Below are 56,134 nucleotides of genomic sequence, written 5' to 3'. Positions count from 1 at the left end.
GCTCCGACGCGATGAACCCCGACCCCGACTACTCGGCGGCCTACGTCGTACTGCGCACCGACGCGGCCGACGGGCACGAGGGGCACGGGTTCACGTTCACCATCGGGCGGGGCAACGACGTCCAGGTCGCCGCGATCGACGCGCTGCGGAACCATGTGCTCGGCCGCCAGGTCGACGAGATCTGCGACGACCCCGCAACCCTCTTCCGGGACCTGATCGGCGACAGCCAACTGCGCTGGCTCGGCCCCGAGAAGGGGGTGATGCACATGGCGATCGGCGCGGTCACCAACGCGGTGTGGGACCTGGCCGCCCGCCGGGCCGGGAAGCCGCTGTGGCAGCTGCTCGCCGACGCCGAACCCGAGTGGATCGTCCGCCAGATCGACTTCCGGTACCTCACCGACGCCCTCACCCCCGAGGAGGCCCTCGGCATCCTCCGGCGCGCCCGCGAAGGCGCCGGCGAGCGCCGGGCCCGGCTCCTGGAACGCGGCTTCCCCGCCTACACCACCTCGGCCGGCTGGCTCGGCTACGACGACGAGAAGCTCACCCGGCTCGCGGCCCAGGCGGTCGCCGACGGCTTCCGGCAGATCAAGCTGAAGGTCGGCGCCGACCTCGAGGACGACATCCGGCGCTGCCGGGTGGCCCGTTCGGTCGTCGGCCCGGACATCCGGCTGGCCGTCGACGCCAACCAGCGCTGGAACGTCGACGAGGCGATCCGCTGGACCAAGGCGCTCGCCGAGTTCGACCCGTACTGGATCGAGGAGCCCACCAGCCCCGACGACATCCTCGGCCACGCCGCCGTCCGCCGGGCGGTGAACCCGGTCAAGGTCGCCACCGGCGAACACGTGCAGAACCGGATCGTCTTCAAGCAGCTGCTCCAGGCCGGCGCCATCGACATCGTCCAGATCGACGCGGCCCGGGTGGCCGGCGTCAACGAGAACCTCGCCGTCCTGCTGCTCGCCGCCAAGTTCGGCGTGCCCGTCTGCCCGCACGCGGGCGGCGTCGGACTGTGCGAACTCGTCCAGCACCTCTCGATGTTCGACTACCTCGCGGTCGCCGGCACCACCGAGGACCGGGTCATCGAGTACGTCGACCATCTGCACGAGCACTTCCGCGACCCGGTGGTCGTCCGGGAGGGTCACTACACGGCACCCACGGCACCTGGGTACTCGGCCGCCATGCGACCGGAGTCCGTCGCGCGGTACACCTACCCGGGCGGCAGCTTCTGGGCCGCCGACGAACAGACACAGGCACAGCTGCGCGCGCAGGAGAAGCAGCGGAAGGGACAGGCGGCATGACCGACTTCGAGGGCATCAGGGCCCTGGTCACCGGCGGCGCCTCCGGGATCGGGCGGGCCACCGCCGAACTCCTCGCCGAACGCGGCGCCCAGGTCGCCGTCCTCGACCTGGACCCGTCCGGCGTCGGGAAACCCCTGCTCGGCTTCCGGGCCGACGTCACCGACGACGCCTCGGTGCGTGCGGCCGTGGAGGGGGCGGCCGAGGCCCTCGGCGGCCTCGACGTACTGGTCAACAACGCCGGGATCGGTGCCCAGGGCACGATCGAGGACAACGCCGACGACGAATGGCACCGAGTCTTCGACGTCAACGTCCTCGGCATGGTCCGCACCGCCCGCGCGGCCCTGACCCACCTGCGCCGCTCGCGGAACGCGGCGATCGTGAACACCTGCTCCATCGCCGCCACCGCGGGGCTGCCGCAACGCGCCCTGTACAGCGCCACCAAGGGCGCCGTGTACTCCCTCACCCTCGCCATGGCCGCCGACCACCTCCGCGAGGGCGTCCGGGTCAACTGCGTCAACCCCGGTACGGCGGACACCCCGTGGGTCGGCCGCCTCCTGGACAACGCCCCCGACCCGGCCGCCGAGCGCGTCGCCCTGGAGGCCCGTCAGCCCTCCGGCCGGCTGGTCTCGGCCGCCGAGGTCGCGGGTGCCGTCGCCTACCTGGCGAGCCCCCTGTCCGGCGCCACCACCGGCACCTCGCTCGCCGTCGACGGCGGCATGCAGGGCCTCAGGCTCCGCCCGGAGGGCCGGTGAACACCCTCGGCCGAAGCGGCGTTCGGGTCAGCCCGCTGGGCCTCGGCACCGCGGCGATCGGCAACCTCTACACCGAAGTCCCCGACCGGCAGGCCCACGACACGGTCACCGCCGCCTGGGAGCAGGGCGTCCGCTACTTCGACACCGCCCCGCACTACGGCCTCGGCCTGTCCGAGCGGCGCCTCGGCGAGGCCCTGCGGGAACACGACCGGGACGCCTGCACCCTCTCCACCAAGGTCGGGCGCCGCCTGGAGCCCGGCCCCGGCGACGGTGACGACCTGGTCAACGGCTTCGCCGTGGCCGACTCCCACCGCCGGGTCTGGGACTTCACCGCCGACGGCGTCCGCCGCACCCTGGAGGCGAGTCTGGAACGGCTCGGCCTCGACCGGATCGACGTCGTCTATCTCCACGACCCCGACGACCACGCCGAACAGGCCTTCCGCGAGGGCTATCCGGCGTTGGAGAAGCTGCGCTCCGAGGGGGTGGTCGGTGCCATCGGCGCCGGCATGAACCAGACGGCGATGCTCACCCGGTTCGTCCGCGACACCGACGTCGACGTGGTGCTGTGCGCGGGCCGCTACACCCTCCTCGACCAGAGCGCCCTGGCCGATCTGCTGCCGGCCGCCGAGGAACGCGGCGCCTCGGTGGTGATCGGCGGGGCCTTCAACTCCGGCCTGCTGGCCGACCCGAGGCCCGACGCCACCTACGACTACGCGCGGGCCCCGCGGGAGCTGCTCGCCCGCGCGCTGCGGCTCAAGACGCTCGCCGAACGGCACGGCACCACGCTCAGGGCGGCGGCCCTCGCCTTCTGCGCCGCCCACCCGGCCGTGGCGAGCGTGCTGGTCGGCGCCCGCTCGGCGGCGGAGATCCAGGACGGGGCACGGCAGTTCGCCGCCCCGGTGCCCGCCGCCTTCTGGCAGGAACTGCGCGACAGCGGGCTGGTGGCCGCCGGCGCCCCGCTGCCCACGGAGAAGCCGGAGAAGACGGCGAGCACAGGAGACCCGGTGAGCACAGGAGACCCGGCGAGCACAGAAGACCCGGCGAACACGGAGGAGACGGCATGAGGGTCGCCCTGCACACCAAGGTCCGCCCGGACCGCGTCGCCGCGTACGAGGCCGCCCACCGCGAGGTCCCCGCCGAACTCACCGAGGCCATCCGTGCGGCCGGCGCCACCTCCTGGACCATCTGGCGCAGCGGCACCGACCTCTTCCACGTGCTGGACTGCGCGGACTACGGCGCACTCCTCGCCGAGCTGGACAAGCTGCCGGTGAACATCGCCTGGCAGGCCCGGATGGCCGAACTGCTCGACGTCGTCCACGACTACTCCGAGGCGGGCTCGGACGCCGGTCTGCCCGTCGTGTGGGAGCTGCCGTGACGGTCGACGCCCACCACCATGTCTGGGACCTCTCGGTACGGGACCAGGAGTGGCTCACCGCGGACGAACTCCGGCCGCTGAGGCGCAACTTCGGCGTCGAGGACCTGGAACCGGAGGCCCGGGCGGCCGGCGTCACCCGCACGGTCCTGGTGCAGACGGTCACCGTGCCGGAGGAGACCCCCGAGTTCCTCGCCCTCGCCGACACCCACGACCTGGTCGCCGGGGTCGTCGGCTGGACCGACCTGACCGACCCGGCGATCGCCGGTGAACTCGCCCGCCTCCGCGAACTCCCCGGCGGCGCCCACCTGAAGGGCATCCGCCACCAGGTGCAGGCCGAACCGGACCCGGAGTGGCTGCTGCGCCCCGACGTCCACCGCGGCCTGGCCGCGATCGCCGACGCCGGCCTCGTCTACGACCTGGTCGTACGGGCCCACCAGCTGCCGGCCGCCGTCAAGGCCGCCGATGCCCACCCGGACCTCACCTTCGTCCTGGACCACCTCGGCAAACCGCCGATCGCCGCCGGTGCCCCCGAACCGTGGGCCGGCGCGGTGCGTGCCCTGGCCGCCCTGCCGAACACCGTCTGCAAACTCTCCGGCATGGTCACGGAGGCCGACCCCGCCTCCTGGACGGTCGAGGACCTGCGCCCGTACGCGGAGACGGTGCTGGACGCCTTCGGCCCTGACCGCCTGATGTTCGGCTCCGACTGGCCGGTGTGCGTCCTGGCCGCGACCTACGCCGAAGTCCTGGACGCGGCCGAGCAGTTGATCGGCCCGAGCGAACGCACCCAGGTCTTCGAGACCACCGCCACCCGCGTCTACGGCCTCTGAGCGGCCCTCGACAGCCGGGTGGGCGGCATGAACTCCCGTACGTAGGAACGCTGCCAGCACGCGCCCCTCTCCCGCAGCTCCCGCCAGTCGGTGTACCGGTAGCGGAAGAGGCGGGCGCGGACGAAGCGCGGGGGCCGGTCGGGCGGGAAGGGGGAGCGGCGCAGCAGCCGCAGCGTGTCGCGGTCGTTCTCCAGGAGGCGTTCCAGCAGGCCGCCGAACCAGGGTTCGGCGTACGCGGGGGAGAGGGCGGCGAACCACATCAGCCAGTCCAGGCGGAGGTGGTAGGGCGCGAACTGGCGGGGCCAGTGGCGTGGATCGCCGGGCTTCCCCCTGAACTCGTACTCCCGCCAGTCGGCGTCCTCGCGCGGTGACTCGTCCAGGGTGCCCTCGACCACCACCTCGTACCGCAGCCTGCTGACGCTGCCGAAGGCACCGTAGGTGTTGACCAGGTGGAGCGGGTCGAAGGAGCGGTTCATCACCTGGCGGCGGGAGACCATGTTCAGCACCGGGCGGTGGCTGAGGAAGAGCAGCAGCGCGGCCACGGCGAGGACGACGGTCTCGTACCAGAGCGGCGCGCCGGGCGCGGCGGCGTGGCCGGCGGGCAGCCGCAGCGCGGACAGGGCCAGCACGATGGTGATCCAGTTCAGCCAGGAGAAGTTGCCGGAGGCCACCAGCCACAGCTGGGTCAGGATCATCAGCGACGCGGCCGCCGTCGCGACGGGCTGGGGCGTGAACAGCATGACGGGCACGACGAGCTGGGTGAGGTGGTTGGCGGCCACCTCCACCCGGTGCACCGGGCGGGGCAGGTGGTGGAAGAACCAGCTCAGCGGTCCCGGCATCGGCTGGGTCTCGTGGTGGTAGTCGAGACAGGTCAGCCTGCGCCAGCAGGCGTCCCCGCGCATCTTGATCAGACCCGCCCCGAACTCGACCCGGAACAGGATCCAGCGCAGCAGGAACAGGACGACGACCGGCGGCGCCACCTCGTCGTTGCCGAGGAGGGCGGCGAGGAAGCCGACCTCCAGGAGCAGCGACTCCCAGCCGAACGCGTACCAGGTCTGGCCGACGTTGACGATCGACAGGTACAGGGCCCAGGGGACCAGCCACAGCACCATCGCGGCCCACAGCGGAAGCAGGGAGTCCAGCCCGGCCAGCAGCGCCGCCGACACCGCGCAGCCCGCCCAGGCGCAGGCGGCGAAGAAGCGGTCCGAGTAGTGCAGGTGGAAGAGGCTCGGCGCCCTGCGGAAGGGGACCCGGGCGACGAACTCCGGGATCGGCAGCATCCCGCGCTCGCCCAGCAGGGCCCGGAACTGGAGCGCCGCCGCCAGGAACGCGACCAGGTACACGCCGGCCAGCGCCCGCTGGAAGACCAGCCGGCTCAGCCAGTACCCGGGTGCGGTGAACCAGTCCACGGCCGTGCGCCCCTGCCTCTCTGCGGCCTGCGGCCCGGTGTCGGGACGGGGCCTGTCACCCTGTGTACCGCGTGCCCCGGGTCTCGTAACCCGGGCGGGTGAAGTGGCGTAAATGGGATGAATTGCCCGGTCCCGGTTCCCCTGGCAAGGTGGCCCCATGGCTGATCGGGGAGCGAGCGCTCCGTCTCTCCCGGACGACTGGCCCGCCCACCCGGACCACCCGATCCTGGCGCTCAACCGGCTGGGCACCTTCGACTGGGACCTGGACGCCGGTCTGTTCCACATGGACGCCCAGGCGTACCAGGTCTTCGACCTGACCCCCGAGGAGTACGACGGACGCCCGGAGAGCCTCTCCGTCCGGGTACCCCTGACGGAGGGGAGCCGGCTGGACGCGGTGGTCTCGCAGGCCATCAAGGACGGCAGCGAGAACTACGGCGCGTACTTCCGCATCCGGCGCCGCGACGGCACCCCGCGCTGGACCCACACCCAGGGCTACATCCGGCGCGACGAGACCGGCCGGCCGCGCCGCGTCGTCGGCGTGGTCCGGGACGCCACCCAGGAGCTGGAGGACAGCGAGGCACGCAGTCTGCGGGCCGCCCAGGACCACGCGCTGCGCCGGCAGACCGGTGTCGTCCAGGTGGTCACCGCGGCCCTGGCGCACGCCCGCAGCGTCCAGGACGTCATCGACGCCCTCAAGGACACCCAGGGCATCCCCAACCTGGGCGCCACCAGCCTGGTGATGGGCCTGGTGGAGGCCGGCCGGATCCGGCTGGTAGCGGAGGGCCCGGTGGGCAGCTTCGTACCGGGCACCCGGATCACCCGGACGGACGAGCCCTATCCGATGAGCGAGGTGGTGCGGACCCTCGGCCCGCGGTTCATCGAGTCGCCGGAGGAGTTCGCCGAGGGCTACCCGATCCTGTGGCCGCACATCACCGAGCTGCACATCACCTCGGCCGCCTACCTCCCGCTGATCGCCCAGGCCCGCCCGATCGGTGCCATGGGCCTGCTCTACAACGACCGGCTCGGCTTCTCCGCCGAGGAACGCGCCGTCCTGGTCGCCCTCGGCAGCAGCATCGCGCAGAGCCTGCAGCGGGCCATGCTCTACGAGCAGGAGAAGGACCTCGCCCAAGGGCTCCAGCAGGCGATGCTGCCGCGCACCATCCCCAGCGTGCGCGGCGCCGACGTGGCGGTCCGCTACCGCTCCGCGTCCGCCGGGGGCGGCGCGCTGGGCCGGGACATCGGCGGCGACTGGTACGACCTGATCCCGCTGCCGGGCGGCCGGGTCGGGGCGGTCATCGGGGACGTCCAGGGGCACGACACGCACGCGGCGGCCGTCATGGGCCAGCTGCGGATCGTGCTGCGCGCCTACGCCGCCGAGGGCCACGCCCCGGCGACCGTGATGGCCCGCGCCTCGGTCTTCCTGGACGAGCTCGACACGGACCGCTTCGCGACCTGCCTGTACGCCGAGGCCGACCTGTCCACCGGCGTCGTCCAGGTGGTCCGCGCCGGGCACATCGACCCGCTGGTCCGCGCGGCCGACGGAAGCTGCCGGAAGGTCCACGTGGCGGGCGGGCTGCCGCTCGGCCTGTCCGCCGAGTTCAAGAGCCTCGAGTACCCGGTGTCCACGCTGGAGCTCAACTCCGGCGAGACGCTGCTGCTGTGCACCGACGGGCTGGTCGAACAGCCCGGCACGGACCTCGGGGACGGGATGCGATGCCTGATGCGGCAGGTCGCCGCGGGTCCTGAGGACGTGCGCGCGCTCGCCGACCGGCTGATCGAGGTCGCCGAGGACCGGGGCGGCGACGACGACGTGGCTCTGCTCCTGCTGCGCCGCGGCCCGGACAGCGCGCAGGCGGTGGGCCGCCTGCGGCAGCACGTGGCCCCGGGCGACCCGGAGGCGCTCACCCTGGCCCGGCACCTGGTCCGGGCCGCGGTCCGCGCCTGGGGCGCCGGGGACCGCGCCGACGAGATCGAGCTGGTCACCGACGAACTGATCACCAACGCGCTGATGCACACCGAGGGCTCGGCGATCGTCACCCTCTGGGTGCTGGGTGGCGGCGGCGACCGGCGGTTGCGCGTCGAGGTCGAGGACTCCTCCAGCGCCCTGCCGCGCAGGCGCGAGGCGGGCGAGGACGGGGTGTCCGGGCGGGGCCTGCTGCTGGTCGACGAGATCACCGACGTGTGGGGTGTGGAGGCGCGCGGCGGCGGCAAGGCGGTGTGGTGCGAGTTCCGGATGCCCGGGCCCGCCTGACCCCGGGGGCCGCGGGTGGCACCCTGGACGCATGCCCGAACTGCCCGAGGTCGAAGCGCTCAGGGAATTCCTGACCGAGAACCTGGTCGGTCACGAGGTGGTGCGCGTCCTGCCGGCCGCCATCAGCGTGCTGAAGACGTACGACCCTCCCCTCGGGGCCTTCGAGGGCAGCGAGGTCGTCGCCGTGCACCGGCACGGCAAGTTCCTGGACATCGAGGGCGACGGAGGCCTGCGGTTCGTCACCCATCTGGCCCGCGCGGGCTGGCTGCACTGGAAGGACCGGCTGCCGGACGGCCCGCCCCGTCCCGGCAAGGGCCCGCTGGCGCTGCGGGTGGCCCTGGAGACCGGCGCGGGCTTCGACCTCACCGAGGCGGGCACCCAGAAGAAGCTCGCCGTGTACATCGTCCGCGACCCGGCCGAGGTGCCCGGCATCGCGCGGCTCGGTCCCGACCCGCTGGCCGCCGACTTCGACGAGGACCGGTTCGCCGCGCTGCTCGCGGGCGAGCGGCGGCAGCTCAAGGGTGCCCTGCGTGACCAGGGCCTGATCGCCGGGGTGGGCAACGCCTACAGCGACGAGATCCTGCACGCGGCGAGGATGTCCCCGTTCAAGCTCGCCGCCTCCCTGACGCCCGAGGAGGTCCACGGGCTGTACCGGGCGCTGCGCACCACCCTCACCGAAGCGGTGGAGCGCTCCCACGGCCTGGCGGCGGGCCGGCTCAAGTCGGAGAAGAAGAGCGGGCTGCGGGTCCACGGCCGGACCGGCGAGCCCTGCCCGGTGTGCGGCGACACCATTCGCGAGGTCTCCTTCAGCGACTCCTCGCTGCAGTACTGCCCGACCTGCCAGACGGGCGGCAAGCCGCTCGCGGACCGCCGGATGTCCCGGCTGCTCAAGTGACCGGCCCTCACTGGGGGTCCAGGGTGACCAGGCGCTGCCCGTCGGCGTTGCGCACCTCGTAGCGGTCGATCTCGTCGGGGTGCATCGAGGAACCGCCCGTCATGGTGGACACCCGGTCGTCGTGGTCCCGTTCCGCCCAGGTGGTCACGATCTGCTCGGAGCCGTCCCGGCCGACCGCGACCAGCCGGCAGGAGCGCGGTCCGCCGGAGTCCTTGACCCGGAGTTCGATCGCGCTGCCGGAGTCCGTGTCCTCGGACTTCACCTGTGCCCACACGCCCGACCGGGTGTCGGTGGACGCGGTGACGTGGACGGCCGGCGGCGCGTCGTGACCGCTGTACGCCACGATGCCGGGGCCGACGACCGCGAACACCACCGAGGCGGCGAGGCCGTAGAGGACCCTGCGCCTTTTGACCCGGTGCCGGCTGGCGACCTCCGTGAGCAGCCGGTCGAGCAGCCGGGGTGCCGGCTGGGCCATGGGGTGCACGAAGCGCGGTGTGGCCCGGCGGTACAGCATCAACTGCCGTGCCGCGGGGCCGAACTCGGTCACGTGTGCCGTGCAGCTGGGGCACTCCATGAGATGGTCCTCGAAGCGGAAGGCCTCCGCCTCGTCCAGCACGCCGAGCGCGTACGCGCCGACGTCGCGATGCCTTTCCAGGGACCTCATGCCGAATCCTCGTGCCGTGAGTGCGGGTGGGGGTTACTCATTGCTCCTTGCTCCCACCCGTACGCAGTCGGCCGCCGTTTCACTCAAGGCACGTACAGAATCGTAATCAACGGATTCGGAGCGGCCGGGCCCGCGGATTGGTGCCGATTCAAAAAAGATGGATGGCGAGATGTCCGAGGGGCAGACCGAGCCGCCAGGCGGGGGTCCACACCTTGGGTCCGTCGTCCTCGCCGAACACCGAGCCGCCGCCCGGCACCGCGTCCAGGTCGGGCGCGAGCAGCTCGGTCTCCTCCAGCCAGCGCCAGGCCTCCGTGGCCAGATCCAGGTCGGGCGAGGGCCCGCCCGACTCCGTCGCCTCGGCGGACAGCCAGGCGATGCGGTCACCCACCCAGTCCTGCCACGGCTGGTCGTACGCCGTCAGTGAAAGCCAGTTCTCCAACTGGGACACGACCCGGATGCCCGACAGTTCGCCGTCCGTGTCGGAGAGGAAGATCGTCAACGCCAGCGCGTCCCGGCCGGCCCGGAACTCGAAGGACGTCGGCGGCATGAGATCGCCGGTGCGCAGCAGCTCGTCGGCGATGTACTCGGCGTACAGCCAGGCCATCGGGATCGCCAGGTCCCCGCTCCCGGCCCCGTCCGTGCTCTCTTGACCTCTGTGCAGCATCCCGTCCTGCCTTCCTCCGGTGCGCGCGTGGCCCCGACTCCGGGTCCGTCCCTCTCCCGGTGCGGAACACGGATGAAGACAGCTGATTGCTCAAACATGGTCCTCAGCAAGGCGCTTTACCGAGGTTTGACCTGGCTTGCGGTTTCAGCCCAGGTCGGGTGCATAACCGGGGAGAACCCGGCGCAGGGCCCGCAGCGCGTAGTACGCCCGCGATTTCACGGTACCGGGTGGAATGCCGAGGGTCTCGGCGGCCTCCGCCACACTCGCCCCCTGGAAATACACCAGCACCAGGACGTCACGGTGTTCCGGGGTGAGAGTCTTCACAGCCTCCCGCACGTCCAGCGCCGCGGCGGCGCGTTCGGCGTGGTCGCCGACGGCCCGGGTGTTCTCCAGGACGGCGTCGTGCACCTCGGGCGGCCGCGCCTGCCGGGCCCGGCGCGCGTCGATGGCGAGCCGCCGGCCGACCGTCAGCAGCCAGGGCAGCACGGAGTCGAAGTCGTCGGCGCGCAGCGCCTCGGGATGCTGCCAGGCGCGCACGAGGGTCTCCTGCACGAGGTCCTCGGCCCGTTGCCGGTCGCCGTCGCTGAGCCGCAGCAGCAGCGCGAAGAGCGGGCGGCCGTGCTCGCGCTGCAGTGCGGCGAGCTCGTGCTCGGCGGTCGTCGTCCCGTCGGGAAGGGTGGTTCCGGCCGTCATGGCCGTATGGCACCGCAGGGCCGGGCGGGGGGACAGGGCGTGCGCGGGGATGTGCGGCGGACGGTCGATCGGGTCGGCGAACGGTGCGACGAACGGTCCGTCACCCCCCTTACCCCACCCGGATGGGTCAATCGGGGCGCCTGAGTTGTTTGCGACCCGGTCCGGCTTCGTACCCATTGATCTGTAAATCGGACAAGGCTTGCGACTCTGGGGTGCTCCTGATGATCAATCGCAGACGCCAGGTGGCCCTGGCCCTGACCGCCCTGCTCGCCACCGCAGCCGCCTGCCAGAACCACGCACGGCAGGAGAACGCCGCCCCGTCCGGCCGGCCGGCACCCTCGGTGCCCGCCCCCGGCGGCGGCTTCACCCTCGTGGCCTCGGGCGACGTGATGCCGCAGAAGTCGGCGCTGGACCACGCGAACCTCGACGCCAACGGCAACGGGTACGACTTCCGCCCGATGCTCTCCGGTGTCGAACCCGTCGTCGCGCACGCGGATCTGGCGCTCTGCCACCTGGCGGCCGTGACCGAGGCGGGCGACGCGGGCGGCGGGGAGCCCGACCCGAACGCGGTCACCGCCCCGCCGCAGCTCCCCGAGGGGCTCGCGGCCATCGGGTACGACAGCTGCTCCACCGCCTCCGACCGCGCTCTCGACGGGGGCGCCGACGGAATCCAGCGCACCCTCACCGACCTGGACCGGACGGGCCTGCGGCACACGGGCACCGCCCGCACCCAGGCCGAGGCGGCCACCGTCACCCTGCTCGACGCGGGGCGCACCAGGGTCGCGCACCTCTCCTACACCTTCGACGTCAACGGCAACGCCCTGCCGTCCGGGCAGCCCTGGGCGGTCAACCTCCTGGACGAGAACCGCGTCCTCGCCGACGCGCGCGCCGCCCGGCAGGCCGGCGCCGACGTGGTTGTCCTCTCCGTGCACTGGGGCACCGACGGCGAGGACGCGCCCGACGAGCAGCAGCTCACCCTGGCCAAGCGGCTCACCGCGGCCCGGACCGGCGGCCGCCCCGACATCGACCTGATCCTCGGCACCCACGCCCACATCCCGCAGGCGTACGAGAAGGTCAACGGCACCTGGGTCGTCTACAGCCTCGGCGACCAGATCGCCGGCGAGCTCAACAACCGCCAGGGCAAACAGGACCCGCGCGGCAACCAGTCCACCCTCGCCCGCTTCACCTTCACCCCGCCGGCCGGTCCCGGCGGCCGCTGGGAGGTGGCCAAGGCCGAGTTCATCCCCCAGCTGTACGACATCGACTCGGGCCGGGTCGTCGACCTGAACGCGGCCATCGCCCAGGGGGCCGACTACACCGCCGTGCGGGACGGCATCCGGGACGTCGTGCTCGGCCGCGGCGCGGCCAAGGACGGACTGGTGATGGGGGAGTAGCCGGTCCTCACTCCACGTCGACGTGGTCGAACGTCCGCAGCAGTTCCCTCAGCACCCGTACGCAGGCCGTGATGTCGGCGTCGGTCAGACCGCCGCCGACCTGCCGGTTCACCGCGTGTTCGCGGGCGAGGATCGCGGTGATCACGGTCCGGCCCTCGTCCGTGAGCCGGATCAGGGAGGAGCGCTGGTGCGCCGGGTTGGGGACGGCCTCGGCCCAGCCGTGCGCCACCGCCTCGTTCACCGTGCGCTGCACGAACTGCCGGCTCAGCGCCATGATCCGGCCCATCTGGGGCACGGTCATCGGCTCGAAGCGGTGCAGCAGGTCCAGTACGGAGCGCACGCCGACCGAGGCCCCCTCGACCTGCTCGCCCAGTTCGATCTTGCGGAAGGCGCGCCGGTAGAGCGGACCGACGAGGTCGTACACCTCGGTGATGCGCTCGCCCAGCTCGTCGGGGGCGAGGGGCCTGTCGATGTCGTTCACCCGGCCATCATGCACCGGGCCGCGGTGACACCCCGGGTGTCACAGTCGTCATGACAACCCAGTTGTCAAAATCCCCCGAAGATGACACCTTGGTTGTCATGAATGGTGCTGCGGACGTCCGCCTCTTCCCGTCCTCCGACGGCGACCTCGCCTACCTCGACACCGGCTCCGGCGACCCGGTGGTCCTGCTCCACTCCGGATACGTCGACCACCGCTTCTGGTCCGGGCAGATCCCGGCGCTCGCCGCCGGGTACCGGGTCATCGCCCCCGACGTCCGTGGGCACGGGGCCTCCGCCAACGCGAGCAAGCCCTTCCGCTGGGCCGACGACCTCGCCGCACTGCTGCGCCACCTCGACACCGGGCCGGCCGTCCTCGTCGGCGTGTCGATGGGCGGGGTGATCGCCACCGACACCGTGCTGGAACACCCCGGGCTGGTCCGCGCGGTGGTCACCTGCGGGGCCGTCACCGGCGACTTCCAGTACACGGACCCCTGGCACACGGCGCTCCGGGCCGAGTACGCCCGCACTCTGGGCGCCGGTGACGTCGAGGGCTGGCTCGACGCCTTCGTGCGGGGGGTGGCGGGCGAACACCGCGACCTCGACGCACTGGACCCCGAGATCCCGCGCCGGCTCCGCGAGATGGCCGCGCACACCCTCTCCAAGCACGCTCCCGGCGAGCCGGACCTGCACGTGCCGGTGACCGGCTCCTGGTCCCGGCTCCCGAAGATCGACGTCCCGGTCCTCGCCGTCAACGGGAGCCTGGAACCGGCCGGTCTGCTCGCGGCCGCCGAACGCCTCGCACGGGAGGTGCCCGACGGCCGCGCCGAGATCGTCGAGGGCGCCGACCACTACCCGAACCTGGAACGGCCGGACCTCTTCGACGAGCTCCTGCTCGGCTTCCTGCGCTCGCTCTAACGCCCGGCCAGCCGCGACCTCTTGTACGAGTAGCCGAAGTAGATCACGCACCCGATCGCGAACCAGACCGCGAACCGCACCCAGGTCTCCCAGGCGAGGAACGTGATCAGCCAGACCGAGAAGACGACACCCAGCGCCGGCACGAACGGCATCCACGGGGTGCGGAAGGCACGCGGCAGGTCCGGCTGCCGGTAGCGCAGCACGATCACCGCCACGCACACCACCACGAACGCCAGCAGGATGCCGATGTTGGTGAGTTCGGCCGCCTCGCCGATCGGCACGAACCCGGCGAGCAGCGCCGAGGCCACCCCGACGATCCAGGTCACCCGGGTCGGCACGTGCCGCGTCGGGTGCGTCTTCGCGAACCACCCGGGCAGCAGCCCGTCCCGGGACATCGAGAACCAGACCCGGGTCACACCCAGCATGAAGGTGAACATCACGGTGAGGATGCCGATGATCGCCCCCACCGCGATCACGTCCGCGAGCCCGCTCAGCCCCACCGACTTGAACGCCGTGGAGAAGCCGCTCTCCGGGTCGATGTGCCTGTAGTCCTGCATGCCCGTCAGGACCAGACAGGCCGCCACGTACAGCACCATGGAGATCGCCAGCGAGTAGATGATCGCCTTCGGCATGTGCCGCTGCGCGTCCTTCGACTCCTCGGCCGCCGTCGACATCGCGTCGTACCCGAAGACCGCGAAGAACACCGTGGCCGCACCCGTGAACGCCCCGCCGGCACCGAACGGGAAGAAGGGGTGGTAGTTCCCGGAGCTGATGTGGAACACCCCGACGCCGATCACCAGCAGCACCACCAGCACCTTGAGCACCACCACGACCATCTCGAAGCGGGCCGCGCTGCGGATGCCCAGGTTGAGGAGATAGGCGATCAGCAGGCAGAGCAGAGCCGCGAACAGGTCGAACCGGTGACCCGCCCCGGTGCCGGGCGCGCCCAGCATCCACCGCGGCAGCTCCGCGCCCATCTCCTCGACCAGGAAGCCGAAGTACCCCGAGATGCCGATCGCGACCACCGCCACGATCGCCGTGTACTCCAGGAGCAGGTCCCAGCCGATGAACCAGCCCGCGAACTCCCCGAGCACCGCGTAGCCGTACGTGTACGCCGAACCCGCCTTCGGGATCATCCCGGCGAACTCGGCGTAGGACAGGGCGGCGCAGGCGCTCGCCAGACCGGCGATCAGGAAGGAGAGCAGCACGGCCGGGCCCGCCGTCTCGTTGGCGACCGTGCCGGCGAGGGTGAAGATGCCCGCGCCGATGATGCCGCCCACGCCGATGGCGGTCAGCTGCCAGAGGCCCAGCGATCTGTCCAGCCGGGGTCCCTCACCGGTCTCGGCCTCCTCGATGTGTTCGATGGGTTTGCGGCGGAGAATTCCTTCGCCCGTACGGAGCTTGGCCATCTGCCCCACCTCTCGCCGATCGCGAACGGCTGACGGCGGATCATGATGGCTCAGGGGCGTCACGGACGGAAGACGCCACGCACGCTCTCGGCCCAGCCGGGCACCCAGGTCCCGGCCGCGGGCCGGGGCGGCCGGGCGTCGCCCAGATGGGCGCGCAGGACGGCCAGCGCCGGGTGCGGATTGGCGGCCGTCCACACCAGGGAGTGCGGATAGACGGGGGTGGGGTCCGCCAGGGGGATGCGGCGCAGGTCGTAGCCCTGTGGCCAGACCAGCCGGGTCCGCTCGCTGACCAGCGTCGCCAGGGTGCCGGACCCGGCCACCGCCTCCTGCACCGCCCCGCTGAAGTTGGGGCCCGAGGAGTCGATGGTCAGGCCGAACTCGGCGGCGAGGGAGGCGTAGTAGGCGGCCCACTCGGTGCCCTCGACGATGCCCGGCATCCAGATCCGGTGCCCGGCCAGCTCCCCGGGCGAGACCGTGTCCCGGTCGGCGAGGGCGTGCCCCGGGCCGGTGAGCAGCTGCACCGGCTCGTCGTACACCCGTGCCGCCTCGACACCCCGGGGGAGCGGACGGCCCGGCATGGCGACGGCCCGGAAGGACGCGTCGACCGCGCCCGAGCGCAGGGCGGTGAGCGCCGAGTCGACGTCGAAGAGCGTGACGACGTCCAGGGCGATCTCCGGGTGCGCCTCGTGGAATCCGCGCAGCAGCGCCGCCGGGGCGAGCCGCGATCCGACCACGTCGACCCGCAGCGGCCGCCGACCCGACCGCACGGAGGCCCTCGCCCGCTCCTCGGCGAGCAGCAGCTCGCGGGCGGGCGGCAGGAAGGTCCGGCCGTCCACGGTCAGCTCGGCGCCCCGGGGCGTCCGGGTGAACAGCCGCACCCCCAGCTCCCTCTCCAGCGCCGCGATCCGCTTGGAGACGGCCTGCTGGGTGACCGCGAGGACGGCGGCGGCCTCCTGGAACTGACCCGCGTCGGCGACGGCGACGAAGGTGCGCACGGCGGTCAGGTCCACGCCCCCACCGTACAACCGCTGGTTGTGACACACGCCCGGGGAGTTGTTTGATTCGACGGCCACCTGCACGTTTTCATGTCCCGGGTCAACGGGAGGTTGTGCATGGGGCGGCGGTTCGGGTGGCTGTGGGCCGCGTACTCGGTCAGCGTGCTGGGGACCTGGCTCGCGTTCGACGCGTTCCCGCTGATCGCGGTCCTGGTCCTGCACGCGGGCGCGGCCCAGGTGGCGCTGCTCGCCGCGACCGGGCCCGCGGTGGGCGCCCTGCTGGCGGTGCCGCTCGGGCCCTGGGTCGAGTTCCGGCGCAAGCGGCCGGTGATGGCCGGGACGGACCTCGTCCGGTGCGGCGCGCTGCTGAGCGTCCCCGCCGCCTACGCGCTCGGCGTCCTCGACATCGCCCAGCTGACGGTGGTCTCCGTGGTGGTCGCCGCCGCCGACATCACCTTCAACGCGGCCTCCGGAGCCTTCCTGAAGTCACTCGTGCCGCGCGACCGGCTGCTGACCGCGAACGCCCGCTTCGAGTCCACGATGTGGACCGCCACCGTCCTCGGCCCCCCGCTCGGCGGTGCCGCGATCGGCGTGTTCGGCCCGATCGTGACGGTGGTCGCGAACGCGGTCAGCTTCCTGCTGTCGGCCCTGGGCGTCCGCGCCGTGGGCGGCGGCGAACCGGAGCCCCCGCGCAAGGGGACCGGACGTCCGCGGGCCGCGGACCTGCTCGACGGCTGGCGGCACATCCTCACCAGCCCCGAGCTGCGGCCCGTCTTCCTCAACGTGGCCCTGGTCAACGGCCTGATCATGGCCACCGCGCCGCTGCTGGCCGTCCTGATGCTCGGCCCCCTCGGGTTCCCGCCCTGGGAGTACGGCCTCGCCTTCGCCGTGCCCTGTCTGGGCGGCCTCGTCGGCTCCCGCCTGGCCCGTCCTCTCGTCGCCCGGTACGGGCAGCGCCGGGTCCTGCTCACCTCCGGCGTGCTGCGCGCCCTGTGGTCCCTCGGCCTGGCCTTCGTCGGGCCGGGGCTGCCCGGGCTGCTGCTGATCATGGTCACCGAGTTCGGTCTCATACTCTGCGCCGGAGTCTTCAACCCGGTGCTGGCCACCCACCGCCTCGACCACACCCCGGACGACCGCGTCGCCCGCACCCTGTCCGCCTGGTCGGTCGGCACCAAGGCGTCCATCGCCACCCTGACCGCCCTGTGGGGAGCGCTGGCGAGTCTCACCGGTACGCGCACCGCGATCGCCGCGGCCGGGATCCTGCTGCTCGCGACCCCGGCACTGCTCCCGCGCACCGGTGACCGGGCTACGGCACCACCGTCACCGGCCACCGTCCCGCCTTCACCAGACGGATCGCCACCGAACCGATGAACCGGTGGCCGGCCTGCTCGGAGGCGCCCACCACGACCGCGTCCGCCTTCAGTTCGTCGGCCGCCTTCACCAGGCCGCCGTAGGGGTCGCCGCGGAAGGTGTGGAACTCCCAGCGCACCTCGAATATCCCCTTGAGCCGCTCGGCCGCGTCCCGGATCTGGGCGACCAGGTCCTCCGCGATCTCGTCGGTCGTCTCCGCCACCGGCGCCCCCAGCGCGGCACCGGCCGCCAGCACCGGCTGCACGTACACGACGGCGAGCAGCGCGCGCTGCCGCCGGGCCAGACCGGCGGCGTAGGAGGCCGCGCGCCACGACGAGTCCGAGCCGTCCACACCGGCCACGATGACCTTGGGGCCGTCCGTGCCCCGCTCGAACTGGTGTTGTTCCGCCACGCCCCGAGGCTATCGGAATTCACCGGTCCGGTGAGTGCCCGGGGTGGCCCGCCGCGCGTCGTGGGAGTGCGGGTCTGTGGAGGCCGGTCGCGCGGCTGCCCGCGCCCTTCCGGGACATGCACACGGCGCTGCCCAAAGGGGCGCCGGGCACCGCGCGAGCAGCCACCCACCGGCCCGCGGCCGTCCTTCGGGCTCAGGCCGCTCGACGGGCGTATCCGGCGGGCGCTTCCTACAGTCGGAGCATGAGTGCCGCCGTCGAACCCGCCCCGGGCAAGGAGACCGCGGGGCCGCCGCGCCCGTCCCGCGGCGGGCGGCTCACCTGGGTGCCCGAGGCCTTCGGGACCTTCTTCGGCGTCCTCGCCCTGCTGTGCGCCCTGCTCGCCGTCATCGCCCCGTTGCGCGTCCAGCTCCGCCCGGTCGTGCACTTCCTCAACGCCGTCGTCGTGCCCGTCAGCCCCAACCTGGCCTACGCCGTCTTCCTGTTCCTGCTCGGCGGTGCAACCGCCGCCCGCAAGAAGGTCGCCTGGTGGCTGGTGGTGCTCTACCTCGGCCTCCTGGTGCTGGCGGACGTCCTGACGGTCGCCTTCGGCTTCGACTGGTACTCCTTCAGCTCACTGCTCGTCTGCGGACTCGCACTCGCGCTGCTGATCGTGGCCAGACGCGAGTTCTACGCCGCCTCCCGCCGGGCCGCCGTACGCCGCGCCCTCGGCGTGCTCCTCGCCGGCCTGGTCCTGGCGATCCTGGCCGGCTGGGGCCTCGTCTCGCTCTTCCCCGGCTCGCTCCCGCACGGCCAGCACCTGGCCTGGGCGGCCGACCGGGTCTGCGGCGGCCTGGTCGACGGCGGCAGCTACGGCGGGCGACCACCCCGGATCGTCGCCTTCGTCCTCGGCCTCCTCGGCGCCCTCGCCCTGCTCAACGCCGCCGCCACGCTGTTCCGTTCACAACGCCTGGAAGCGGCCCTGCACGGCGACGAGGAGTCCCGGATCCGCGCGCTGCTGAAGACCTACGGCGAGCGGGACTCCCTCGGCTACTTCGCCACCCGGCGCGACAAGGCCGTGGTCTTCTCGCCCAGCGGCAAGGCCGCCGTCACCTACCGGGTCGAGGCCGGCGTCTGCCTGGCCAGCGGCGATCCCGTCGGCGACCCGGAGGCCTGGCCGCACGCCGTCGCCGCCTGGCTGGACACGGCCCGCCGGCACGCCTGGGTGCCCGCGGTGATGGGCGCCTCGGAGGACGGCGCCAGAGCGTACGTGCGCGCCGGACTCGGCGCCCTGCAACTCGGTGACGAGGCGATCCTGCACGTCCCCGGCTTCGACCTCGGCGGCCGCGAGATGCGCGTCACCCGGCAGGCCGTCAACCGGGTCCGGCGCTCCGGCGCCACCACCCGGGTGCGCCGTCACGCCACCCTCACCGAGGCGGAGACGGAGGAGGTCGTCGACAAGGCCGACGCCTGGCGGGACACCGAGACCGAGCGCGGCTTCTCCATGGCCCTCGACCGGCTCGGCGACCCCGCCGACGGCGACTGCCTGCTCGTCGAGGCCCTCGCCGAGGACGGCCGGCTGCTCGCCCTGCTCTCCTTCGTGCCCTGGGGCGACGACGGAGTCTCCCTCGACCTGATGCGCCGTGACCGCGCCGCCCCCAACGGGGTCATGGAGTTCATGGTCGCCGACCTGTGCGCGGCCGCCCCCAAGCTGGGCGTGCGCCGGATCTCCCTGAACTTCGCCGTCTTCCGCTCGGTCTTCGAGGAGGGCGCCCGCATCGGCGCGGGCCCGGTGCTGCGTCTGTGGCGCCGGCTGCTGCTGTTCTTCTCCCGCTGGTGGCAACTGGAGGCCCTGTACCGCTCCAACGCCAAGTACCGCCCCGAGTGGTACCCGCGCTTCATCTGCTACGGCGAGACCGGCTCCCTCGCCCGGATCGGGGTCGCCTCCGGAATCGCCGAGGGCTTCGTCTCCGTACCTTCCCTGCGCAAACTCTGGGGAAAGGGGCACCCGAAGACCGGACCGCGACCCCTCGACGCGCAGCGGTCCTCACCGGTGCCCGGTCTCGACGGAGGGGACGAGGCCGGGCCCGGCGCTCCGGAGCCCGGCCTGCCGGACCAGTTCCGTGTCCGGCGCGGCAAGCTGGACCGACTGCGCGCGGCGGGCACCGACCCCTACCCGGTGTCGGTCCACCGGCCCACCCGCGCCCTCGCCGACGTCCAGGACGGGGAGACGGCCACCGTCGCCGGGCGGGTCATGCTCGTCCGCGACTTCGGCGGCATCGTCTTCGTGACGCTGCGCGACTGGTCCGGCGACCGCCAACTCGCGCTCACCCGCGCCGGTTCCGGTTCCGCCCTGGACCGCTTCACCGCCGACACCGACATCGGCGACCAGATCACCGCCACCGGCCGGGCCGGCCTCAGCGACAAGGGCGAGCCCACCCTCTTCGTCTCCGACTGGCAGCTCACCGCCAAGTGCCTGCGGCCGCTGCCCGACAAGCGCCGGGGTCTCGCCGACCCCGAGGCCAGGGTGCGCCGCCGCTACCTCGACCTGGCCACCAGCCCCGCCGCCCGCGCCGTCGTCCGCACCCGCTCGGCCGCCGTGCAGGCGCTGCGCCAGGGCCTCCTGGACCGCGGCTACCTGGAGGTCGAGACGCCGATGCTCCAGCGTATCCACGGCGGCGCCAACGCCCGTCCCTTCACCACCCACATCAACGCCTACGACCTCGACCTGTACCTGCGCATCGCCCCCGAGCTGTACCTGAAGCGGCTGTGCGTGGGCGGGCTGGAGAAGGTGTTCGAACTCGGCCGCACATTCCGCAACGAGGGCGTCTCCCACAAGCACAACCCCGAGTTCACGATGCTGGAGGCCTACCAGGCGTACGCCGACTACGACGTGATGCTCGACCTGGCCCGCGAACTGGTCCAGGGCGCCGCCACCGCCGCCTTCGGCGCCCCGGTGGCCCGCCGGGACGGCCGGGAGTACGACATCTCGGGGAGCTGGCCGGTGAAGACCGTGTACGGGGCGATCTCCGAGGCGCTGGGGGAGGAGATCGGACCCGGCACCGAACTGCTGCGGCTGCACCGGCACTGCGACCGGACCGGGGTGCCGTACACCGCCGACGACGGGCCCGCGGACGTCGTCCTGGAGATGTACGAACGCCTCGTGGAGGAGCGGACCCAGCTGCCCACCTTCTACCGGGACTTCCCGACCGACGTCTCCCCGCTCACCCGGCAGCACCGCCACGACCCGCGGCTCGCCGAGCGCTGGGACCTGGTCGCCTTCGGCACCGAACTCGGCACCGCCTACTCCGAGCTGACCGACCCCGTCGAACAGCGCCGCCGGCTGACCGCCCAGTCGCTGCTCGCGGCCGGCGGGGACCCGGAGGCGATGGAGCTGGACGAGGACTTCCTGGACGCCCTCGAGTACGCGATGCCGCCCACCGGCGGTCTCGGCCTCGGTGTCGACCGGCTGGTCATGTTCCTCACCGGCCTGACGATCCGCGAGACGCTGCCCTTCCCGCTCGTCCGGCGCCGCTGAGCCCTCCCGGACCCCCCGACCCGCCCTCGGCCCGGCCTACTTGACCATTTCTTTTCGAAACCTCCCGGCGCTGGTCCGTGCGGGTGTTTTCGGGCGCCGCACCGGTGTCTATGTGGTGCGCCCGAGCCCGCTCGGGCGACTGATGAGTCATGCAGAAGGATCAGTTGTTCACCCGACGCCGGCTGCTCCTCGCCGGCGGGGCCGCTCTGGGGGCCGCGGGTACCGCGGGAATGGTGCTGGCGAGCGACACCGAGGAGGCGGCGGGCACCGTCGCCCCGGCCGCCGGACCACCGGCCCGACAGGCGCCCAGGTCATCCGCGTTCCGGCTCCAGCCGCTCACCGGATACGGACCGCCGCCCACCGCGCCGCGCAAGCTCAAGGTCCGCAAGGAGCCCATCCTGCGGATCCCCGGGAGCGGCCGGCGCATGATGCTCACCTTCGACGACGGACCCAACCCGGCCTACACCCCGCACATCCTGGACACCCTCGCCAGATACGACGTGCGCGCGATGTTCTTCCTGTGCGGGGAGTGCATCGTCGAGAACCGCGAACTGGTGGCCCGGATGGCCGCCGAGGGCCATGTGGTGGGCAACCACACCTGGACGCATCCGCTGCTGACCACCCTGAACCGCCGTGAGATCCGGGACGAGATGGAGAGCACCAGCGACGCCATCGAGGACACCTACGGCGAACGCCCGCAGTGGTTCCGCGCCCCCTACGGCGCCTGGAACCGCGCGGCCTTCCAACTGGGGGCCGAGATGGGCATGGAGCCCATGGCCTGGACCGTCGACAGCACCGACTGGACCACCCCGGGCACCCGCACCATCGTGGACACGATCGAGAAGGGCGCCGCCCCCGGTGTCGTGGTCCTCTCCCACGACGCCGGGGGCGACCGCTCGCAGAGCGTCCAGGCCCTGCGCGAGTACCTGCCCTACCTGCTGGACAACGGCTACCACCTGACGGTGCCGCGCCGCCGGACCTGAGCCGGATCCGGCCCGCCGCCGACGGGCCCCGGCCCGTCCGGCCGGGCCCGCGTCAGCGGGCCTCGACCAGGCGGGCGAAGACCACCACGTTCCCGTCGTAGCCGTTCTGCTTCGTGAAGCCGCCGCCGCAGGTGATGACCCTCAACTCCGCTGTGCCCTTGGAGCCGTAGACCCGGTCGCCCGGGAACGCGGCCTTCGCGAAGACCTCGATGCCGTAGATCTCGAACACCGCGGTCTTCCCGTCGGTGCGGTCGATCTCGATCCGGTTGCCCTTCTTGAGGGACCCGAGGCCGTAGAACACCGCCGGTCCCTTGGTGTTGTCGACGTGGCCGACGACGACGGACGTGCCCTTCTCGCCGGGCGAGACACCCCCGGTGAACCAGCCGGCCAGGTTCGGGTCGTCCGGCGGCGGAGCCGCGACCGAGCCGTCCGCGTCCAGACCCACCGGCATCACGGGCGCGTCGACGCGGATCGCGGGGACCCTGATCCGGTTCGCCGTCGAGTACGGCAGCGAGGCGGGTGCGGTGGCGAAGGTGTCCGGGAACGTGCTACGGCTGTCCGGGGCGGCGGCCGAGGCCGGCTGCGGCGGACCGACGTCGAACTCCCCGGAGCCGTTGCGGATGAGCGCGAGGCCGGTCAGCAGGACGAGCGCTATCACGCCCCAGGGGGCACGCTTTCGCCGCCGCTCCTCCTCTTCGGCCAGCTCGGAAAGTTCGGACGCAGACATTCGCCATCCCCTCTCGACACGGCCGCGGCGACTTCATCCGTGGCGCGCAGGTCCGCAGCGCGCTCGGGAAAACGCTAAGTCCCGCGCGTGGGTGCGGCGACGGGACGACGGGCGAACGGGTGGTCCGCGCGCGCTCCGGTGCGCCATCCGAGTTGCCGTTCCCAGGATTTTTCTGACGGTCCGTGACCTGCGGCAATATCCGATTGTGTGCTTTTCGCTCGGCGTGTCCCCTCACCAGGACGGCCCATTCTCGAAATGCGGGCGTGTTCACGGCATCTGAGGGTCTATGCGGGAGGTGCTTTCTCGCCGATCTACCGGGGACGGTTCCCGGGGCGCCTTCCGCGGAGGAAGAGATGCGAAACTCACGTGCGCTGGCGGCCGCGTGCACCGTGGTCGCCGTTCTGAGCGCCGCCACCCCCGTGGCCGTCGCCGACGGCATGGGCAACCCCGGCGGCCCGCCCAACACTCAAGCCCCGGTGGTCGGTGGGACCGGCGTCGCCCCCGGAGTGGGCGGGGTCGGCGGTGTCGGTGGCGTCGGCGGGGTCGGCGGGGTCGGCGGGGTCGGGGTGGCCCCTGGCGTCGGCGGGGTCGGGGTGGCCCCCGGGGTCGGGGTCGTCCCCGGCGTGGCGGTCCCCGGTGTCGTCGTTCCCGGATACGGCTTCGGAGGGGGCGGCAGGGGCGGCAGGGGCGGCTTCGGCGGTGGACGGGGCTGCGAGGGGTTCGGCGGGCGGGGCGGTGACGACTGGGGCGGCCGGGGCGGCGACGGCGGCGGGCGGGGCGAAGGTGGCGGGCGCGGCGACGGTGGCGGGCGCGGCGACGGTGGCCGGGGCGGCGACGGCGGCGGGCGGGGCGACGACGGGTTCGGCGGGCGCGGCGGCGACGGGTTCGACGACGGGTTCGGCGGCCGAGGGGGCGACGGGCGGGGCGACGGCGGGTTCGGCTGCGGGGGCGAAGGGGCGCGGAACATCGTCGCCCAGCCCCGGGCGATCACCAGCGGCGCCCGTCTCACCGTCACCGTCAACGGCTGCCGCAGCGGCGTCATGTACTCGCGCGCCTTCCGCTCGACCTCGCTGTTCCCGTTCGGCGGCGACATGGCGCGCGGCGTCGCCACCATCGAGCGGGACGCCCGCCCCGGCCCGTACGACCTGACCGTCCGCTGCGACGGGCGGACGTTCACCCGGTCGTCCGCGTTCTACGTGCTCGGCGGCGTCAGGGGCGGCCTCGGCGGCAGCGTCTCCAGCGGGGCCACCCCGGCCGACATGGCGATCGGCGGTGGGCTGGTGGGCGCGGCCGTGCTCGCGGGCTGCGGGTTCTGGCTGCGCCGTCGGCACGAGAAGCGGTTCTGAACCCTGCGGGCCGTCCTCGCCCCGGCCCCCGCGCGGGTGCGGGGCGAGGACCCGTGGGGCCGCCCGGGAGGCCGGGAGGTGAGCCGCGCGGCGGGCCGGAAGGCGGTCAGGCACCGTCCGCGCCGTCCCGCCGCCGCGCGATGCGGTACGCCGTACCGACCGAGCCCACGACGAACACGGCGCCGAGGCCGATCTCCTGGAGGTCGAATCCGTCGACGCTGCCGCCCGTACCGGCCTGTACGCCCCGGTCGGGGAGGGGCTGCCGGCCGAGGCCCGACTGCCCGTCGTCGTCGCCGTCGGTGTCGCCGTCGGCGCCACCGTCCGCCACGCCGTCGGACAGGTCGCCGCCGGCGTCGGTCCTGCCATCGGAGCGGCCGCCCGTGCCGCCGTCCTCGCGTCCCGCCGACTGACTGCCGGCGATGCTGAACTCGGTCGACCCCGTCGTCCCGTCGCAGTCGACCGTCACCCGGTACGAGGTCTGCGACCTGGCGTTGCGGTCGATCGTGGCCGCCGCCGAGTCCCGCCCCTCGGGGATCCGGACGGTGCCGAACGCGTCCGAGGTGACGGTCGCCGCGCCCCGGCACCGCTCGTCGCGGTCCACCTGCAGGCTGACCCGGCCGCCGGCCGAGACGGTGGACGGCGTGACGTGGACGCCGAAGGAGGCCTCGCGGCCGCCGTCCCGGCCTCCGTCGCCCTGATCGTCCGTGAGGGCGGCCGGAGCGCCCAGGACGAGCGCCCCGATGCCGAGCAGTGCGGCCGAAGCCAGGCGTATCGCGTGCATGCTGGTTCCTCCGGTCCCCGAGGGGCGGTCCGCGGCGGATCCGTTCCGCTCGTGCCGGAAATGCGCCTCGTTGAGGGGAACGCTAGGAACATCCGTACAGGCGCGCGAACGCAGTAGCGCGAACGGGGGATGCCGGTGGGCCGTAGGGGTGACGCGGCCGCGGCACCCGGGGGACGGCCACGGCGTGTCGCCGCGATGTCCCCCGGGTGCCGCGGGCGTCCGGGTCCCGGCTAGCCGCCCAGGTGCGGGAAGAGGTTCAGGAAGGGCTGTGCCGTCGCCGTGATGCCCCGGCTGTACGGTTCGTCGAAGTCCCAGATCAGGAAGAGCATGAAGGCGATCGTCGCGGAGAACAGCCCCGCGAGGACGAGTTCGCGGCGGGTGCGCCTGATCTGCAGCGCGAAGACCATGCCGACGGTGACCACGGCTCCGGCCAGCAGCCCGACCCACACCACGCTCGGCATGGTCGCCCCCGTCGAGTCGGCCCGGGCGCTGCGGGACTGGTCGACGGCGGCCACCTGGTCCACCAGCGGCTGGTAGGCCTGTGCCTGGAAGTCGGTCTTCGGCTGGTAGTCGGTGACGTCCTGACGGATCGTCGCGAGCAGGTCCGCACCCTGCGGGGTGAGCCGGCCGTGGTCCGCCATCTCCTTCCACTCCTTGTCGACGACCTGTCGGGTGTAGGCCTCGACGTCGGCCCGGATCCGGTCCCGGGCGTCGGGCGGGTACACCCGTACCCGCTCATAGATCTCGTGCAGAGCCTGCGCCTCCGCCTGCACATGGTCCTGGGCGGCGCTGCGTGCCTCCCACACCCCGGCGACCGCCAGGCCGAGGACGATGGCGTAGATGACGCCGATCCACATCGTCATGTACTCGATGACGTCCGGCGTCTCGGAGGGATCCTCGTCCTCCGCCGCCCTCTTGTGCCGTACGAGGGTGATGACGACCACCACGGCACAGGCCGCGAGGATCGCGAGGACGAGAACAAGCCAATCCGGCAACGGAAGCCTCCAGAAATCAGTGGGCCGGCCGTCAGCGCGCGCGGAACGCGGCGATGGCGACGATGGCGGGTACGGCGATGAGCAGCACGTAGGTGACCGGTGAGGTGCGGTTGGGGGCCGCCGCCTGGGTCGACTGGATGTGGTACGGCGGGTAGGTCACCGGGGTCGGTGAGGGCCGCGGGGTGGGCTTCGGGGGCGGTGTCGGGGTCGGCGTCGGCCTGGGCGGTGCGGGCCGGGCGGCCGGCGGCGGGGTGGGCGCGGGCTTGGGGACCGGCGGGGGCGGCGGTGGTGGCGCCGGTGCCCGCGGGGTGGGGCGCGGTGGCGAGGGGATGGGTTTCGGCGTCGGTTCGGGCTTGGGCGGGGGAGTCGGTTTCGGGGGCGGGGTCGGCGTGGGCGTCGGGGTCGGCGTGGGTGTGGGGCAGGGCGGCGGTGGGGGCGGCGGGCAGGGCGGTGGCTCGGAGGGCAGGCAGGGCGGCGGATCCGGCCAGGAGTCGCCGGCCACGGCCACCGCCTGGACGCCGTCCGGGCCCGCGGAGGCGTAGGCGCAGGCGTCGGCCGACGCCGTGCCGACCGGGCAGCCCACCAGGGTCCAGGTCAGTGCCAGCAGGGCCAACACCTTGGGGACGGGCGCGAGTCGGGTCGCTTGGGGTGCGTGCACGACCGAGATCATGAGGCGTCGGGTGCCGTCGTACGCCGGAGTGTGGAGGGATTGGCCCGAACGGGGGACAGGTGGCGTAAACCGGTTTGAATCACACCGTGTGCCGACTGGCTCGAACCGTATGTCAGTGCGGGGCGTGCGCCGGAGGCGCGGTGGCGCGGAAGAAATTTGTGCGGCCGTTGAACACTTCGGCCCCCGGCATCCGTACCTGGTGTCGTGCGGCGGCGCACAGGCGCTGCAATATCCAGGCGATTATGGGGAGTTGAAGATGAAGACCTCCTGGAGGAGCGCCTCTTTGGTGGCCACGGCCGCAGGCGTACTGGCTCTGACGACGGGTTGTGGTCAGGACAATGTGACCACTCCGTCCTCGGCGGCCCAGAACGTGGGAGCGACGGCCCCGGCCGGCGTCGGCAACGTCGGCAGTGTGACCAGCCCCTCCACCGGTGCCGGCAACGGTTACGGCGCGGACGGCAGCCAGGCCTCCGGCGCGCCGGCCGCGGTCGCGCCCGCGGGCAAGCTGAGCGTCGCCGGCAACCCCGATCTGGGCAAGGTCCTGACCGACGGCAGCGGTCTGACCCTCTACCGATTCGACGCCGACACCGCCAACCCCCCCAAGTCGAACTGCGACGGCGACTGCGCCACCGCCTGGCCGCCGGTCCCCGCCGACGACGCCACCGCCGGTTCGGGCATCGACAAGGCGCTGCTCGGCGAGGTCACCCGTGCCGACGGCACCAAGCAGCTGACCGTGGGCGGCTGGCCGATGTACCGCTACGCCAAGGATGTCAACGCCGGTGACGTGAACGGCCAGGGAGTGGGCGGCAAGTGGTTCGCCACGGCTCCCGACGGCAAGAAGGCCACCCTGGCCGACCTGCCCGGTCTGTCGGTCCGCAAGGACGCCAAGCTCGGTGACATCGTCGTCGACAAGAACGGCATGACGGTCTACCGCTTCATCAAGGACAAGGCGTGGCCCAAGTCCGTCTCGAACTGCACCGGTGACTGCCTCGCCAAGTGGCCGGCCGTCGCGGAGGTCGACGCCTCCGACACCAAGGGTGTCGAGAAGAAGGGCCTGATGGGCTTCACCCGGCCCGACAACGGCCAGAAGCAGATGACGGTCGACTGCTGGCCCATCTACACCTTCTCCGGTGACGCGAAGGCCGGGGACACCAACGGCCAGGGCGTCGGCGGCACGTGGTACGCCGTCTCGCCGGAGGGCAAGCTGGTCGGCGCGCCGGGCAAGTAGGCCTCCGCGGTCCCGCACGGACGACACGACGACGCACGACCGCCCGCCCCCTCCCGACCGAACGGAGGGGGCGGGCGGTCGTGTGCCGTCGTGTCGCACCCGGATGCGGCGCAGGGCCCGAACACCCCGGAAGGGCATGCGGAATTCCCAGGTGATGACCGGGAACGGACGGTCAATTTCCGGTTCCACTCGCCCAGTTCGCAGGCGATCAGTAGCCTCTGCTCGAACAACGGATCGCCTCAGCCTTGGAGAGATACATGGAGCGTCCCGCCTGGGCCCCACGAAGCATCGACATCTCGGTGCCGAGCGTTTCGCGTATCTACGACTACTACCTGGGCGGTTCGCACAATTTCGAGGTCGACCGGGAGGCGGCCCGCAGGGCGATGACGCACATGCCGGGCCTGCCGAAGATCATGCAGGCCAACCGTGCCTTCATGCGCCGCGCCGTCCGCCACGCCGTGGGCACGGGCATCGAGCAGTTCCTGGACATCGGCTCCGGCATCCCCACCTTCGGCAACGTCCACGAGGTGGCGCAGGCGGCGCACCCCGGCGCGCGCGTGGTGTACGTCGACCACGACCCGGTGGCCGTCGCCCACAGCCAGGCCGTACTCGCGGGCAACGAGGGGGCGGACGTGGTCGCCGCCGACCTCCGCAAGCCCCAGGAGATCCTGTCGAGCCCTCAGGTGGAGCGCCTGATCGACCTGAATCGGCCAGTCGCCCTGCTCCTCGTTGCCATACTTCACTTCGTGGAAGACGCGGACGACCCGTACGGGACAGTGGCGCGGCTGCGTGAAACACTCGCGCCCGGCAGCCTGCTGATCCTCACGCATGCCTCGTACGAGGGAATCCCGCTGTCACCCGAGCGGGCCGAGAGCGCGGTGGACGTGTACAAGGACATCCGCAACCCGCTCATCATGCGCTCGCGCGACGAGATCGCCAGGTTCTTCGAGGGGTACGACATGGTGGAGCCCGGACTGGTGCCGATGCCGCACTGGCGGCCGGAGTCGGCGCCGGAGGACGAGGATCCCTACGCCTTCGCCGGATTCGCCGGCGTGGGGATCGCGGAGTGACCGCGGAACCGGACGGCCCGGAGGACAGACTGCGCCGATTCGCGACGATCTGGAGCCGGGCGGTGTTCCCGGTGACCTCGACCTCCCTGACCCGGCCGGAGTTCGAGGAGGAACTCCTGCCGCTGGCCCGCCGGTTGAGCGAGGTGCTGCGGGCGCACGGATTCGAGGCCGAGGAGGCCCGGCAGGTGGGGGCCGCGCTGATCGACGCGCACTGCACCGACCCCGAGGCGCTCACCCGCACCCTGGACTGCGTCGACGCCTATCTGGCCCTCTACTGCGGCGGGGACGGCCCCCAGGACGAGCTGCGGATGCGTTCCTCGCGGATCCAGCACGCGATGGCCGCCGGGTACGCCCAGGCCCTGCGCGAGCGCACGCTCGCCGAGCAGGAGGCCATCGCCCAGGCGGCGCTGCGGGCCCAGGGCGTGGTCGCCCAGGCGCTGCACGCCAGTGAGGCGCGCTTCCGGGCCGTCTTCGAGGGCGCGGCGATAGGAATCGGCATCGCCGACCTGGAGGGCAACGTCCTCCAGATCAACGGGGCGCTGCTGCGCATGTTCGGCGGCTCCGAGCAGACCCTGCGCGGCCGCAAGGTCATGGAGTGGGCGCACCCCGAGGACGCGCCCCAGACCTGGCGCCTCTACGAGGAGCTGGTCCGCGGCGACCGCGAGCACTACCACGTCGAAAAGGCGTTCAACCGCTCCGACGGCACGGTCCTGTGGACCAACCTGACCGTCTCCCTCCTCCGGGACGCGGACGGCGAACCGCAGTACCAGCTGGCCCTCATGGAGGACACCACCGAGCGCCGCCTGCTCAACCTGCGGCTGCGCTACGAGGCGACCCACGACGCGCTCACCGGCCTGCCCAACCGGACGCTGTTCTTCGAGCGCCTGGAGAAGGCCCTGGCCGCCGGTGAGGGCCAGCGCTTCGGGCTGTGCTACCTCGACCTGGACGGTTTCAAGACCATCAACGACAGCCTCGGCCACTCGGCCGGCGACCGGCTGCTGGTGGAGGTCGCCGACCGGCTCCAGTCCTGCGCGACCGCGCCCGGCGAGATGGTCGCCAGGCTCGGCGGTGACGAGTTCGTGGCGCTGACCACGGGGCCGGCCACCCAGCGCGAGGTCGACGACCTCGCCGACCGCATCATGAACGCCCTGATCACCCCGATCAGCATCGACGGCCGTGAACTCATGGTGCGCGGCTCCATCGGCATCGTGGAGGGCCCGGCGGGCGAGCGCACCCCGGCCGAGGTGCTGCGCAGCGCCGACATCACGATGTACCGGGCCAAGTCGGCGGGCGGCAACCGCTTCGAGCTGGCCGACCCGGAGGCCGACGCGCGTGCCATCACCCGGCACGGCCTGACCACCGCGCTCCCCGCGGCCCTGGACCGGGGCGAGTTCTTCATCGAGTACCAGCCGCTGGTGCACCTCGGCGACGGCAGCGTGCGCGGCGCCGAGGCGCTGGTGCGCTGGCTGCATCCGCAGCACGGCGTCCTCGGCCCCGACCGGTTCATCCCGCTCGCCGAACACACCGGTCTGATCGTGCCGTTGGGCCGCTGGGTGCTGGAGGAGTCGATCCGCCAGGCCCGTGAGTGGCGGGAGCGCTACGGGGAGGAGCCCGGCGCGGGTCCACTGCGGATCAACGTCAACCTGTCCCCGTGCCAGCTCACCCATCCCGGCCTGGTCCAGGACACGGTGGACATCCTGGAGCGGGCCGGGGTCACCCCCGACGCCCTGTGCCTGGAGGTCACCGAGTCGGCGCTGATCGGTGCCGACGACGATCTCCTCAAGCCGCTGCGCCGGCTCGCCGAGATGGGCGTCGACATCGCCCTGGACGACTTCGGCACGGGCTACTCCAACCTCGCCAACCTCCGCCGTCTGCCGGTGAGCATCCTCAAGCTGGACCGCTCCTTCACCCAGAGCATGCAGCAGTTCCCCGCGGACCCGGTCGACCTCAAGATCGTGGAGGGCATCGTCTCCCTGGCCCACAGCCTGGACCTGGCGGTCACCGTGGAGGGCGTGGAGACGGGGGCCCAGGCCGAGCAGCTGCGGATACTGGGCTGCGACACGGCCCAGGGCTGGTACTACGCCCGCCCGGGCCCGCCGGAGCGCCTGCACGACCTCGCCCTGGTGGACGCGACGGGCTGAGCGACCCCGCCACCGGGGACCGGCCGCACGGCGCTCCCGAAGGTGCTGCCGGACCTGCCCGTTGGTGCGGACCCGCGGCGCAGCACGGGCGCGGACCCGTCTCCGGTCGGCATGATCGCCGTACCGAGGAGAACGGGCAGGGGACCCGGCACCTTCCGTCGGTGCGCGAGGCCGGCGCCGGCGGGGGAGTGCGCGGGAGCCCCGAGTCAGCTGATAGGAGAGGTAGTTGCCATGAGTACCATCCTCCTGGTCCACGGTGCCATCGCGGACGGATCGTCCTGGAGCGAGGTCGTCCCGCTCCTGCAGGCCGCCGGTCACGACGTCGTGGCCGTCCAGCAGCCGCTGTCGTCGATCCCCGACGACGTGGCCAAGGTCCGCAGCGTGCTGGACGAACTGGAGGGGCCGGTCGTCGTCGTGGGCCACTCCTTCGGCGGTGTCGTCATCACCCAGGCCGCGCACGACGCCCCGAACGTGAGCGCCCTGGTCTACGTCGCGGCCTTCGCCCCCGACGAGGGGGAGAGCGCGCAGAGTCTCGGCGAGCCCTTCGGGCAGCTGGAGTCCGCGTCCCACTTCGTCGTGGACAAGCAGGGCAGGTTCACGCTGCCGCAGGATCTCTTCCCCGGGTACTTCTGCCCTGACGTCGACCCGGCGCGGGCGAGGGTGCTGGCCGCGGTGCAGGGGGCGAGCGACGTGGCCCGCTTCGGTTTCGTCTCCGGACCGCCGGCCTGGCGCGAGCACCCGACCCACTTCGTGGTCGCCGGGAACGACCGGATCATCCCGCCGGCCCTGGAGCGCTTCGTGGCCGAGCGCATGAACGCCAGGACCACCGTCGCCGAGAGCGCCGGTCACCTGGTGATGGTCTCCCAGCCTCAGGTGGTGGCGCAGGCGGTCCTGGAGGCGGCGCGCTGACGCACCGCGCCCGGGCCTCACGGGGTGTACGCGCCTCGGGGTGCGGGGTCCCGCGTGACCGTCACGCGGGACCCCGCACCCCGGCCGGTGACCGACCACGCCGTGGGTGGCCGGCGCCTCACCTCTCCAGCAGCATCCGCTGCAGCTCGCGTGCGGCCCGCGGCGGAGCGACGTCGCTGCGGTGCGCCAGCGCGATCGTCCGGTGCAGTCCCGGCCGGGCCAGCGGGGTGACGCGCAGTCCCCGGCCGGACCGGGCGGCGACCATCCGGGGCACCACGGCCACCCCCAGCCCCGCCCGCACGAACCCCAGCACCGCGTCCATCTCACCGCCTTCGACGGCGAACTCCGGCTCGAACCCGGCGGAGCGGCAGGCCGCCACGGTCAGCTCCCGCAGGTCGTACCCGTGCCGGAACATGACCAGCCGCTCTCCTTCGAGGTCGGAGATCTCGACCCCGCCCCGTCCGCGCCCGGGCACCGTCGCCTCCGGCGAGGACACCACCACCAGGTCCTCCCGCAGCAGCTCCACCGTGGTCAGCGCGGGGGAGGCCGGCGGCAGCGGCAGCACGATCAGCGCCAGGTCCAGCGCCCCGCGCGCCAGCTCCCGTACCAGGTCGTGGGAGCCGCTCTCCTCGATGAGGAGCTGGATGCCGGGATAGCGGTCGTGGAAGGCGCGCAGCACGTCCGGCAGCAACCCGGTGCACAGACTCGGGGTCGCCCCGAGCCGCACCCGCCCGCTGCGCAGCTGCACCAGTTCCTGCACCTCGTGCCGTGCGGTGTCGGCGTCCGCGAGGATCCGCCGGGCCAGCGGCAGCAGCGCCTCGCCGGCGTCGGTGAGCGTGATGTTGCCCCGGGCCCGCAGGAACAGGTCCGCCCCGAGCTCCCGCTCCAGCGCCTTGATCTGCTGGGACAGCGAGGGCTGGGCGACATGGACCAGTTCGGCGGCGCGGGTGAAGTGGCGGGTCTCCGCGACGGCGACGAAGTAGTGAAGCTGTTGGAACTGCATGATTACACGATAGCTCCGGGCTATGGAATCAAGCCGGTCCATGTCTTGGACCGATCAGGTGGGCAGGCTCTAGCGTCTCCTGCATGGCTCTGGCAACGCGGACGGACCGACGACCGTCCATGGCACGCACGATGTGGGACAGCTCCGTCGGCAAGAAGACCGTGATGGCCGTCAGCGGCGTGGTCATGCTGCTGTACCTGGTCGCGCACGTGATCGGGAACCTGAAGATCTTCTTCGGGGCGGGCGAGTTCAACCACTACGCCCACTGGCTGCGGACCGTCGGCGAACCGTTCATGCACTACGAGTGGACGCTCTGGCTCATCCGGATCGCCCTGGTCGTCGCCGTGGTCGCGCACGCCACGTCCGCGTACCAGCTCAGCCGCCGGGACATCAGGGCGCGGCCCACCAAGTACGTGCACAGCAGGCCCCGGGCCAGTTACGCCACCCGGACCATGCGCTGGGGCGGGATCATCCTCGCCCTCTTCATCGTCTGGCACATCCTCGACCTGACCACCGGCACCGTGCACTCCGGCGGCTTCCAGGAGGGCCACCCCTACCAGAACGTCGTGGACACCTTCTCCACCTGGTACGGGAACGTCATCTACATCGTCGCGATGCTCGCGCTGGGCCTGCACGTCCGGCACGGCTTCTGGAGCGCGGCCCAGACCCTCGGCGTCGGCAGCCGCACCCGCGACCGCGCCCTGAAGGCCACGGCCGACGTCCTCGCGCTGCTGCTCACGGCCGGTTTCATCGCCGTACCCGTGGGTGTCATGACCGGAGTGGTGAGCTGAACATGACCGACTACACGAACTACACGACCGGCGAGGCAGTCACCGACGGCAAGGCCCCCTCCGGCCCCGTCAACGAGCGCTGGGACAAGCGCCGTTTCGAGGCCAAGCTGGTCAACCCCGCCAACCGGCGCAAGCACACGGTGATCGTCGTCGGCACCGGGCTCGCGGGTGGCTCCGCCGGCGCCACCCTCGCCGAACAGGGCTACCACGTCGTCCAGTTCTGCTACCAGGACTCACCGCGCCGCGCCCACTCCATCGCCGCCCAGGGCGGCATCAACGCGGCGAAGAACTACCGCAACGACGGCGACTCCGTCCACCGGCTGTTCTACGACACCGTCAAGGGCGGCGACTTCCGGGCCCGGGAGTCCAACGTCCACCGGCTCGCCCAGATCTCCGTCGAGATCATCGACCAGTGCGTGGCCCAGGGCGTGCCCTTCGCGCGGGAGTACGGCGGTCTGCTCGACACCCGCTCCTTCGGCGGCGTCCAGGTCTCCCGGACCTTCTACGCCCGCGGCCAGACGGGGCAGCAGCTGCTGCTCGGCGCCTACCAGGCGCTGAGCCGGCAGATCGCGGCCGGGAACGTGGAGATGCATCCGCGCACCGAGATGCTCGACGTGATCGTGGTCGACGGACGGGCCCGCGGGATCGTGGCCCGGGACCTGATCACCGGGAAGATCGACACCTACTTCGCGGACGCCGTCGTCCTGGCCAGCGGCGGCTACGGCAACGTCTTCTACCTGTCGACGAACGCCATGAACTCCAACGCCACCGCCGTCTGGCGGGCGCACCGGCGCGGCGCGTACTTCGCCAACCCCTGCTTCACCCAGATCCACCCCACCTGCATCCCGCGCACCGGCGACCACCAGTCCAAGCTCACCCTGATGAGCGAGTCGCTGCGCAACGACGGCCGCATCTGGGTACCGAAGGCCAAGGGCGACACCCGGCCCGCGAACCAGATCCCCGAGGACGAGCGCGACTACTACCTGGAGCGCATCTACCCGTCCTTCGGCAACCTGGTCCCGCGCGACATCGCCTCCCGCGCCGCGAAGAACGTCTGCGACGAGGGACGGGGCGTCGGCCCCGGCGGGCAGGGCGTCTACCTCGACTTCGCCGACGCCATCGCCCGGATGGGACGCAAGGCGGTCGAGGCCAGGTACGGCAACCTCTTCGACATGTACCAGCGGATCACCGACGAGGACCCCTACCAGGTACCCATGCGGATCTACCCCGCCGTGCACTACACGATGGGCGGCCTGTGGGTCGACTACGACCTCCAGACCACCGTGCCCGGGCTGTTCGCGGTCGGCGAGGCCAACTTCTCCGACCACGGCGCCAACCGGCTCGGCGCGAGCGCGCTGATGCAGGGCCTGGCCGACGGCTACTTCGTGCTGCCGGCCACCATCAACGACTACCTCGCCCGCAACCCCCACCAGGACGCGGTGACCGACGAACACCCCGTCGTCCAGGAGGTGCTCGCCGAGACAGAGGACCGGCTGAACCTGCTGCTCTCCGTCGACGGCGACCGCACCCCCGACTCCTTCCACCGCGAACTCGGCGAACTGATGTGGGAGTTCTGCGGCATGGCCCGCACCGACGCGGGGCTGCGCAAGGCACTGGAGCGCATCCCGCAGATCCGCGAGGAGTTCTGGCGCCGGATCAAGGTGCCGGGTACCGGCGAGGAGTTCAACCAGTCCTTGGAGAAGGCCAACCGCATCGTCGACTACCTGGAACTGGCCGAGCTGATGTGCCTCGACGCGCTGCACCGCGCCGAGTCCTGCGGCGGCCACTTCCGGGAGGAGTCCCAGACCCCGGACGGCGAGGCCGCCCGCCGGGACGACGAGTTCTCCTACGCGGCCGCCTGGGAGTTCACCGGCACCGGGGACGCCCCCGTGCTGCACAGGGAAGACCTGGTCTTCGAGTACGTCCACCCCACCCAGCGGAGCTACGCATGAGGCTCACCCTGCGCGTCTGGCGGCAGAAGAACGCCGACGCCGACGGCGCGATGTCCACCTACGAGGTGGACGGCATCTCGTCGGACATGTCCTTCCTGGAGATGCTCGACACGCTCAACGAGGAACTCATCCTCAAGGGCGAGGACCCGGTCGCCTTCGACCACGACTGCCGCGAGGGGATCTGCGGCGCCTGCTCCCTGGTGATCAACGGGGACGCGCACGGCCCGGAGCGCACCACCACCTGCCAGCTGCACATGCGGTCCTTCCAGGACGGCGACACGATCGACGTCGAGCCCTGGCGGGCCGCCGCCTTCCCGGTGGTCAAGGACCTGGTGGTGGACCGGTCCGCGTTCGACCGGATCATCCAGGCCGGCGGCTACATCACCGCGCCCACCGGCGCGGCGCCCGAGGCGCACGCCACGGCGGTGCCGAAGGCCGACGCCGACTTCGCCTTCGAGCACGCGGAGTGCATCGGCTGCGGCGCCTGCGTGGCGGCCTGCCCCAACGGGGCCGCGATGCTGTTCACCTCCGCCAAGGTCAACCACCTGAACGTGCTGCCCCAGGGCGCGCCGGAGCGGGAGACGCGGGTGCTGGACATGGTGGCGCAGATGGACGAGGAGGGCTTCGGCGGCTGCACGCTGACCGGGGAGTGCGCGACGGCCTGCCCGAAGGGCATTCCGCTGGTGTCCATCACGAGCATGAACAAGGAGTGGCTGCGGGCCACCCGGAAGGCCGGGAAGCGGTAGCGCCGCCGGAGGCGCACGAGTGAACGTTCGCCGACAAGTGCGGACGAGCGGGGCCGGGGCTGGTGCTCCCCGGCCCCGTTTCGCCGTTCACCGACCGTGGTGACACGGGCGCGCAACGGCCCGTCCGGGTCACGGTAACGTTGCTTCGGCGCGTCCATCAGGACACGCGCAGGGGTGAGTCGGCCCCCGAATCCCGGCATTCAGCAGCCGCACATCCACGGGTCCCGCGCACGTCACGCCGAGTCCAGCCTGCCAAGGAAGAAAGCAGGTGCAGATTTCCTCAGCTTCCGCTCGGCGCAGGAGACCTCCATGACCGCCATGCCCGCCTCACCCCCTGCTCTCGCCGCCCCGACCGGGGACTCCGGCTACCTGGTACAGCTCGCCCGCGACGAGGACGACGTCCGCGCCGCGCAGCGACTGCGCTACCAGGTGTTCGCCGGAGAGATGGGCGCCCGGCTCGACGGGCCGGAACCGGGTCTGGACGTGGACGCCTTCGACGCGTTCTGCGACCACCTCCTGATTCGGGAAGCCCTGACCGGCGAGGTCGTCGGCACCTACCGACTGCTGCCGCCCGAGCGTGCCGCGGTCGCCGGCCGCCTCTACTCCGAAGGCGAGTTCGACCTCGGCCCGCTCGCCGACATCCGGCCCAACCTGGTCGAGGTCGGCCGCTCCTGTGTGCACCCCGCGCACCGCGACGGCGCCGTGATCGGCCTCATCTGGGCCGGCATAGCCCGCTACATGGTCGACCGCGGCCACGAGTGGCTGGCCGGCTGCTGCTCCGTCCCGCTCGCCGACGGCGGCGCCCTCGCGGCCGGAGCCTGGGAACGGGTGCGGGCCAAGCACCTGGCCCCCGAGGAGCTGCGGGTACGACCGCTGCGCCCGTGGGTGCCCCAGGGGCCGGCCCCGGAGGGCCGTGCCGAACTGCCCGCGCTGCTCCGCGGCTACCTGCGGCTCGGTGCCTGGGTCTGCGGCGAGCCCGCCCACGACCCCGACTTCGGGGTCGCCGACATGTACGTCCTGCTGTCGATGCGCCGGGTCAACGCGCGCTATCTGCGGCACTTCCTCTCGCTCGTCCCGGCCTGATGAGCGTCTGGCTGCCCAGCGCGCCGTGCACGCCCGGCGCCTGCGTCGAGTCCGCCAGGTCCCTCGCGGTCCTGCCCCGCGCCGTGCTGCGGTTCACCGCCGTCCTGGCGCTGATCGTCGTCGCGGTCGTGCTGCTCCCGCTCGGCGGCCGGATCCCCACCGCGTGGGTGCGGCGGTTCTCCCGGCTGGTCGTCCTGGCCGCCGGGGTGCGGATCCGGACCACCGGCAGCGCCCCGGCCACCGGTGGGGTGCTGCTCGTCGCCAACCACATCTCCTGGATGGACATCCCGCTGCTCGCGGCCGTACGGCCCGCGCGGATGCTCGCCAAGAAGGAGATCCGGGAGTGGCCGGTGGCCGGCGCGCTGGTGGCCGGCGCCGGAGCGCTGTTCATCGACCGGGACCGGCTGCGCGCGCTGCCGGACACGGTGAGCCGGATCTCCGGCGCGCTCGGGGAGGGCGCCGCGGTGGTCGCCTTCCCCGAGGGCAGCACCTGGTGCGGCCGGGCCCAGGGCCGGTTCCGCCGGGCCGTGTTCCAGGCCGCCCTGGACGCCGGCGCGCCCGTGCAGCCGGTGCGGCTGCACTACCGGCTGGAAGCGGGCGAGGCCAGCACCGTGCCGGCCTACGTCGGCGAGGACACGCTGCTCGCCTCCGTGTGGCGCGTGGTGTCGACGCGCGGCCTGGTCGCGGAGGTGGACATCCGGCCGCTGATACCGGCCGGCAGCCACCCGGACCGGCGGGCCCTGGCCCGGGCCGCCCAGCCGGTGACCCATGAGCCGGGCTGGACGCACGCGGCCCTGGTGAGCCCCGGCAAGGGGTCGCAGCGGCACGTCTCCCAGCTGAGCCTGAGCAAGGCGACGCCGTAGCCGCCGCGGACGGGACGCGTGCCCCCGGGCTCCGGGGGCCGCGAACCACCGCCGAGGGACGTCAGGTGAGGGACCGGGACAGGTAGGGCGCGGTGACACTGCCGCCGGTCCGGGCGACCTCGTCGGGCGGGCCCGCCGCGACGATCCGGCCGCCCCGGTCCCCGCCGCCCGGCCCCAGGTCGATCACCCAGTCCGCGCCCGCCACCACGGCCATGTCGTGCTCGACCACCACCACCGTGTGTCCGGCGTCCACCAGGCCGTGCAGCTGGCGCATCAGCACCTCGACGTCCGCCGGATGCAGGCCCGTGGTCGGTTCGTCGAGGAGGTAGAGGGTGTGCCCGCGCCGCCCGCGCTGCAGCTCGTTGGCGAGTTTGATCCGCTGGGCCTCGCCGCCGGACAGCTCCGTGGCGGGCTGCCCCAGGCGCAGATAGCCGAGTCCGACGTCGAGCAGGGTGGTGAGACTGCGCGCAACCGCGGGGACGTCCGCGAAGAACTCCGCCGCGTGCTCCACGGTCAGGTCCAGCACCTCGGCGATGTTCCGCCCCCGGTAGGGCACTTGGAGGGTCTCCGGGTTGTAGCGGGCCCCGCCGCAGTCCGGGCAGGGCGCGTAGGTGCTGGGCAGGAACAGCAGTTCGACGCTGATGAATCCCTCGCCCTGACAGGTCTCGCAGCGGCCACCGGCCACGTTGAAGGAGAACCGTCCCGCGCCGTAACCGCGTTCCCGGGCCCGGTCGGTGGCCGCGAACACCTTCCGTACGACGTCGAACAGACCGGTGTAGGTGGCCAGGTTGGAGCGGGGGGTGCGGCCGATCGGCTTCTGGTCGACGCAGACCAGACGGCCGACCCCGTCGAGTTCCCCGGTGATCTCGCCGATCAGCGTGGACTTGCCCGAGCCGGAGACGCCGGTGACGGCGGTGAGGACACCGAGCGGGAACTCGGCTGTGACCGCACGCAGGTTGTGCCGGGTGACCGGGCCGACCCTCAACCATCCCGCGGGGGAGCGCGGCGGGCCGGCCGGGGCGGGTCCCGCCGCGAACAGGTAGCGGGCGGTGGCGGACTCCGCGACCTCGGCCAGCCGTGCCACCGGCCCGCTGTACAGCACCCGGCCGCCGTGCTCGCCGGCGCCCGGCCCGACCTCGACCAGCCAGTCGGCGCCGCGCACCACGTCCAGGTGGTGCTCCACGACGAACACCGAGTTCCCGGCCTCCTTCAGCCGCGCCAGCACCGTCAGCAGTGCCGCGGTGTCCGCCGGGTGCAGTCCGGCCGACGGTTCGTCCAGCACGTAGACGACACCGAACAGGCCGGAGCGCAACTGCGTGGCCAGGCGCAGCCGTTGGAGTTCACCGGCCGAGAGCGTGGGCGCCGCCCGGTCCAGGCTCAGGTAGCCGAGGCCGAGTTCGACGACCGGGGCGATGCGGGCCGTGAGGTCGTCGGTGAGCACCCGCGCGGTCTCCGAGGAGGGGCCGTCGAGCAGGCCGGCCAGCTCGGTCAGGGGCACGGCCGCCAGCTCGGCGATCGTCCGGCCGGCGAAGGTCACGGCGAGTGCCTCGGGCCGCAGCCTGGTGCCACCGCACACCGGGCAGGGCGCGCTCGTCAGGAACCGCTCCGCCCGCGCCCGCAGCGCCGGGCTCCGGGAGTCCGAGAAGGTCTTCATGACGTACCGGCGGGCGCTCATGTACGTGCCCTGGTAGGGCCGTTGGATGCGGTCGGCGTCCCGGACCGGGTGCACGGTGACCACCGGCTGCTCGTCCGTGAACAGGATCCACTCCCGCTCCTCGGCGGGCAGCTCGCGCCAGGGCCGGTCCACGTCGTGACCGAGGGCGTCCAGCACGTCCCGCAGGTTCTTGCCCTGCCAGGCACCGGGCCAGGCGGCGATCGCCCCGTCGCGGATCGACAGCGACGGGTCGGGGACCAGCAGTTCCTCGGTCGTGCGGTGGACGAGTCCGAGGCCGTGGCACTCGGGGCAGGCGCCCACCACCGTGTTGGGGGAGAACGCGTCGGAGTCGAGCCGAGCCGCGCCGGGCGGGTAGTTCCCGGCTCGGGAGAAGAGCATCCGCAGCGAGTTGGAGAGGCTGGTGATCGTCCCGACCGAGGAACGGGAGGTCGGGGCCGAACGGCGCTGCTGGAGCGAGACCGCCGGCGGCAGCCCGCTGATCTCCCCCACCTTCGGCGCCCCCACCTGGTGGATCAGCCTGCGCGCGTACGGGGCCACCGACTCGAAGTAGCGTCGCTGGGCCTCGGCGTAGATCGTGCCGAACGCCAGCGACGACTTCCCCGAGCCGGACACACCGGTGAAGACCGCGAGCACGTCCCGGGGAATGTCCACGTCGACGCCCCGGAGGTTGTGCTCACGGGCGCCGCGGACGCGGACGTGGGGATCGTGGGGGCTGTGCATCGGTGAGGACTCCGTACGGACGACTCGCCGGGCAGGTGTCCGCCCCGCGAGTCCGGTCCGTGCGGGCCGTCAGGGCTGCGGAGGGTTGTTCCGGTTCCGCTCCTGGTCAATGTAGTCGGACGCCTTCCGCTGGCCCGTGTCGACCTGGGACTGGTACTTGTTGCCGGTCCGCTGGTCGATCATGTCGCCGCCCTTTTCGACGCCCTGTCTGGCCTGGTCCTCGTGGCCCTTGAGCATCCCCTTGAGCTTGTCCAGCATGGACATGGCAGCCCTCCTCGCTGGTTGAGGCTTCCCCACCAGCGTCACCGGCCCCGGCCCGGTCCGCATCTCGGCAGGCGTCCCCGTGCGGGCCCGACCCGCCTGTGCGAGGTTGGAAGATGCGGAATCCCGCCGACCGCAGAGCTGACCCAGAAAGGCCCGGGCCCCATGAGCACTCCCGGTTTCGGATACGGACGCAGTCCCTTCGAGGACTTCGACGAACTGATGTCCCGCTTCTTCGGTGGACCGGGACCGGGCGCACCGGCCCGCCGTCCGCAGCGCGTCGACATCGGAAGCCTGCTCTCCGAGCGGGCCCGCGAGCTGGTGGCCGAGGCCCGCGAGCTCGCCGGCAGCGAGGGCAACGACGAGCTGGACGCCAGACATCTGCTGGCGGCGGCCACGACGCACGACTCCACCCGGCGGCTTCTCGCCGAGGCCGGTGCGGATCCCGACCAGCTGCGCGAGCGGCTCACCGCCGGCCACGGCGGCGGCGACCAGGCGGAGCCCACCACGCTCACCCCGGCCGCCAAGCGCGCCCTGCTGGACGCCTACCAGATCTCACGGGCCGAGGGTTCCTCCTACATCGGTCCCGAGCACCTGCTGCGCGCGCTCGCCGCGAACCCGGAGTCGACCGCCGGCCGCGCGCTCGCCGAGAGCGGCTGGGAGCCGACCCGGATGCCGGCCGAGGGCACCACGGAGCGGAAGGCGCCGAGCACCACGCCGACCGTCGACGAGTACGGCCGTGATCTCACCGAGGACGCCCGGGCCGGCCGCCTGGACCCGGTGATCGGGCGGGACGACGAGGTCGAGCAGACCATCGAGGTGCTCTCCCGGCGCGGCAAGAACAACCCCGTCCTGATCGGAGACCCCGGCGTCGGCAAGACCGCCATTGTCGAGGGCATCGCCCAGCGGATCGTCACCGGCGACGTGCCCAAGACCCTGGAGGGCAAGCGGCTCGTCTCCCTCGACCTCGCCGGCATGGTGGCCGGCACCAAGTACCGGGGCGAGTTCGAGGAGCGGCTGAAGAAGCTCCTCGACGAGGTCCGCGAGCACAGCGACCAACTGGTGCTGTTCCTCGACGAGTTGCACACCGTGGTGGGAGCCGGCGGAGGCGGTGACGGCTCCCTGGACGCCGGCAACATCCTCAAGCCCGCCCTCGCCCGCGGGGAACTGCACCTGATCGGCGCGACCACGATCGACGAGTACCGCAAGCACATCGAGAAGGACGCCGCCCTGGAACGCCGCTTCGCGCCCATCCTGGTCGGTGAGCCCAGCGTCGACGACACCATCGAGATCCTGCGCGGGCTGCGCGACCGCTACGAGGCCCACCACCAGGTCCGGATCACCGACGAGGCGGTGGTCGCGGCGGCCGAGCTCTCCGACCGGTACATCACCTCGCGCTTCCTGCCGGACAAGGCGATCGATCTTATGGACCAGGCCGCCGCCCGGGTCCGGCTGCGTTCGAAGACGCCGCCCACCGACACCCGGGACATCGAGGACCGGATCGCCGCCCTGAGCCGGGAGAAGGACCAGGCCGTCGCCGACGAGGAGTACGAGCGCGCCAAGGAACTCCGCGACCGGATCAAGGAGACCGAGGCCGAGCTGCAGCATGAGGGCACGGCCGACGAACACGCGCCCAAGGTCACCGCCGAGGACATCGCCGAGGTCGTCTCGCGCACCACCGGCATCCCGGTCGCCCAGCTCACCGAGGAGGAGCGGGAGCGGCTGATCAAGCTGGAGGAGCACCTGCACGAGCGGGTCGTCGGCCAGGACGAGGCGATCACCGCCGTGGCCCGCGCGGTCCGCCGCGCCCGGGCCGGCATGAGCGACCCCAATCGCCCGGTCGGCAGCTTCCTCTTCCTCGGTCCGACCGGTGTCGGCAAGACCGAACTGGCCCGCGCCCTGGCCGCCGCCCTCTTCGGCGACGAGAACCGCATGATCCGCCTCGACATGAGCGAGTTCCAGGAACGCCACACGGTCTCCCGTCTGGTCGGCGCCCCGCCCGGATACGTCGGCCACGAGGAGGCCGGCCAGCTCACCGAGGCGGTACGCAGGCAGCCGTACGCCGTGCTGCTGCTGGACGAGGTGGAGAAGGCGCACCCGGACGTCTTCAACACCCTGCTGCAGCTGCTGGACGACGGCCGGCTCACCGACGCCCAGGGCCGCACCGTCGACTTCAAGAACACCGTCGTGATCATGACGTCGAACATCGGCGCCGACCGCATCCTGGCCGCCGGCACCGAGGACTACACGAAGGTCCGCGAGGCCGTGATGCCCGCCCTCCAGCAGCACTTCCGGCCGGAGTTCCTCAACCGCATCGACGAGATCATCGTCTTCCGCGGCCTGGACCGCACCCAACTGCGGCAGATCGTGAACCTGTTGCTGGAACACACCCGGCGCCGCCTGCACGCGCAGGAGGTCGGCCTCGAAGTCACCGACGCGGCCGCGGAGCTGCTCGCCAACCTCGGCCACGAACCCGACTTCGGCGCCCGCCCGCTGCGCCGCACCATCCAGCGCGAGGTGGACGACCGCCTCGCCGACCTGCTGCTGTCCGGACAGCTCACGGCGGGCGACCGGGCGGTGGTGGACGCGGCGGACGGCGCGATCGTGATCCGCTCCGACCACCCGGCGGAGGTCTGATCAGGGATTCAGGATCGCGGCCAGCCGCCGGTAGGAGTCCAGCAGGGCGGAACGGTCGTACGTACTGGTGGTGACCAGGACCTCGTCGGCGGCGGTCTCCTTCAGGACCGCCGCCAGCGCGTCCGCGACCAGCTCCGCGGTACCGGCGAGGTGTCCGCCGAGACCGGACTCGTACAGGCCGCGCTCCTTCGCGGTCATCTCCCGGCCCTCGACCGTCCCGGCCGGGGGCAGCGGCGGGAACGTTCCGTGGGTACGGGCGTAAGCCATCGACCAGGCTTCCGGGACGAGCAGCCGGCGGGCCGCCTCGGCGGTGTCGGCGACGGCGACGGTCCCGGAGATCACGACGTACGGTTCGGTCGCCCAGGGGGAGGGACGGAATCGGTCGCGGTAGCGGTCGACGCCCCGGAGCATCCGCTCCCGGTCGCGCAGGTCGCCGATGACCATCGGCAGCCCGGCGCGGGCCGCGATGTCCGCGCCCTCGCCCATCGCGAGCACGAACGGCGGCACCCGAAGACCCTCGGAGGGGCGGGCCCGCACCCCGGTCGGCGAGGTGCCCTCGAACCAGCCGAGCAGCTCGTCGAGCTGCGCCGCGAAGTCCTCGGCGTCGTCCTTGTCCCGCCCGAGCGCCCTGCGGACCCCGTCGGTGAAACCCACCGACCGGCCGAGCCCCATGTCGATCCGTCCGGGAAACAGCGACTCCAGCACCCCGAACTGCTCGGCCACGACCAGGGGACGGTGGTTCGGCAGCATGACACCGCCGGTGCCGACCCGGACGGTGCGGGTCGCGGCGGCGACGGCGGCGGCCAGCACGGTGGGCGCCGAACCGGCCACCCCGGGCACCCCGTGGTGCTCCGACACCCAGAACCGGTGGTAGCCGAGCGCCTCCACCTCCCGCGCCAGCGCCACGGTGTCCCGCAGGGCCTCGGCCGGGGAGTGGCCCTCCCTGGTGCGCGAGCGGTCGAGGACGGAGAACCGGGTCCGGGCGATCAGTGCGTTCACAGTGGGTTCAACAGCGCGGCGGCCCCAGGATTCCCGCCGCGGGCCGGCGCCGCCGGGGTCCGGCCAGTGCTGTGACCGGGAAGGTTTGCCGGAAGGCTCGCGGCGTCCGGTGCGGTGCGTCGCAAGGCGGAGCATCGCCCGCGTACTGGATGTAGCGGAGCATCGCCCGCGTACTGGATGTACTCGGGTGGTGCGACAACGCGGCGAGGTGCCGTGCCGGGCGTCGCGAGCCGGTGAACCTTCCCGGTCGCAGCACTAGGGTTGCCGGGTGACCGAGAGCAGCAAGCGTCCCATCGCGGTGTTCGACATCGACAACACCCTCGCCGACACCGCGCACCGGCAGCGGTTCCTGGAGCGCGGGCCGCGCGACTGGGACGCGTTCTTCGCGGCGGCGCCGGACGATCCGCCGCTCGCGGAGGGGGTCGCACGGGCCCTCGCGAGCGCGGCGGAATGCGAGATCGTCTATCTCACCGGGCGGCCCGAGCGGTGCCGCCGCGACACGCTGGACTGGCTGGCCGCCCACGGGCTGCCCGAAGGGCGGCTGCACATGCGGCGCGGTGGCGACCGCAGACCCGCCCGGCAGACCAAGCTGGAGATCCTGGGCCGCCTCGCCGAACGCCGTGAGGTGCGCGTCCTGGTCGACGACGACGAGCTGGTGTGCGACGCCGCCGAACGCGCCGGGTTCGCGGTGGTGCGGGCCCGCTGGGCCGACCGGTCGGCCGCGCTGGAGCAGGCCCAGGAGGGGGAGGGGCGGACCTGAGCGCGGCGCGGCCGACCGGGCTCAGCCCTCTTCGTCGATGCGGAAGCCCACTTTGAGGCCCACCTGGTAGTGCTCGATCTGTCCGTTCTCGATCTGGCCCCTGACCTGGGTCACCTCGAACCAGTCCAGGTTGCGCAGGGTCTGGTCGGCGCGTGCGACACCGTTGCGGATGGCCTGGTCGATGCCCTCGGTGGAGGTGCCGACGATCTCGGTGACCCGGTAGGTGTGGTTCGGCATCGCGATGCTCCTCTCGTCGTCACTCCACGGTGCCGCATCCGGACGCGGAGCGCGAGGCGTCGGTCATCGCGCCCCGGCCGCGCCCGCCCCCGCGGCGAAGGGGCCGCCGGCGCCGAAGGCGAGCCGGGCGAAGTTCTCGGCGATGCGCCGGTGTCCCGCCGGATCGGGGTGGACGCCGTCGGGCAGCGGGAACTCCGCGTGGTCCCGTTCGCCGTACAGGTCACGGCCGTCGAGGTGGTGGAGGTTCGGGTCGTCGGCCGCCCGCCGTTCGACGAGGCGGGCGAGTTCGGCGCGGATGACGTTGAGCGTCAGGCGCCCGGCCGCTCGCTCGGCCGGGTCGCCGGTGGCCCGGAACCGCAGGGTGCCGCCTTCGAGGTCGGGCGCGAGCGGGCCGGGGGTGTCCTCCTGGACCGGGCACAGCAGGGCCGACACGACCAGCAGCGGGGTGGTCGGATGTCCCTCGCGCAGGGTGTCGAGGAAGCCGTCCACGGCGGGGGTGAAGGCGCGCAGGCGCATCGCGTCGGTGTTGACGACGTTGATGCCGATCTTCAGGCTGATCAGGTCCGCCGGAGTGTCCCGCATCGCGCGCGCGGTGAACGGGTCCAGCAGCGCACCGCCCCCGAACCCCAGGTTCACCAGGTCCACTTCGCTGCGGGCGGCCACCAGGGCGGGCCAGGTGCCGGTGGGATGCGTGGCGTTGGAGCCGTGGCTGATGGAACTGCCGTGGTGCAGCCACACCCTGCGTCCGCTGTCCGGTACCCGTTCGACCGGGGCGTCGGTGCGCAGCGCGATCAGTTCGGTGACCTCGGTGTGCGGCAGCCAGATCTCGACGTGCTTGTCACCGGCGGGCAGCGCGGTGAACCGGGCGGTGCCGGACGGCCCTTCGGCCAGCTCGGCGGACTGGGTGAACATGTCGGTGATCGTGTGGGTGTTGCCGCCGGGCACCGTGGCCTGGGCCGTGAGGCGGCCGTCGACCAGCAGGTCGTACACCCCGTCGGGCGGGGCCGGGAAGCCCCGGTACACCCGCTTGGTGGGCCGGGTGTCCAGTTCGACGGCGGTGGCCCGGGTGCGGAAGACCAGCCGTACGCCGGAGGGCTGGGCCTCGGCCAGGGCCAGTTGCTCGTCCGGGATCTGCCGGCGGGCCCGGGCGGGCAGCCGGTGCGGCAGCAGACCGTCCGCGGTCGCTTCCAGGTCGAGGAAGCCGCGCAGCAGGTCCGCGGTGACGGGGGTGGTGATCCAGTGGTGTGCGGTGGGTCCGGTGTTCATCGCCTCAGCCTGTCGACGTGCGGGTGCGGGTGGTGTGGCCGCGCAGCAGGGCGTCGAGGGAGTCGACGATCCACGCCCACGACTCCCGCGCGTCGGGGGTGCTGTGCTCGAAGCCTCCGGCCAGTTCCAGGCTGACGTAGCCGTGGAAGACGCTGCCCAGCATGCGGACCGCGTGGGTCTGGTCCGGCTCCGTCAGGTCGTAGCCGCGCAGGATCGCCCGTGTCATCTGGGCGTGCCGCACCCCGGCGCCGGCGGCCGCCGTCTCGGGATCGAGCCGGAGCCGGGCGGCGTCGTACCGGCCGGGGTGTTCCCGCGCGTAGTCGCGGTAGGCGTTCGCGAAGGCGGCCAGGGCGTCCTTGCCGGCCCGTCCCGCGAGGGCGTCGGAGACCCGGTCGGCGAGTTCCTCCAGTGCGAACAGGGCGATCCTGGTCTTCAGCTCCTGGGAGTTCCTCAGGTGCGAGTACAGACTCGCGACCTTGACGTCGAAGCGCCGGGCGAGCGCCGAGACGGTCACCTGGCCGAAGCCGACCTCGTCGGCCAGCTCCGCTCCCGCCATGGTCAGTCGCTCGGGGGTCAGCCCCACTCTGGCCATAACCTGCCTCCTTCCTGGCGATGACAATAATGCGTTTGCCTAAACCATTTAGGCAAATTAGCCTGCGACTCATGAGACCACTGACCGAGCGGGAGATCCGCACCGCCTTCGTGAACTGCACAAAGGGCGAGGCCAAGCGCCTGTTCGTCCCCCACGACCTGGCCGACCGGCCCTGGGACGACCTGGACTTCCTCGGCTGGCGCGATCCCCAGGCGCCCGACCGGGCCTACCTGGCCGTCGAGGCGGACGGCGGTCCGGTGGCCCTGGCCCTGCGCTCCTCGGGTGCCGCCTCCTGGCAGGCCCGGCGCAGCATGTGCTCGATATGCCTGACCGCGCACACCGGGGGCGTGTCGCTGATGGTCGCCGCGAAGGCGGGCAAGGCGGGGCAGCAGGGGAACTCCGTCGGCGTCTACATCTGCGACGACCTCGCGTGTCCCCTGTACGTCCGGGGCAGGAAGGACGCCGGCCCCGGGGCCCGGCTGCCCGAGTCGCTCACCCTGGAGGAGAAGGTCCGGCGGACCGTCGCCAACCTGACGGCCTTCGTCGCCAGGGTCACGGCGTGAAGCCGCGTTCCGCTTACGGGCCTTGACCCTGCGTATTGGTCTGTACCAAAATCCCGTACACCCGTACGAGTCACTGTGCTCGTTCCCCCACGTCGGGCCATTTCCCCTGTCCGCCAGACAGAACTGGACCCCCCTCGTGAGACGTCGTCGCCCGCTTGCCCTCGTCTGTGTGTCCGCCGCGCTGCTGAGCGCCTGTGGTGTCCTGCCGGGCGGGTCGGGCGGACGGCACACCGTCACGGTGTGGCTGATGCAGAACAGCGCGTCCCCGGAGTTCCTGCGCCGGTTCACCGACGACTTCGAACGCACCCACGACGACATCCGCCTGGACATCCGCATCCAGCAGTGGACCGGGATCGTGGACAAGGTGCAGGCGGCTCTCAGGTCCGACTCCGCGGACGCCCCCGACGTCATCGAGGTCGGCAACACCCAGGTCCCGCAGTACGTCGAGGGCGGCCGGCTCACCGACCTCACCCTGGAGTCCATGCGGGACTGGGGCAAGGAGCACTGGCTGCCCGGCCTCGCCGAACCGGGCCGGGACGACTCCCGCCAGTACGGCATCCCCTGGTACGCGGCCAACCGCGTGGTCATCTACCGCAAGGACCTCTTCGAGAAGGCCGGCATCACCTCCCCGCCCAGGACCCGCGACGAGTGGCTGGCCGACACCGGAAAGCTCGACTCGGACGGCAACCAGGGGATCTACCTCGCCGGACAGGACTGGTACACGCTCTCCGGGTTCGTCTGGGACGAGGGCGGCGACCTCGCCGTGCAGACGGACGCGGGCTGGAAGGGCGCCCTGGACACCCCGGCCGCGCTGCGCGGGATGGACTTCTACCGGCGGCTCCAGGCCCTTGGCGACGGTCCCGCCGACGCCGACGAGGAACACCCGCCCCAGGCCCGGGTGTTCGCGGGAGGCAGGGTCGCACAGGTCATCGCGGTGCCCGGCCTCGCCCAGTCCATCGTGCAGGACAACCCCGAACTCAAGGACTCGATCGGCTACTTCCCGGTGCCGGGCCGCACCGCCGGCCACCCCGGTGCCGTCTTCACCGGCGGCTCCGACCTCGTCGTACCGCAGAACACCGACCGGCCCTACGACGCGACCGCCGTCGTCGGCGCCCTGACCGGTGCCAAGTGGGACGCCGACCTGGCCCGCACCATGAACTACGTGCCCAACAAGACCACGCTGGCGGGGGCGGTCGCCGGGTCGGAGGGGGTCGCCGCCATGGCGGCGGGGGCCGCCCGGGGACGGGCGACCCCCCACTCGCCGGACTGGCCGGCGGTCGAGGCCGACAACCCGATCAAGGGCTACATGAGCAAGGTGCTCGGCGGGGCGGACCCCGAGGCCGAGGCCCGCCGCGCCTCCCGCGAGATCACCGAACTGCTCGACCCGAACCTCGGGTGAGCCGACGGGTCAGCGGGCCACGCTCAGGGAGAGCGCGAAGCGGCCCTCCGCGTCGGTCCACCACTCGGTCAGGGCGAGTCCCGCGGCCGCCAGTTCGGCGGTCACCCCGTCCCGCCGGAACTTCGCCGAGACCTCGGTGCGCAGCTCCTCGCCCGCCGCGAAGTCCACGGCCAGGTCGAGCGCCGGCACCTTCACGGTCTGCGCCACACGCGAACGCAGCCGCATCTCGATCCACTCCTCGTCCGCGTCCCACAGGGCGACGTGGTCGAAGGCCGACGGATCGAAGTCGGCGTCCAGCTCCCGGTCGACGACGGCCAGGACGTTCTTGTTGAACTCGGCCGTCACCCCGGCCGCGTCGTCGTACGCCCGGACCAGCGTCTCCTCGTCCTTGACCAGGTCGGTGCCGAGGAGCAGCGCGTCACCCGGCGCGAGCAGCGCCCGCACCGAGGCCAGGAACCGGGCCCGCTCGGCGGGCAGCAGGTTCCCGATCGTGCCGCCGAGGAACGCCACCAGCCGCGGCCCCGGCGTCTCGGGCAGGGTCATCCGGCCGGTGAAGTCGGCGATCAGGGCGTGCACGGACAGCGCCGGCCGCTCCGCCACGAGCGCCTGCCCGGCCTGGGTCAGCGCGCTCTCGCTGACGTCGACCGGCACGTACACCTCCAGGGAGGTGAGCGCGTCGATCAGCAGACGCGTCTTCTCCGAGGAGCCGGAGCCCAGCTCCACCAGGGTGCGGGCACCGCTCGCGGCGGCGATCTCACCGGACCGGGCGAGCAGGATCTCCCGTTCGGCCCGGGTCGGGTAGTACTCGGGCAGCTCGGTGATCCGCTCGAACAACTCGCTGCCCCGGGCGTCGTAGAACCACTTCGGCGGCAGCGTCTTGGGGGTGGCGGTGAGGCCGTTGAGGACATCGGCGCGCAGCGCGGCGTCCGTCGCGTCCTCGGGAAGGGTGCGGGTGACACGGAAGGGACTCACGTACAGGGCTCCTTCGGGGATGCGGATGCCGGGGCCTCGACCGCGTTCCCGGCCAGGTTCTCGACCGGTTCCCCGACCGGGGCGTGGGTGACGCCCCGGTCGGTCGCGACGAGCAGGCTGCGGTCGGGGACCTCCCGCCAGCGCGGGTCGTCGTCGTACGGTTCGGAGGCGACGACGGTGCGGCCGGGTTCCGAGAGGTGCCAGAGGCTGTCGCCCCAGGCGGTGGCCGCGATGGTCGCGCCGTCGGTGAGCAGCAGGTTCAGCCGGGCGGCCGGGGCCGCCTCGGCGATCTGAAGAACCGTTTCGGCGAGGGCGGTGCCCGGCGGAGCGCCGGACCGCAGCCGGTGCAGTACCAGCGCCCAGACGAACGCCGAGTCGGTGCGTGCCTCCATCGACAGCAGGTCGGCGGCCGGCAGCAGCGGGACCAGGGACGTCACGGCCTGCGGCCAGCCGGGGACCGACCCGTTGTGGCTGAACAGCCAGCGGCCCGCGGCGAACGGCGCCGCCGCGGCCTCCCCGTCCGCACCCGCGAGCGTGGCGTCCCGTACGGCCGCCAGCAGCGCGCCGGTGCGCACCACCCGGGCCAGGTCGGCGAAGGACCGGTCGGCCCAGATCGGCCCGGCCCGCCGGTAGCGGGCCGGCTGCGGATCCTCGCGGGCGTACCAGCCGACGCCGAAACCGTCGGCGTTGACCGTCCCGTGCCGCTGCCGCCGGGGTGCCCACGACTGGCGGTACAGGGAGTGTCCGGGGTCCACCAGGAGCCGGCCGAGCGGTTCCTCGGGTCCCAGATAGGCCAGGTGGCGGCACATCAGGCGCGCTCCGCGTCACGGGCGGTGCGGAAGCCGGAGAAGATCTGCCGCCGGATCGGGTAGTCCCAGTTGCGGAACGTCCCCCGGCAGGCCACCGAGTCCACGGCGAACGAACCGCCGCGCAGCACCTTGTACTCGGGGCCGAAGAACACCTCCGAGTACTCCTTGTACGGGAAGGCGGTGAAGCCGGGATAGGGGAGGAGGTCGCTGGACGTCCACTCCCAGACGTCACCGATCAACTGCCGTATGCCGAGCGGTGACTCGCCCTCCGGATAGCTGCCCGCCGGGGCGGGGCGCAGGTGACGCTGGCCCAGGTTGGCGTGGGCCGGCGCCGGTTCGGCGTCGCCCCAGGGGTAGCGCCGTGACCGGTTCTCGCCGGGGTCGTGCCGGGCGGCCTTCTCCCACTCGGCCTCGGTGGGCAGCCGGCGCCCGGCCCAGCGGGCGTAGGCGTCCGCCTCGTACCAGCAGACGTGCAGCACCGGCTCCTCGGGCGGCACCACCTCGGTCGCCCCGAACCGGCGGCGCAGCCACTGGCCGCCCTCCCGGTGCCAGAACTGCGGGGCCTTGATCGAGTGCTGCCGGATGTGCGCCCAGCCCTCGGGCGTCCACCAGCGCTCGTTCTCGTAGCCGCCGTCCTCCATGAACGCCAGGTACCGGCCGTTGGTCACCGGGGTGGTGTCCATCCAGAAGGACGCGACCTCCCGCCGGTGCGCGGGGCGCTCGTTGTCCAGCGCCCACGGCTCGGTGGAGGTGCCCATGGTGAACGGGCCGCCGGGGACCAGGACTTCGGACGGCCCGGCGAATGGCGGGGCCGGGTCCGGGTCCGGGGCGGTCAGGGCCTGGGGGCCCCTGCGCAGCTGATGGGTGATCAGCATCGTCTCGTCGTGCTGCTGTTCGTGCTGGGCGATCATCCCGAAGGCGAAACCCGCCTCCGTCAGCCGGGTGCCACCGCTGAACGCCGAGCCCTCCAGCAGGTCCAGAGCCCGGCCGCGCACCTCCGCCGCGTAGCGCCTGGCCTCCTCGGGCGGCAGCAGCGGCAGCGTGGGACGTTCCGAGCGCGGGTGCTCGAAGGCGTCGTAGAGACTGTCGATCTCGGGGCGCATCGCCTCCCGGCCGCCGACGTTGCGCAGCAGCCAGAGTTCCTCCTGGTTGCCGATGTGCGCCAGGTCCCAGACCAGCGGGGACATCAGCGGGGAGTGCTGTGCGGTGAGGTCGGGTCCCTCCACACAGCTGGTCAGGAGCGTGGTGCGGTCCCGGGCCGCGGTCAGGGACTTCAGGGCCCGGTCCCGCAGGGTCTCGATGTCGATGTCCGTCTCGGGGGCCGTCATGCGGGGATGTCCTTCCCGTGGGCGCGGCTCGGTGTGCCGCGCAGGGGGTCCAGCAGGTCGTCGGCCGGGCAGCGGCCGCGGCGGACGTACCGGTCGGTGTACTCCGCCACGGCGGCCACGACCGCGGGGGCCGCGCCGAGGCGGGGCAGGGCCTCCAGCGCCGCCGCGAAACAGGCGACGGCGGCCTCGTGGAGCTCCGGGTCGCCGAGGCCGGTACGGGCCGCGTCGATCCACAGCGCGTTGAACGGGGCGACCCGCGCCCGGCCCCGTTCGGCCAGCGGTTTCACCGTCCGGTACGCGGTCTCGGCGGCCTCCGGGTCGTCGAACAGCGCCGTCGTCACCGCCAGCGGCACGATCCAGCCATCGTCGCCCGGCTGCGCGTCGATCATGCGCAGCTCCAGGTGACCGCGCGGCCGGACCGGCGGGAACAGCGTGGTGAGGTGATAGGCCAGGTCGGCCCTGGTGGGCGACCCGGACCGGGTCCACTCCCGGAAGGTGAGGCCCTCGGGCACCTCCCAGGGGCCGCCGTCCCGGCGCAGGCACATCACGGGTGCGTCCAGCACGTGCCGGGCCCAGGCCGCGCGCGGGTCGCCGGTCAGCGGGGGCGCTCCCGCGCGGCCCGCGCCGATCTCCATCCACAGCAGCTGGCGGGTGGAGACCCAGCCGGTGGGGCGGCCTCCCACCAGGGGGGAGTTCGCGAAGGCGGCGACCAGGACCGGGCCCAGCTGGTGGGCCAGCCACCAGCGCCGGGTGTGTCCCAGCGGACCGGGCTCCTCGTGACCGGCGTCCAGGCAGACCTGTACGGAGGCCGAGGAGCACATCATGTGGCGGCCCGCCGGACCGGTGCGGTCCAGGCATCTCTCCATCGCCTCGTAGCGCGGTTCGCGCAGGAAGCGGCGGGGGGTGTGCCAGGGTTCGTGACCTGCGCCGACGAGGCCGAGGCCCTGCCGGGCGAGGACCGCACGTACGGCGTCCAGGTCGGCGGAGACGGTGCCGATGCACTCCGTCAGGGAGGCGGCGGGCGGCGAGCTGAGCTCCAGCTGACCGCCGGGTTCGACGGTGAGCGCCGACCCCAGGGGCACCGTGCGCAGTGCGGCGTAGGCCGCTTCGAGTCGTTCGGGTGTCACGCGGAGCCGCGGTCGCCGCAGCTCCTGGACCAGCCATTCCACTTCGACCCCGACCGTGCGGGGCGGGCCGGTCTTGAAGCAGATGCCCTTGACCAGGGCCTCCACCTCGGCCTCGGTGACAGCGGTGCGGTCGTCCGAGAAGTCGGTCTTCACCGACCCGTCGGTACAGTCGCCGCCGTCGGATATCGAGTCGGACATGTAGGGATCCTCCTGAGATTCCACCATGCCGCCGGCCCGGTCGTGGATGGGGCCGGGACGGCATCGTCCGTCCCACCCAAGACCTTCGCGCCGATTCGCACAAGGGCACCTATCGGGACGTTCTAGATCGGTAACCTCTGCTTCCTCGCAGGTTCCGGCACCGTTTCGGGCGCGGGAAACTCCGTTGCACCGGATTACCAGCATCGCCCAGGATGGCCGTATGAGCACGACGGGGGAGATCGCGCGGGCCGCGGCCATGGCGTCCACGGGGGTGGCGCCATGAGCGCGCGCCTGCGCGGGATCGCCCAGGAGACCGAACGGATCGTGGCTTCCGGGGCCTACCTGACGCCCGACGGCCGCGAGGTTCCGCTGGCGGCGGACATCGCCGCCGCACAGGCCGGGACACGGATCCACGGCCCGGAACCGGTGCCGGTTCCGGCGGCGGCCGCGGTACGGACGGCCGTCGAGGTCACCGGCGAGAGCAGCCTGGAGGCCGCCCGCCGGCTGGCCGACGCCCCGGTCGCGGTCCTGAACTTCGCCTCGGCCCGCAACCCGGGCGGCGGATATCTGAACGGCGCCCAGGCGCAGGAGGAGGCCCTGTGCCGCGCCTCCGCCCTGTACGCCTGCCAGTTGCACGCCCGTGCCTTCTACGACCACCACCGGGACCACCGCGATCCGTTCTACTCGGACCGGGTGATCCACTCCCCGGCGGTGCCGGTCTTCCGGGACGACCGCGGCGCTCTCCTCGCGGAGCCCTACCGGGCCGGCTTCCTGACGTCCGCGGCGCCCAACGCGGGCGTGATCCGCCGTACGGCGCCGGAGCGCGCCGGTGAACTGCCGGGCGCCCTCGCCGGACGCGCCGAGCGGGTCCTGGAGGTGGCCGCCGCGCACGGCTACCGACGGCTGGTGCTCGGCGCCTGGGGCTGCGGTGTCTTCCAGAACGACCCGCGGCAGGTCGCCGGGGCTTTCCTGGGGCTGCTGGGGGCCGGCGGACGGTTCGCGGTGACCTTCGAGCACGTGGTGTTCGGGATCCTGGACCGTACGCCGGGGTCGGCGGTCCGGGCCGCCTTCACCGAGGCGTTCTCGCAGACCGCCGCCCTCGGCGGCTAGTGCTGGCGACCTGAAGGGTCTGCCGGAGGTCGCAGCACCGGCGGCTCACTGCCAGCCGTAGCGTTCGTGCAGTCGGTTGCGTACGAGGTTGAAGCGGCCCCGGTCCAGTGCGCACGCCTCCCGGCGCATGCCGTCCTCGTGCAGCCTCAGCACGCGGTCCACGTCTATCCAGGAGTCGCGTCCCGACCGGTCCCAGGGGCCGCTGCCGATCGCCACCCACTCACGGTCGTTGTCGTGCCGCTTGCTCGACAGCTGCACGGCGAGCAGCGTGCCGGCCGCCTCCCGGGCGACGACGAGCACCGGACGGTCCTTGCCGCGCCCGTCGTTCTCCTCGAAGGGCACCCAGGTCCACACGATCTCACCGGGATCGGGGTCGCCGTCGTGGGCGGGGGAGTATTCGGTGCGCACCCTGCCGACCTGGCGCGGGTCGGCCTCGGTGGTCGCGGTCGGGCCGTAGCGGCCGGGGATGTTCTCGTCGTCGGTAAGCGAAGTCACGAAGGCACCCTAAGGGGCCTCGGCCTGCGAGAACACGCGGGGTGCCGGTTCGGCGCGGCCCCGTCTCGATCAACTCGGCCGTGACGTCGGCACATTCCGTGCGTCGGAGGCGGCCGGTACGTGAACCGGCTCGGACCGGTCCCGGGGGGAAGGCCTTCGGACGGGCGGCGGGCGGGTCCGCCGGGTCGCCCCGACGGCGGCGGAACGGACCGCCCTGCCGGAGTTGCTGCGGCGGCTCGACGAACAGGAGCGGACACGCGGATGCCCCCGGACCGCTTGAGTTCTAGTGGTCGTTGCAACACCCCAGCTCAGGGGATGCAATGGACTTCGAGATCCGGGAGAACCGGGGGCCCGGAGGCGGGCGAAGGATGACCCGCGAGCGGGCCGCATACTTCCAGCTCAT

General features: G+C 72.6%; 51 protein-coding genes (1 of these 51 cut by a window edge). 27 read left to right on the top strand and 24 right to left on the bottom strand.

Translation table 11 applies throughout. The features are described from left to right. The 5 genes in view from ACFY3I_RS00255 to ACFY3I_RS00235 are tightly spaced (each overlapping or abutting the next) and all read left to right on the top strand, a layout consistent with a single transcriptional unit that may run on beyond the window. On the top strand, window positions 1-1,295 hold the 3' portion of the coding sequence (locus ACFY3I_RS00255) for an L-fuconate dehydratase (protein WP_390858651.1). The gene continues 85 nt to the left of window position 1, outside the view; 1,295 of the gene's 1,380 nt are visible here — the last part of the coding sequence; the start codon falls outside the window, past its left edge; its stop codon occupies window positions 1,293-1,295. Then, a complete protein-coding gene (locus ACFY3I_RS00250) occupies window positions 1,292-2,047 on the top strand; it encodes an SDR family NAD(P)-dependent oxidoreductase (protein WP_390858650.1) in 756 nt (251 codons plus the stop codon). Before ACFY3I_RS00255 ends, ACFY3I_RS00250 begins: the two co-directional genes overlap by 4 nt. After that, window positions 2,044-3,111, top strand: a complete 1,068-nt coding sequence (locus ACFY3I_RS00245; protein WP_390858649.1) for an aldo/keto reductase — start codon at window positions 2,044-2,046, stop codon at window positions 3,109-3,111. Before ACFY3I_RS00250 ends, ACFY3I_RS00245 begins: the two co-directional genes overlap by 4 nt. Then, complete coding sequence (locus ACFY3I_RS00240) at window positions 3,108-3,422, top strand: L-rhamnose mutarotase (protein WP_365286228.1); 315 nt, start codon at window positions 3,108-3,110, stop codon at window positions 3,420-3,422. The genes ACFY3I_RS00245 and ACFY3I_RS00240 overlap by 4 nt, the downstream gene beginning before the upstream one ends. After that, a complete protein-coding gene (locus tag ACFY3I_RS00235) occupies window positions 3,419-4,249 on the top strand; it encodes an amidohydrolase family protein (protein ID WP_390858648.1) in 831 nt (276 codons plus the stop codon). Before ACFY3I_RS00240 ends, ACFY3I_RS00235 begins: the two co-directional genes overlap by 4 nt. Here ACFY3I_RS00235 and ACFY3I_RS00230 read toward each other — a convergent pair. After that, window positions 4,237-5,658, bottom strand: a complete 1,422-nt coding sequence (locus ACFY3I_RS00230) for a lipase maturation factor family protein (protein ID WP_390858647.1) — start codon at window positions 5,656-5,658, stop codon at window positions 4,237-4,239. The two genes, ACFY3I_RS00235 and ACFY3I_RS00230, sit on opposite strands and share 13 nt — an antisense overlap. A gap of 157 nt (window positions 5,659-5,815) precedes the next feature. Between ACFY3I_RS00230 and ACFY3I_RS00225 the strand changes: the two genes are divergently transcribed. Together ACFY3I_RS00225 and ACFY3I_RS00220 are read left to right on the top strand one after the other, a co-directional pair. Next, window positions 5,816-7,909 (top strand): SpoIIE family protein phosphatase, encoded by a 2,094-nt coding sequence (locus tag ACFY3I_RS00225; RefSeq protein WP_390858646.1) that lies wholly within the window; start codon window positions 5,816-5,818, stop codon window positions 7,907-7,909. A gap of 31 nt (window positions 7,910-7,940) precedes the next feature. Beyond that, the gene (locus ACFY3I_RS00220) at window positions 7,941-8,804 is read left to right on the top strand and encodes an Fpg/Nei family DNA glycosylase (protein ID WP_390858645.1); all 864 of its coding nucleotides are present in this window, start codon (window positions 7,941-7,943) and stop codon (window positions 8,802-8,804) included. A 7-nt stretch (window positions 8,805-8,811) separates the two neighbouring features. Here ACFY3I_RS00220 and ACFY3I_RS00215 read toward each other — a convergent pair whose 3' ends face one another. The 3 genes from ACFY3I_RS00215 to ACFY3I_RS00205 form a co-directional block, all read right to left on the bottom strand. Further along, entirely contained in the window at window positions 8,812-9,468 is a 657-nt protein-coding gene (locus tag ACFY3I_RS00215) for a zf-HC2 domain-containing protein (RefSeq protein ID WP_390858644.1), read from the bottom strand. Between the two features lie 148 nt (window positions 9,469-9,616). After that, the gene (locus ACFY3I_RS00210) at window positions 9,617-10,132 is read right to left on the bottom strand and encodes a hypothetical protein (RefSeq protein WP_365286217.1); all 516 of its coding nucleotides are present in this window, start codon (window positions 10,130-10,132) and stop codon (window positions 9,617-9,619) included. A gap of 144 nt (window positions 10,133-10,276) precedes the next feature. Further along, window positions 10,277-10,825, bottom strand: coding sequence for a sigma-70 family RNA polymerase sigma factor (locus ACFY3I_RS00205; RefSeq protein WP_365286215.1), 549 nt, complete (start codon window positions 10,823-10,825; stop codon window positions 10,277-10,279). Between the two features lie 221 nt (window positions 10,826-11,046). On the opposite strand from ACFY3I_RS00205, the gene ACFY3I_RS00200 reads away from it, so the two are divergent. Next, the gene (locus ACFY3I_RS00200; RefSeq protein ID WP_390858643.1) at window positions 11,047-12,219 is read left to right on the top strand and encodes a CapA family protein; all 1,173 of its coding nucleotides are present in this window, start codon (window positions 11,047-11,049) and stop codon (window positions 12,217-12,219) included. 7 nt (window positions 12,220-12,226) lie between these two features. Here the strand turns inward: ACFY3I_RS00200 and ACFY3I_RS00195 are convergent, their stop codons facing one another. Continuing rightward, window positions 12,227-12,700, bottom strand: a complete 474-nt coding sequence (locus ACFY3I_RS00195; protein ID WP_390858642.1) for a MarR family winged helix-turn-helix transcriptional regulator — start codon at window positions 12,698-12,700, stop codon at window positions 12,227-12,229. A 98-nt stretch (window positions 12,701-12,798) separates the two neighbouring features. Here ACFY3I_RS00195 and ACFY3I_RS00190 point away from each other — a divergent pair, with 98 nt between their 5' ends. Continuing rightward, window positions 12,799-13,614, top strand: coding sequence for an alpha/beta fold hydrolase (locus ACFY3I_RS00190; RefSeq protein WP_390858641.1), 816 nt, complete (start codon window positions 12,799-12,801; stop codon window positions 13,612-13,614). On the opposite strand, the gene ACFY3I_RS00185 is transcribed toward ACFY3I_RS00190, so the two are convergent. Beyond that, window positions 13,611-15,023: an amino acid permease gene (locus ACFY3I_RS00185; RefSeq protein ID WP_390858640.1), complete on the bottom strand. Its 1,413-nt coding sequence runs from the start codon at window positions 15,021-15,023 to the stop codon at window positions 13,611-13,613. The genes ACFY3I_RS00190 and ACFY3I_RS00185 overlap by 4 nt on opposite strands. A 59-nt stretch (window positions 15,024-15,082) precedes the next feature. After that, the gene (locus tag ACFY3I_RS00180; protein ID WP_390858639.1) at window positions 15,083-16,033 is read right to left on the bottom strand and encodes a LysR family transcriptional regulator; all 951 of its coding nucleotides are present in this window, start codon (window positions 16,031-16,033) and stop codon (window positions 15,083-15,085) included. Between the two features lie 102 nt (window positions 16,034-16,135). Between ACFY3I_RS00180 and ACFY3I_RS00175 the strand changes: the two genes are divergently transcribed. Then, window positions 16,136-17,389 carry an MFS transporter gene (locus tag ACFY3I_RS00175; protein WP_390858638.1) on the top strand — a complete coding sequence of 418 codons (1,254 nt, stop codon included), beginning with the start codon at window positions 16,136-16,138 and terminating at the stop codon, window positions 17,387-17,389. Here ACFY3I_RS00175 and ACFY3I_RS00170 read toward each other — a convergent pair. Further along, window positions 17,325-17,780: a universal stress protein gene (locus ACFY3I_RS00170; protein ID WP_365286200.1), complete on the bottom strand. Its 456-nt coding sequence runs from the start codon at window positions 17,778-17,780 to the stop codon at window positions 17,325-17,327. The two genes, ACFY3I_RS00175 and ACFY3I_RS00170, sit on opposite strands and share 65 nt — an antisense overlap. A 242-nt stretch (window positions 17,781-18,022) precedes the next feature. Here ACFY3I_RS00170 and lysX point away from each other — a divergent pair, with 242 nt between their 5' ends. Both lysX and ACFY3I_RS00160 read left to right on the top strand, forming a co-directional pair. Next, window positions 18,023-21,295 carry a bifunctional lysylphosphatidylglycerol synthetase/lysine--tRNA ligase LysX gene (lysX, locus tag ACFY3I_RS00165; protein WP_390858637.1) on the top strand — a complete coding sequence of 1,091 codons (3,273 nt, stop codon included), beginning with the start codon at window positions 18,023-18,025 and terminating at the stop codon, window positions 21,293-21,295. Window positions 21,296-21,444: 149 nt separating this feature from the next. Further along, entirely contained in the window at window positions 21,445-22,278 is an 834-nt protein-coding gene (locus tag ACFY3I_RS00160) for a polysaccharide deacetylase family protein (RefSeq protein ID WP_365286196.1), read from the top strand. A 52-nt stretch (window positions 22,279-22,330) separates the two neighbouring features. Here ACFY3I_RS00160 and ACFY3I_RS00155 read toward each other — a convergent pair whose 3' ends face one another. Further along, a complete protein-coding gene (locus tag ACFY3I_RS00155) occupies window positions 22,331-23,005 on the bottom strand; it encodes a class F sortase (protein WP_390858636.1) in 675 nt (224 codons plus the stop codon). Between the two features lie 353 nt (window positions 23,006-23,358). Between ACFY3I_RS00155 and ACFY3I_RS00150 the strand changes: the two genes are divergently transcribed. Next, window positions 23,359-24,351 carry a hypothetical protein gene (locus ACFY3I_RS00150; protein ID WP_390858635.1) on the top strand — a complete coding sequence of 331 codons (993 nt, stop codon included), beginning with the start codon at window positions 23,359-23,361 and terminating at the stop codon, window positions 24,349-24,351. Window positions 24,352-24,457: 106 nt separating this feature from the next. Here ACFY3I_RS00150 and ACFY3I_RS00145 read toward each other — a convergent pair whose 3' ends face one another. From ACFY3I_RS00145 to ACFY3I_RS00135, 3 genes are all read right to left on the bottom strand, one after another. Further along, entirely contained in the window at window positions 24,458-25,132 is a 675-nt protein-coding gene (locus tag ACFY3I_RS00145; RefSeq protein ID WP_390858634.1) for a hypothetical protein, read from the bottom strand. Window positions 25,133-25,362: 230 nt separating this feature from the next. Further along, entirely contained in the window at window positions 25,363-26,127 is a 765-nt protein-coding gene (locus tag ACFY3I_RS00140) for a DUF4239 domain-containing protein (RefSeq protein WP_365286188.1), read from the bottom strand. A 31-nt stretch (window positions 26,128-26,158) separates the two neighbouring features. Continuing rightward, on the bottom strand, window positions 26,159-26,785 hold the full coding sequence (locus ACFY3I_RS00135) for a hypothetical protein (protein WP_390858633.1): 627 nt from the start codon (window positions 26,783-26,785) through the stop codon (window positions 26,159-26,161). 268 nt (window positions 26,786-27,053) lie between these two features. On the opposite strand from ACFY3I_RS00135, the gene ACFY3I_RS00130 reads away from it, so the two are divergent. From ACFY3I_RS00130 to ACFY3I_RS00115, 4 genes are all read left to right on the top strand, one after another. After that, complete coding sequence (locus ACFY3I_RS00130) at window positions 27,054-28,025, top strand: SCO0930 family lipoprotein (RefSeq protein WP_365286184.1); 972 nt, start codon at window positions 27,054-27,056, stop codon at window positions 28,023-28,025. Window positions 28,026-28,282: 257 nt separating this feature from the next. After that, on the top strand, window positions 28,283-29,095 hold the full coding sequence (locus tag ACFY3I_RS00125; RefSeq protein WP_390858632.1) for an SAM-dependent methyltransferase: 813 nt from the start codon (window positions 28,283-28,285) through the stop codon (window positions 29,093-29,095). Continuing rightward, window positions 29,092-31,236 (top strand): EAL domain-containing protein, encoded by a 2,145-nt coding sequence (locus ACFY3I_RS00120; protein ID WP_365286180.1) that lies wholly within the window; start codon window positions 29,092-29,094, stop codon window positions 31,234-31,236. The genes ACFY3I_RS00125 and ACFY3I_RS00120 overlap by 4 nt, the downstream gene beginning before the upstream one ends. Before the next feature lie 231 nt (window positions 31,237-31,467). Beyond that, on the top strand, window positions 31,468-32,145 hold the full coding sequence (locus ACFY3I_RS00115; protein WP_390858631.1) for an alpha/beta fold hydrolase: 678 nt from the start codon (window positions 31,468-31,470) through the stop codon (window positions 32,143-32,145). A 118-nt stretch (window positions 32,146-32,263) separates the two neighbouring features. On the opposite strand, the gene ACFY3I_RS00110 is transcribed toward ACFY3I_RS00115, so the two are convergent. After that, window positions 32,264-33,148, bottom strand: a complete 885-nt coding sequence (locus ACFY3I_RS00110) for a LysR substrate-binding domain-containing protein (protein WP_365286176.1) — start codon at window positions 33,146-33,148, stop codon at window positions 32,264-32,266. A gap of 119 nt (window positions 33,149-33,267) precedes the next feature. On the opposite strand from ACFY3I_RS00110, the gene ACFY3I_RS00105 reads away from it, so the two are divergent. The 5 genes from ACFY3I_RS00105 to ACFY3I_RS00085 all read left to right on the top strand — a co-directional run bounded on the left by ACFY3I_RS00105 (window position 33,268) and on the right by ACFY3I_RS00085 (window position 38,583). Then, window positions 33,268-33,939, top strand: a complete 672-nt coding sequence (locus ACFY3I_RS00105; RefSeq protein ID WP_390859396.1) for a succinate dehydrogenase — start codon at window positions 33,268-33,270, stop codon at window positions 33,937-33,939. A 2-nt stretch (window positions 33,940-33,941) separates the two neighbouring features. Continuing rightward, on the top strand, window positions 33,942-35,891 hold the full coding sequence (locus tag ACFY3I_RS00100) for a fumarate reductase/succinate dehydrogenase flavoprotein subunit (RefSeq protein ID WP_390858630.1): 1,950 nt from the start codon (window positions 33,942-33,944) through the stop codon (window positions 35,889-35,891). Continuing rightward, on the top strand, window positions 35,888-36,637 hold the full coding sequence (locus tag ACFY3I_RS00095; RefSeq protein ID WP_390858629.1) for a succinate dehydrogenase/fumarate reductase iron-sulfur subunit: 750 nt from the start codon (window positions 35,888-35,890) through the stop codon (window positions 36,635-36,637). Before ACFY3I_RS00100 ends, ACFY3I_RS00095 begins: the two co-directional genes overlap by 4 nt. Window positions 36,638-36,946: 309 nt before the next feature. Further along, entirely contained in the window at window positions 36,947-37,720 is a 774-nt protein-coding gene (locus tag ACFY3I_RS00090) for a GNAT family N-acetyltransferase (RefSeq protein WP_390858628.1), read from the top strand. Further along, complete coding sequence (locus tag ACFY3I_RS00085) at window positions 37,720-38,583, top strand: lysophospholipid acyltransferase family protein (protein WP_390858627.1); 864 nt, start codon at window positions 37,720-37,722, stop codon at window positions 38,581-38,583. Before ACFY3I_RS00090 ends, ACFY3I_RS00085 begins: the two co-directional genes overlap by 1 nt. Before the next feature lie 61 nt (window positions 38,584-38,644). Here the strand turns inward: ACFY3I_RS00085 and ACFY3I_RS00080 are convergent, their stop codons facing one another. Beyond that, the gene (locus ACFY3I_RS00080) at window positions 38,645-40,978 is read right to left on the bottom strand and encodes an ATP-binding cassette domain-containing protein (protein WP_390858626.1); all 2,334 of its coding nucleotides are present in this window, start codon (window positions 40,976-40,978) and stop codon (window positions 38,645-38,647) included. Between the two features lie 69 nt (window positions 40,979-41,047). Continuing rightward, window positions 41,048-41,242 (bottom strand): antitoxin, encoded by a 195-nt coding sequence (locus ACFY3I_RS00075; protein WP_365286166.1) that lies wholly within the window; start codon window positions 41,240-41,242, stop codon window positions 41,048-41,050. Between the two features lie 162 nt (window positions 41,243-41,404). Between ACFY3I_RS00075 and ACFY3I_RS00070 the strand changes: the two genes are divergently transcribed. Beyond that, entirely contained in the window at window positions 41,405-43,876 is a 2,472-nt protein-coding gene (locus ACFY3I_RS00070) for an ATP-dependent Clp protease ATP-binding subunit (RefSeq protein WP_390858625.1), read from the top strand. Here the strand turns inward: ACFY3I_RS00070 and ACFY3I_RS00065 are convergent, their stop codons facing one another. Further along, a complete protein-coding gene (locus tag ACFY3I_RS00065; RefSeq protein ID WP_390858624.1) occupies window positions 43,877-44,875 on the bottom strand; it encodes an LLM class flavin-dependent oxidoreductase in 999 nt (332 codons plus the stop codon). It abuts the gene before it with no gap. Between the two features lie 268 nt (window positions 44,876-45,143). Between ACFY3I_RS00065 and ACFY3I_RS00060 the strand changes: the two genes are divergently transcribed. Continuing rightward, entirely contained in the window at window positions 45,144-45,635 is a 492-nt protein-coding gene (locus ACFY3I_RS00060; protein WP_390858623.1) for a hypothetical protein, read from the top strand. A 21-nt stretch (window positions 45,636-45,656) separates the two neighbouring features. On the opposite strand, the gene ACFY3I_RS00055 is transcribed toward ACFY3I_RS00060, so the two are convergent. The 3 genes from ACFY3I_RS00055 to ACFY3I_RS00045 form a co-directional block, all read right to left on the bottom strand. Continuing rightward, window positions 45,657-45,872: a dodecin gene (locus tag ACFY3I_RS00055; RefSeq protein ID WP_365286158.1), complete on the bottom strand. Its 216-nt coding sequence runs from the start codon at window positions 45,870-45,872 to the stop codon at window positions 45,657-45,659. Window positions 45,873-45,935: 63 nt separating this feature from the next. Further along, window positions 45,936-47,138, bottom strand: coding sequence for a GDSL-type esterase/lipase family protein (locus ACFY3I_RS00050; RefSeq protein ID WP_390858622.1), 1,203 nt, complete (start codon window positions 47,136-47,138; stop codon window positions 45,936-45,938). Window positions 47,139-47,142: 4 nt separating this feature from the next. Beyond that, the gene (locus ACFY3I_RS00045; RefSeq protein ID WP_390858621.1) at window positions 47,143-47,730 is read right to left on the bottom strand and encodes a TetR/AcrR family transcriptional regulator; all 588 of its coding nucleotides are present in this window, start codon (window positions 47,728-47,730) and stop codon (window positions 47,143-47,145) included. Between the two features lie 71 nt (window positions 47,731-47,801). Here ACFY3I_RS00045 and ACFY3I_RS00040 point away from each other — a divergent pair, with 71 nt between their 5' ends. Further along, entirely contained in the window at window positions 47,802-48,293 is a 492-nt protein-coding gene (locus ACFY3I_RS00040) for an FBP domain-containing protein (protein WP_390858620.1), read from the top strand. Window positions 48,294-48,462: 169 nt separating this feature from the next. After that, window positions 48,463-49,692: an extracellular solute-binding protein gene (locus ACFY3I_RS00035; RefSeq protein ID WP_390858619.1), complete on the top strand. Its 1,230-nt coding sequence runs from the start codon at window positions 48,463-48,465 to the stop codon at window positions 49,690-49,692. 9 nt (window positions 49,693-49,701) lie between these two features. Here ACFY3I_RS00035 and egtD read toward each other — a convergent pair whose 3' ends face one another. Genes egtD through egtA form a run of 4 tightly spaced genes read right to left on the bottom strand, consistent with a single transcriptional unit; the run spans window position 49,702 to window position 54,126 of the window. Continuing rightward, window positions 49,702-50,664: an L-histidine N(alpha)-methyltransferase gene (egtD, locus tag ACFY3I_RS00030; RefSeq protein ID WP_365286149.1), complete on the bottom strand. Its 963-nt coding sequence runs from the start codon at window positions 50,662-50,664 to the stop codon at window positions 49,702-49,704. Further along, entirely contained in the window at window positions 50,661-51,473 is an 813-nt protein-coding gene (gene egtC, locus ACFY3I_RS00025; protein WP_390858618.1) for an ergothioneine biosynthesis protein EgtC, read from the bottom strand. Before egtC ends, egtD begins: the two co-directional genes overlap by 4 nt. Next, the gene (gene egtB, locus ACFY3I_RS00020; RefSeq protein WP_390858617.1) at window positions 51,473-52,801 is read right to left on the bottom strand and encodes an ergothioneine biosynthesis protein EgtB; all 1,329 of its coding nucleotides are present in this window, start codon (window positions 52,799-52,801) and stop codon (window positions 51,473-51,475) included. Before egtB ends, egtC begins: the two co-directional genes overlap by 1 nt. Next, entirely contained in the window at window positions 52,798-54,126 is a 1,329-nt protein-coding gene (gene egtA, locus ACFY3I_RS00015) for an ergothioneine biosynthesis glutamate--cysteine ligase EgtA (protein ID WP_390858616.1), read from the bottom strand. Before egtA ends, egtB begins: the two co-directional genes overlap by 4 nt. A 279-nt stretch (window positions 54,127-54,405) precedes the next feature. On the opposite strand from egtA, the gene ACFY3I_RS00010 reads away from it, so the two are divergent. Then, entirely contained in the window at window positions 54,406-55,236 is an 831-nt protein-coding gene (locus ACFY3I_RS00010; protein ID WP_390858615.1) for a TIGR02452 family protein, read from the top strand. A 45-nt stretch (window positions 55,237-55,281) separates the two neighbouring features. Here ACFY3I_RS00010 and ACFY3I_RS00005 read toward each other — a convergent pair whose 3' ends face one another. Continuing rightward, on the bottom strand, window positions 55,282-55,731 hold the full coding sequence (locus ACFY3I_RS00005; protein WP_365286139.1) for a type II toxin-antitoxin system PemK/MazF family toxin: 450 nt from the start codon (window positions 55,729-55,731) through the stop codon (window positions 55,282-55,284). Between the last annotated feature and the right edge of the window lie 403 nt (window positions 55,732-56,134).

The sequence above is a fragment of the Streptomyces sp. NPDC001068 genome (assembly GCF_042897315.1).
Lineage (GTDB): Bacteria > Actinomycetota > Actinomycetes > Streptomycetales > Streptomycetaceae > Streptomyces.
Note: the sequence above shows the minus strand (reverse complement) of the source record. Positions and strands in the feature narration are given on the sequence as shown.

Coding starts and splice junctions, on each gene's coding strand:
- ACFY3I_RS00250 (WP_390858650.1), top strand. CDS start 1,292: ATGACCGACTTCGAGGGCATCAGGGCCCTGGTCACCGGCGGCGCCTCC.
- ACFY3I_RS00240 (WP_365286228.1), top strand. CDS start 3,108: ATGAGGGTCGCCCTGCACACCAAGGTCCGCCCGGACCGCGTCGCCGCG.
- ACFY3I_RS00225 (WP_390858646.1), top strand. CDS start 5,816: ATGGCTGATCGGGGAGCGAGCGCTCCGTCTCTCCCGGACGACTGGCCC.
- ACFY3I_RS00220 (WP_390858645.1), top strand. CDS start 7,941: ATGCCCGAACTGCCCGAGGTCGAAGCGCTCAGGGAATTCCTGACCGAG.
- ACFY3I_RS00215 (WP_390858644.1), bottom strand. CDS start 9,468: ATGAGGTCCCTGGAAAGGCATCGCGACGTCGGCGCGTACGCGCTCGGC.
- ACFY3I_RS00210 (WP_365286217.1), bottom strand. CDS start 10,132: ATGCTGCACAGAGGTCAAGAGAGCACGGACGGGGCCGGGAGCGGGGAC.
- ACFY3I_RS00205 (WP_365286215.1), bottom strand. CDS start 10,825: ATGACGGCCGGAACCACCCTTCCCGACGGGACGACGACCGCCGAGCAC.
- ACFY3I_RS00200 (WP_390858643.1), top strand. CDS start 11,047: ATGATCAATCGCAGACGCCAGGTGGCCCTGGCCCTGACCGCCCTGCTC.
- ACFY3I_RS00190 (WP_390858641.1), top strand. CDS start 12,799: ATGAATGGTGCTGCGGACGTCCGCCTCTTCCCGTCCTCCGACGGCGAC.
- ACFY3I_RS00185 (WP_390858640.1), bottom strand. CDS start 15,023: ATGGCCAAGCTCCGTACGGGCGAAGGAATTCTCCGCCGCAAACCCATC.
- ACFY3I_RS00175 (WP_390858638.1), top strand. CDS start 16,136: ATGGGGCGGCGGTTCGGGTGGCTGTGGGCCGCGTACTCGGTCAGCGTG.
- lysX (WP_390858637.1), top strand. CDS start 18,023: ATGAGTGCCGCCGTCGAACCCGCCCCGGGCAAGGAGACCGCGGGGCCG.
- ACFY3I_RS00160 (WP_365286196.1), top strand. CDS start 21,445: ATGCAGAAGGATCAGTTGTTCACCCGACGCCGGCTGCTCCTCGCCGGC.
- ACFY3I_RS00155 (WP_390858636.1), bottom strand. CDS start 23,005: ATGTCTGCGTCCGAACTTTCCGAGCTGGCCGAAGAGGAGGAGCGGCGG.
- ACFY3I_RS00150 (WP_390858635.1), top strand. CDS start 23,359: ATGCGAAACTCACGTGCGCTGGCGGCCGCGTGCACCGTGGTCGCCGTT.
- ACFY3I_RS00145 (WP_390858634.1), bottom strand. CDS start 25,132: ATGCACGCGATACGCCTGGCTTCGGCCGCACTGCTCGGCATCGGGGCG.
- ACFY3I_RS00130 (WP_365286184.1), top strand. CDS start 27,054: ATGAAGACCTCCTGGAGGAGCGCCTCTTTGGTGGCCACGGCCGCAGGC.
- ACFY3I_RS00125 (WP_390858632.1), top strand. CDS start 28,283: ATGGAGCGTCCCGCCTGGGCCCCACGAAGCATCGACATCTCGGTGCCG.
- ACFY3I_RS00115 (WP_390858631.1), top strand. CDS start 31,468: ATGAGTACCATCCTCCTGGTCCACGGTGCCATCGCGGACGGATCGTCC.
- ACFY3I_RS00110 (WP_365286176.1), bottom strand. CDS start 33,148: ATGCAGTTCCAACAGCTTCACTACTTCGTCGCCGTCGCGGAGACCCGC.
- ACFY3I_RS00105 (WP_390859396.1), top strand. CDS start 33,268: ATGGCACGCACGATGTGGGACAGCTCCGTCGGCAAGAAGACCGTGATG.
- ACFY3I_RS00100 (WP_390858630.1), top strand. CDS start 33,942: ATGACCGACTACACGAACTACACGACCGGCGAGGCAGTCACCGACGGC.
- ACFY3I_RS00095 (WP_390858629.1), top strand. CDS start 35,888: ATGAGGCTCACCCTGCGCGTCTGGCGGCAGAAGAACGCCGACGCCGAC.
- ACFY3I_RS00090 (WP_390858628.1), top strand. CDS start 36,947: ATGACCGCCATGCCCGCCTCACCCCCTGCTCTCGCCGCCCCGACCGGG.
- ACFY3I_RS00085 (WP_390858627.1), top strand. CDS start 37,720: ATGAGCGTCTGGCTGCCCAGCGCGCCGTGCACGCCCGGCGCCTGCGTC.
- ACFY3I_RS00080 (WP_390858626.1), bottom strand. CDS start 40,978: ATGCACAGCCCCCACGATCCCCACGTCCGCGTCCGCGGCGCCCGTGAG.
- ACFY3I_RS00075 (WP_365286166.1), bottom strand. CDS start 41,242: ATGTCCATGCTGGACAAGCTCAAGGGGATGCTCAAGGGCCACGAGGAC.
- ACFY3I_RS00070 (WP_390858625.1), top strand. CDS start 41,405: ATGAGCACTCCCGGTTTCGGATACGGACGCAGTCCCTTCGAGGACTTC.
- ACFY3I_RS00055 (WP_365286158.1), bottom strand. CDS start 45,872: ATGCCGAACCACACCTACCGGGTCACCGAGATCGTCGGCACCTCCACC.
- ACFY3I_RS00050 (WP_390858622.1), bottom strand. CDS start 47,138: ATGAACACCGGACCCACCGCACACCACTGGATCACCACCCCCGTCACC.
- ACFY3I_RS00045 (WP_390858621.1), bottom strand. CDS start 47,730: ATGGCCAGAGTGGGGCTGACCCCCGAGCGACTGACCATGGCGGGAGCG.
- ACFY3I_RS00040 (WP_390858620.1), top strand. CDS start 47,802: ATGAGACCACTGACCGAGCGGGAGATCCGCACCGCCTTCGTGAACTGC.
- egtC (WP_390858618.1), bottom strand. CDS start 51,473: ATGTGCCGCCACCTGGCCTATCTGGGACCCGAGGAACCGCTCGGCCGG.
- egtB (WP_390858617.1), bottom strand. CDS start 52,801: ATGACGGCCCCCGAGACGGACATCGACATCGAGACCCTGCGGGACCGG.
- egtA (WP_390858616.1), bottom strand. CDS start 54,126: ATGTCCGACTCGATATCCGACGGCGGCGACTGTACCGACGGGTCGGTG.
- ACFY3I_RS00010 (WP_390858615.1), top strand. CDS start 54,406: ATGAGCGCGCGCCTGCGCGGGATCGCCCAGGAGACCGAACGGATCGTG.